Below are 57,671 nucleotides of genomic sequence, written 5' to 3'. Positions count from 1 at the left end.
CGGAATCTTTGGGTGCCGTGCCGATACCGCGGCCCAGCCTCCTGCGCTTTCCGAAACCCTCACAGCACTATGACATCGTTGTCGATGCATCAAATTTGCAGCCCGGCATCGTGTATGCGACGCGCTCGGTGGCGCCCGGCGGAGTGTGTGTAGTTCCCAGCTACCATCTCGCGATCCGCACGGGGCTACCAATGATGCAATTGACGTTCAATGATGTCGACCTCCATGTGGGGATGAGCCACCCGGCGAGCACGCTAACCGATGTTCTCGCCTGGGTAGCTGACAACGACTTTCCCGCCGAGAAGGTGACAACCAAGGTTGCCGACTGGGAAGACGCCCCCACTGCGTACGGCACACGGACTACCAAACTGGTTCTCTACCGTTCGCCTCTCAACTGACCTGCCCACACACTCAAGGAAGAGAACCACTGATGCAAGAACTCACTCTGATGGCACCGGGGGACTTGAGGTGGCTGGATCGGCCCGAGCCTAAGCTGCTGCACGAAACCGACGCCATCGTCCGGCCTTTCGTCGCAAGTAGGTGCGACGCCGACTGGTTGGCTATGTCGTCCATGATTCGCGGTGTGTGGTTCGCTGAAAAAGTGGGTCTTCTTGATCCCATTCTCCGCGAGACGTACGGTCCGCGAATATATTCGGGCCCATGTGCGATTGGTCATGAATGCGTTGCCGAAGTCATAGAGGTAGGCAGTGCCGTCTCCAATGCAAAGGTCGGTGATTTCGTCGTAGTGCCATGGTCGGTCTCGTGCGGCTACTGCGAAATGTGCAAGCGAGGGCTGACGCTCAAATGCACGACTACCCGCCGAGAAACCGGAATTGAGCGACCGGTGGTGTGCTACGGAATGGGCGAGTACGCGGGCAGGCACGAAGGCGGTGCGTATGGAGGGATGATCAGCGATCTTTTGCGGGTACCGCACGCCGACCACATGCTCACTTGCCTGCCCCCTGGATTGGACCCGTTGCGGGTCGCTGCCGCCTCGGACAGTCTCGCTGACGGGTGGAGTCGGGTGATCCCGCATCTGAATAACCGGCCCGGAGCACGAGTCCTCGTGGTCGCTGGCCTCGCCCGTGGAATCGGACTGTATGCAGCAGGGATGGCCGCTTTTCACGGCGCGCAAGTGGACTATTGCGATTCCAGCCCGCGAAGGTTGCACATAGCGGAATCTTTGGGTGCCACGCCGATACCACGGCCCAGCCTTCTCCGCTTTCCAAAGCCCTCACAGCAGTACGACATTGTCGTTGACGCATCCAATTTGCCCGGCGGCATCCCTTTTGCGGTCCGGTCAACGGCTCCCGGCGGGATTTGTGAGGTACCCAGTTATCACACTGCCAAGTTCAGCGGTGTCCCGCTCATGCACGCGACTTTCACGGACATCACAATGCACGTCAGTACCAGCCATGTTGCGGCGGTTCTGCCTGAAGTCATCAACTGGGTCGCCGATACAGACTTCCCGGCCGAGAAGATCGCACCTGATGTGTCAGAATGGCGCGACGCACCGAAGGCTTATGGCACCACAAGCACCGCGAAACCCGTCCTCTACCGGCCGCCACTTGCCGTCAAAACCGCCCCGTAAACAGTCAGCAGTAAGCCACTGAGTTCGAGAAGTCTCCTCAGCATCGGGGTGATCCGATTCCACTTTTCTCGTTAAGCGGCTAGTCAAAGTAAGTGGCGAAAATATCGCAGAGCCGGGCTGCCCCGCCGGTATTTCCTGTCCTTCTGCGGGCGATAGCCATGATTCAATCTCACGGGACTGGCCGCTCTCGGCGATGGCCTCAATGCGGATCCCATGTCGGTTCGGATAGGTCAGTTGAGTCGATTTTTCTCGACGACAGACGTGCCGGTCTACTCGGTCCATCTGAATATTCGACGGTAAACACCAGGCGGGCTTGGTATAGGTCCACGGTGTCTGCGCTATCGCTAGCTAGACGGTGAAGGTCCTCTTACGCAAGTAGGAGGACCTTCACGCGCAGTCGAGCCAGGCTCGCCCACTCTGTTCACTACCTATGGACGAACCCTGACCGGAGGCAATGCGCGAACAGCCGCCATAGCCGGCGCGCAATAGACCGCGCTGGACATACACACGAAGTGCCCGGTTTTATCGTAGTTCCAGGCATCTCCATGCCATGACCAAGTAAGACCATCACGGGACGGAGTCATTGGACACTGTTTCGGAGTTTTACCCGCGCACGGGCCTTCAACCTTCCACGGCCCCACTGGATACGCCTGCGCAGGAGCGGCGGCGATCGTGCCTGACACAATCGCGGCACCTAAAATACCAGCGGCAACAATACGGCTTTTCATAAATGCTCTCCAAATCTTCTCTGTGAGTCGGGCTGTTCGAATAACACACACGGCGCTACACGAACTACTTATACCGCTCATGGGTGGAGACCTGCGAGCGTACGGCCGCTTGCAGCTCCAACTCCATCTCGTTTGAAACCGACCCGGCGTTACGCTAGAACATTGTTCATGACTGTGACTTGGCCAACAGATGCCACCGGGCACGAATGCTCTGCGCTACGGCAGCTGAATCGACCATGCATCTTCCTTCCTTTATTCGAGGATCGCGCCTAACCCACACTGCCGCAAAATGCCCGCCAATTGTGTCGCGAGTCACCGCCGAATCGCAATCGCCACCACGGAGAATCAGAGCAGACCCGGTGCGTTCAGATTCGGCTCGCGGCACCAAATTGACCGGCCCGCGATTGGGATGATAACGTGCTGATACGCAAAAACGCATTTAGTCTCACGGATATCGGCGCTTACTGTTTCGCTCTTCCCCGCGTTGCCGATTCTCCTAAGTCGAAACCGGATCGAGGTAGATTTCCGTGACTCACCCCCGGCAACAAGTGGGCCCCGAACAGGCAACGTCTGAGGTGACATCTGCCCGAGGGCGGTATGCCGCGCTCGGTGCGCTGTGCATGGCCCAGCTGCTCGTTGTCCTTGACAACACCATCGTCAACGTCGCGCTGCCCTCTATTGGAGCCGAACTCGCCGCCGACACCAGCGGTCTGCAATGGGTGGTTGACGCCTACACTTTGACCTTCGCTGGCCTGCTGCTTGCGTGGGGCAGTCTCGGGGACCGTTTTGGTCGACGACGTGTGATGCTCGGCGGGTTGTTCGGCGTGGGGATCGTATCGATCGCCGGCGCATTGACCCATTCCATCGATACTGTGATCGCGGTTCGAGCAGTGATGGGTCTGTTTGCCGCGGCAGTCTTTCCGGCAACACTTGCGCTGGTGGTTAACATTTTTCCCGATCGTGGCGAGCGATCGCGAGCCATAGCCGCGTGGAGTGGCGTTGGTGGCGTGGCTATCGCTCTCGGCCCAGTCTCTGGTGGCTGGCTACTCGAGCACTTTTCATGGCATTCGGTATTTTGGATCAATATACCCTTATCCTTAGTTGCAGTGATTGCTGTCGCCGTCTTTGTTCCGGAATCGAGAGCGGATACGGTAAAGAAATTTGACTATTTGGGTATCTTTTCGTCCATTATCGGCGTCAGCTTGGTGGTGTATTCGATCATCGAGGGTCCCCACTACGGGTGGTGGTCGTTTCCCACCCTCCTTACGGCTCTTGCCGGTGTATTTGCGCTATCTGTATTCGTATACTGGGAGCTAAGAACGGCGAATCCGGTTCTCAATCTGCAGCTCTTCCGAATCCGGACCTTTTCCTTGCCCGCAGCGTCTATCGCTATCGGATATTTCGCGATGTTTGGATTTCTGTTTCTGACGACGCAGTACTTTCAGGGTGTACGCGAGTTCACGCCCTTAGAGTTTGGCGTAGCGTCGCTGCCATTTGCCGGGTCAATTCTCATCGGCACCCCTATCGCGGCAGCCAGCGCTCAACGGCTTGGTCCTACACCCATTATCGTAAGCGGACTAATCCTGACCGCAATAGGCTTTTACCTCGGTGGCCAGATGGGTATTGACGGCGACTACTTGACAGACATCGTGCCTTCGATGGTTTGTTTGGGGTTTGGGATGGGGTTGGTTGCCGGGCCTGCGACCCAATCGATCATGTCGCCTCTTATTCTTGATGAGGCTGGCGCAGGGGCCGCGGTGAATGACACCACACGTGAGGTGGGCGGGACGCTGGGCGTGGCGGTCCTTGGGTCAATTCTCGCTTCGGCGTATACGACTCGGATCGACGGCGCACTCGCCGCCGTACCCCGGGGCCTCATGTCGGATCAGGAAAAGGATGTCGCGAGAGCTACTGTACTCAGTGTCGTAGACATCAAGAATCGTTCTGTTCCTGTCGGGGTCGAAACGCAACGCGACTCGTTAGTTTTTGCGATGAAGTCAGCGGCAATACATGGTTTGCACACCGCGTCGATCGTAGCGACCTGCGCGGTAATTGTCTGTGCAATAGGTGTAGCAGTCTTTATGCCTTGGAAGTTGCCCCATAAGGATGAGTTTATTGCAGCCCGCTAACACGTAAATTTCTTGGGTAGCGCACTTGGACTGATGCTACACAAGCTGTGACAGTTAGCTGCAATACCGACCTTCTTGGATGAGGAGAGCGACGTGTCAGCAATTGATGTTACCCAGGATCTTTCGCCGTTATCGCCGAACTCGAAATTTGTGCTCTGGCTCAGAAACGAAGAAGGGTACCTTGCAGCAGAGGTCGCGCAATATGTGGCAAGTGAGGTGGAATGGTGTCGGGAGGTAGGCGGCATGATTGAGGCAGCGTTGACCAAGCTGGTACGAACGCACATGCGACTATTTAGGATGGTAGCGACCGAAAACACCGGCTATAGAGAGCATCTACCCGGAATCTCGGTGGCTGTCATGCGCGTTAAAGCGGGAGTTCCAATGTCGGCGGCAATAGACGTCCTCATGGCGAGTGTTCAGTGTGTGTTTGCAGCGTGGGACAAACAGCAACGCGACAATGCTGACTCGCGGCAAGGCGCGGTGACGATGCATATGTGGGCCTACGTTGCAATAGTGGCGCACGAACTCACTGACGAGGATCGGGCGTTTCCACCGGTCGACCTCCAGCGAGCGCGGGGGCGTCTGTGTGCCGACTTGGTCGTTGGACGGCAGGTGACTGAGGACGACTTACTGCAGAGTGGGATCAACGCCACGGATATTTTGGCAGTGCTCGCCATACAAGACGCCTCGACAAGTGGCCACAAGACATACCCGGCAACATCGGTGCCATCGGCAGATCTCGAAATCCGCCGACGAACTACAGTGGTGCGACGCCACCTTGAACGATGCGTATCGACCCTGGCTACCATAGTCGGTGATATCGGGGTGTTTATATTGATGCACGATGCACATTTAGGCAGTGTCGCTCATGAATCGCACGTACTGAGAGAACAGGTCTGTCGCGCAGTGACAGCCTCGACTCGAGAGACCGGTCGGTCCATGGTTGCCGCTCTGCAAATGACGCGATTCTCCGACGTGGCTCCAGCGGCATCGTTGGCGATGCGGTTAGTCGGGCTGGCGCGGACGCTGGGCCGTCCCGCCGGCACGTACGGACTGCGGGACCTACTCTTTGAGTACCATGTGACGAGCCAGCCCGGATCTTCCAGGGAGGCGCTCGCCGGGCTGGTAGCCCCGGTCTGTGAGCAACCAAAACTGCTGGCAACGATGCGTGCTCACTTTCGATATGGAGCAGATCGACAAACCGCAGCACAAGCCCTCGGCATCCACCCGAACAGTTATGTGCATCGTTTACACAGGATCGCCGAACTGACCGGCATTAATCCAAGCAACCCACCCGACGCGCACCTCTTGGCAGCGGCCCTAATCGTCTGGGAAACCACATCATCAACAGCGGGAGTAAATGAACCGCCCCAATTAAGCTAACTGCGTCGAAAATATGAGCGCATGGTCGCTTCGACCACGCCGCGCGTCGGCTCAAGCCTCAACCCGCCCGCGTGCCCGCCAGCACCCGCAGCCCTGCAGCGCGTGTCACCGGCTGGACAGTCGACTATAGATGGCGATGCAGCAGGTAGGTCCTCTCAGCGTGATTCTGCAACACGCTAGGACGGCGATAGGAGCACGTGAACTCGTGGTCGGAAGATGCTAAACCGTCTGTTCGCATGGGCATTTGCTTCCCCAACCGTCTTTAGTCGCAGTCACTTTTCTAACTCTCGCGCTAAACGCGCAGGCTGACGCATCCGCGGAGAAATTGTGTAGTGGTAAGGCAGGTTCCTGCTTCTCAGACCATGCCGCCTCCGCTGTTAAGAAGAGAGCAGGTACCTGTAGATGGCTGGACCGTCAATTTCGATAGATAGACGGAGGGAAGGGATCAATCACCTGCGTCGCGTGGTTGGCAGATGGTGGTTGGTGGCGTCAATGACGAGGCAGTACCTTCCGGCTAGCACTATCCAGTCGCATGCCGATGGTGTTTGCCCGCTTCGTAGTCCATTTGTCTTGCAGCTCTGCTTCGGTCACTAGTCGAGCGGCAGTCCGGCTGCTTTCCACGATACGCGCGAGCGAGTCACCAACGGTCTGTTCGAATACACCGTTCATTCCGGCGCTAAACGCCTCTGCGAGCGATTCCGGTTCGGGAGGTCCGGCACTCTGAAATCCTGGCAACCCGGCGGAAGTTGCCGATACAGCATGTGGCCAAAGAATCGATCGAGGCCTATCCATGCAACGTTCGCACCCACGGGCGTACCAGCACCACGCACGCCTGCGGCCCCTGCCGGGCAGGCACCAGCGGCGGTACCGTCAGTGCCTACGACACCGATTCCGGCACACACCCGTGTACCCACACCACCACAGTCCCGGTCACGAACGCACCCTCTGGCGAGCTAACCGAGCCCTCACCAGGGGTGAAGTCCTCACCCCGACACGCCCATCAACCCCCACCGCAGTCTGGCTCATAGCCGGTGCGGCAGCTCTGGCAGTCTCGAACCCGCGGGTCCGCTCCCAGCCTTACCCGGACCAGAGCCACTCTGGCCAACACCCACACGCTCGCGCCTTCACCGGACATATCTGCTCCGATCGCTGGCGGACTCCACGACGGCAGGGCCCTAACCTCAGTACTGCCAGGCGGTGGCAGCGAAAGATTTGCCTTCGGACCATCGCAGATGGTGCTGATCAACGATCACACCAGCCCCAAGGACTACGTATTCGACGTCGATGTCCCGCCGGGCGGACATATCCGAATCAATCCTGACGGATCGGCCACGGTGGTTGCACGGGTCCCCGAGATCCCGGCGCGGTAGAACTATGCGATGAACAGTCCGTCGTCGAAACAACCGCCCGGGCGCGACCAGGCCCTCGCCCAGAAGTTCAGCGCACTCATCCGCGCCGAGGCGAAGCAGTGGGGCATCAACGTCAACGAGCTTCGACGCCAGCGCGTCATGCGACTGTTCCTGGTCACCGTCTTCTCCCACAATCCCGACGGTTGGGTGCTCAAGGGCGGCACCGGGATGATGATCCGCCTTGCCGAGGCTCGACACAGCAAGGACGTCGACCTCGCCACCGCGATGTCTCTGGAGGACGCCCTCGCCTCGCTGCGCGAGGCCCTCGACGCCTCGCGCTCACCGCTACGGTGGGAGATCACCAGCAAGAAGCGGATGACCAAGAACGACGGCCTGCAGCTGACCGTCTCCGCCTTCATCGGCACCAGCAAGCTCGACACCTTCAACATCGACCTGTCATCGACATCGCGCTACACCGGCGCGGTCGACCACGTCTCGATCGACGCGGCCGGCGGTGACGTCTTCGGCGAGCTCACTGCGGTCATCGCTCTTGCCTCGATTCCGGCACAGATCGCCGACAAGATCTGCGCGATCCACGAGCCCCACGGGGAGAACAATACGGGCACGTCTACGCGGCCTCGCGATCTGATTGATCTCCTACTCATTCAGCACGACGACCTCGTCGAGCTGAATCTGCGGCCGAGCGCAGAGAAGGTTGCTGCAGAAGCGCAGCGGCGCGGCTTCACGCTGCCGGCGGTGTTCGCCAGCATCGACGCTGGCGGCGGAGTTCCCGTTGAGCAATGGCGGCGGCAGTGGACCCGCCTCGCGAAGGACTCGCCTCTGCGCGCCGACCTCACGGACATCGAAACCGCCGTCGCCGTCGCCGCCCGCTGCTGGCGCGCGATTCTCGCCGCCCACACCGACCCGGGAGGTGCCGACGACCTGCGTTGGTCGAGCGAGCGTCAGGAGTGGACTGAGCCCTGATCGGAAGTCTCACCCGGATCGCCGTCGTCTTCGACCGACGAGGATATCTCAGAGAGCTGCGCAACAGCCCGTCCTATTTGTGCGCCTCCTGGGGCTACGCCCATGTTGTTCACCTGTCCGAGCTGAGCCGCTGCGGGACTAATGAGTGGCTGAAGATTTGCGAGGGTCTGCCGCAATTGCTCGATGAATTCCGGCGTCATCGCAGTGGCGGTAAGATTGCGTCCGAGTTCGTTGAGTTGTGCCCTCAATTCCGGAGGAATGATGTGCTCAGCTGCGATACCTCGAAAAGCCTCCGTCAGAGCAGGCGCGACAATGAGATTCTGTAACCCTGCGGCGCGCGGGATCAGCTCCGGATAGATGCGGGGTAGCGTCGCGGCCAGAACTTCGAGCGGAGCGCCGCGCGCGAGCGCCGTCGTGTTGCTGGAAACACCGACAAGCTCGAGCAACTCGTCGAGGACCTCCTGCCCGCGGCCGCGCTTGTAACCGAGCGCGGTGCCACGCTCGTCCAGCAGTGTCACCAGTTCGTCCGCTTGCACCAGGTCGCGCTGCAGAAGATCTCGCATGATCGCACCGATGTGCTCACCGTCGATTCCATCGGCGATGAGGTCAGCGACCGTGCGCAGCGCCGTCGTCACGAGCAGGCCGTCAACGACCGTCCAATCGGCTCGATCGAGACGCCGGTCGACGTGCACCCGTACATCCGGAATCGACAGCCGCATGCGCCGGCGCGCGGTGAGCGTGTGCTCATCGGCCGCGAGATCGCCCACCTCGTACATGGCTGCGGCGGAGAGGTGCGAGATGACCACCAGGGGGTCAGAACCGTCGAGCCGGTCAGCGACGAAGCGTGCGCGATCGGCGCCGATCCACGCTGCGCGGAGATCGTCCAACGGGGTCAGCGGGAACCGTACTAGGCGGTAGACCCCCTGGTGCAGGCGGTCGAGCACGCCCGTCTCGACCAGGCGGTTCACGTGCGTCGCGTTGACGCCGACCGCGGAGAGCTGCGCGGACGTCGCAACGCCCCACTGCTCGGCGGCCACGTCCGCCGTAGTCAAGCTCGCGGCCCCGAGACCGCCAACACGCTTCGTCATGGCACAAAGTTTACACCCAGATTGTAAGGTTTGCGCCACATACACGTGGCGGTTTCTCCGGCTGTCCTGGATTACTCTCAACTAGTCTTGGATCGGACAGTCGGTTGGGTCCGCCAAATCTCTTGTGCCACAAGCTAATTCATCGGCATGCAGGCGGCTTATTCATGCAAAGGTTTTTCTGACGAATGATGTTGTGCGCGAATGTAATTGAGTGTCTTAGGTGGTTGCTTGGGTGATGCGTTCGGCGAGCGCGGTCATGCGGTCGGCGAGTTCCTGGGGGGCTTCGACGCGGAACGGCATGTCAAGCGCGGCGATGTGAATCGCTAAGTGCGTGAGGCTGTTGGCGCCGGTATGTAGCGTGCAGGAGTGGTCGTCGATGGTTTCCAAGACCCCTGAGCCCTCCGGAATATGTTCTGCTGCCTGCGCGAGAGGTACTAGCAATGTGATTCGGGCCTGGTAGCGATACACCGACACAGAAGTGCCGTGTGATATGCGGCCGATAGCGTTTACCTCGCTGGCATCGCGCAAGGTGAAGCGGGGGCCATCGGGTGTCTTGGGAGAGATCCGGTCCACCCGGTAGGTGCGCCAGTCTTTTTTGTCAATGTCCCACCCGAGTAGGTACCAGCGACCGCGGGAATGCACGAGTTTGTGGGGCTCGGTGGCCCGACGGGCGCTGGTTCCGTCGTGCTTGGCGTAGTCGAACCGCAAGATGTTCTGCTGGCCAATTGTGGAGGCGAGGATGGCGAGTGCTTCCGGATCGACAGGTGTTGTGTTGCCGGGGACGCTGACGGTGGCATCGTGCAGGGTGGTAATCCGGTATCGCAACCGGGAGGGGAGGACTTGCTCGAGTTTGACCAAGGAGCTGAGCAGGCTGTCGTCGATTCCTTGCACGCCGCCGGCAGCGGCGATGCGCAAGGCCAGCGCCATCGCCACGGCTTCGTTGTCTTCGAGTAGCAACGGCGGCATGCTGTTTCCCGCCCCGAGCCGGTAGCCAGCGACGCCCGGTTCGGCCGCGATCGGGTACCCGAGCTCACGAAGCCTTTCGATATCGCGCCGGACAGTGCGTATATCGACTTCCAGACGCACGGCGAGCGCGGAGCCGCTCCAGCTTCGCGGAGCCTGCAGCATCCCGAGGAGGCGAAGCAATCGTGATGCGGTATCGGTCATACCACCAATCATTCCACTGGATTAGGACAGTTTTGGCCCTATTATGTTCGGCACTTACTGCCCGAGCGCGTTGCGCAGGTCTTCTACCCAGGCGTCTGGTTGTTCCCAGGGCCCGAAGTGCCCGCCGCGCTGATGCACGTATATTTCGCGCAGGTCCTGATAGATCTCTGCGGTGTTTTGCTTGATCGCCGCCTTGTATTCCTCGGCGGTATTGATACCGGGTGATGCTTGATCACCGAGATGGAACGTGAAGCTCGTGGGCACCGTAATCGGCGGCGTGGTGCGGTACTCCTCGGGTTCGGGGTATAAATGTGCGTTTTTGTAAATACGGATAGACGAGCCGATGCTCTGCGTTGCCCAGTAGATCGTGGCGCTGGTCAGCACATGGTCAACTGGAAAGACTTCTTCGAAAGTGGCGTTGCGGTCGCTCCAGCGCTTCCAGCGCTCCAAAATCCACGCGAGCATGCCCGCGGGTGAGTCATGAAGCCCGTGAGTCAGGGTCTGGCCGTCCAGGGTGTGGACCGCCAGATGAGGTCCCAGTGCCTCAACGAAGGCACGCAAGTCTTGCCGTAGCTCGGGGGAGGCATCGTCTGGTACAGGCCGTCCGCCGGTGATGTCCCAGTACCGGTCACCCTGCAACGCTGGCAGCGGTGATGGCATCCCTTGGTGCAATCCGGTCACAGATTCAGGGTGGCGGTGAGCCAGCTGCCCGGCGACAAGCGCGCCGTAGTCCGAGCCGCACACCGCGTACCGCTTATGTCCGAGCACCTCAGTCATGAGGGTATGGAAACGCTCCGCCATCGACACATAGTTTTCGTGTCCGTCGGCCACCGGAGTCGAAAACGCGAATCCAGGAAGAGAGGGCACTATTACCTCGAAGGCAGGTGCGGAACCGGCTCCATGAGCCGCCGGGTTGCTCAGCGGCTCGGTAACCCGTGTCCAGTCGAGGTAGGTCCAGGGCCATCCATGTAAAAGGATGAGTGGCAGTGCGTCCGATTTCTTCGCAGGAGCTCGCAGAAAATGCACGGGTGTGCCGTCTATCTCAACACGGTACTGCTCGGCGGCATTAAGCTTGCGCTCTGCAGCGCGCCAGTCAAACGCGTTCGCCCAGTGTTCCACCAAGCCCTTGAGATACCCAGTGGACAATCCGTATTTTTCATCGTCGTTGTTCAGATCCGGGGCGAACCGGGTGGCCCGCAGCCGGGTTTGGAGGTCATCGAGCACATCTTGGGAAATATCAATTGTGTAGGGGGACAGATCAGCGGCTGACATGTGCGATCTCCTTGTTTGGAATGTAACAATCCGATGATTAGGACGATATGCCCTGGTTAGGTCAGTTTGAGTCCTAGCTTTCGTCGGTGGTATCTAGGTCAAGCGAGATGTTGCAAGTGGACAGAAGCCGCCCGAGGAGGGAGAGGCCGGAGCGGTCAAGACGAACATCTGATCAGAGATGTACTGGTTACCGGGTTGACACTGCGTCGCCCACCCTTCGGAACGGAGAACGCTGCAGCTCCGAGGGCGACGACGAAGGCGGCGATGATGAAGTTCCAGGTGACTCCCCAGTTGTTGACCAGTATCCCGCCAAGGATCGCGCCGAAGAAAACCGCGAATTGAAAGATAGAAGCTACGACGCTGCCTCCGGCCTCCAGGCGGTCGGGTTCAGCGCGGGCGATCCAGGTCTGAGTGGTGGTGGGAAGTGCGCCGAATGCTGCGCCCTATAGGGAAACGGCGACCACAATCATCGCCGGTGCGTTCTTTGACCACGCAAAAAATTCGATCCCGCAGAAGAGCAGCACCGGGCACAGAGTGGTACTCAGGCGGATCGACCGGTTTTCGATCGCTCCGGTGACGGAGTTACCTGCTGCGGCAGCGAGACCGTAAATCAGGAGAAGCGGCGTGAGTGAGGGGGGCATCGAAACCTCCTGTTTCTTGTGCCGCCGACTTGATATAGGTGAACGCCGCAAAGTGTCCAGCGGCGATCAGCGCGATAGCCGCCAGTCCAGCGACAACGCGCCCTCGGCGTACCACTGCGAGCAACTGCCTGGGGCGGACTGCTGTGTGCGGCGGCAACGCCGGCAGGGCAAGCACCTGCAGCGTGAGCGCTAGGCCTGTGAGCGCGGCCGCGAGTGCGAACGCGACCCGCCACGTGGAGGTTTCGGTGATGAAAGTGCCTGCCGGGATCGCAATCACCATCGCGGTTATCACCCCGGCGTTGACCAGGGTGATCGCGCGGCCAAGATGGCGCCGGTGCACCAATTCGCCGGCCACACCTATTGCCAGGGCCCAGAAGCCGCCGATGGTCACGCCGATCACCACTCTGGCCAGTAGCACTTCCGTGTACGAGGAGGCAACTGTCACCAGAAGATTCGCGCCTATCGTGGCGATGTGAGCCCGATCATCACCAGGCGGCGATCCACTTGCTGCACGACGACCGGGGTGAGAAGTCCGGAGAACCCTGCAGCCAGGGCCGTGACCGCCACCGCCTGCCCGGCCGTGCCCTCGCTCACGGCAAAGGCGTTCGCGATTTCGGTGAGCGTGGCCGTTGGCAGAAATTCTGCGAATACGAGCGTGAACGCCGCGAAACTCATGGCGGCAACCGCGAACCACCGGTTCCCCTCGCCTGTTTGCGCTGGTGTCGAGGCGGTAGCTGCACGCTGCTTCGCCACGCTTAGCTCCTGTTAGCTGGTGGAGTTGCAAGCCGCGGGAACAGTTGTTCGGCGTTGCTGCGGTCGCTCGCGGCACGGGTGTCGTCGCTGATCGGTGCCCCGTCGTACAGATTGTTGAAGTAGTCAACTCCGCTGGCCTTGATGTAGGGCCAGTCGCTGCCGTACAGGACGTGTCCTGGGCGGGCAAATTCCAGTAGTGCTGTAAGTTGCCAGACCGCTGGTCGATAGCGCTGTGTCGAAGTAGAACGAGCGCATCTGATCAAGCATGATGTCGATATCGGCTACTTGATCGGGATGCCATGTTTCGGCTGTTTTGGCGAAGCGATACGCGGCGTAAGGCAAGAAGCCCCCGGCATGCGAGAGGATGAACGGGACATTGGGGAAGCGTGCGATGGTGCCGGTGAATGCCATGTCGAAGGCATTGCGAGTGGTTTCGGCAGGATATTCCACAACGGACGGATTGAGCCCGTGGATCAGCGGAAGGCCAGGCTCTGTGGGATGGATGAACACTGGCGTGCGGCGGTGGTCCAGTTCGGCCCACAGTGGCGCGAAGCGGGAGTCGCCGAGGTACGCGCCGGCGTAGTTGGACATGACAACCAGCCCGTCGGCGGACAGTTCATCAAGCGCATATACGGCCTCGCGCACTGCATCGTCAATGTCGTCGAGCAGCGGGACACTCGCAAAAAGACCGAAGCGGTCAGGGTAGTCGCGCACCACGGACGCCAAGTCTTCGTTGAGTTCGCGTGTCAGCTTCGGTCCGCCCCCGTCACTTTCTCCCGGGATGCCCGGGGCTGACACGGACATGATCGCGGTGGCAATGCCCCTGGTGTCCATGAATTCGAGTGTGGAATCTACAGACCATTTTGGGAGTTCACCGCCTCCTGGCATGCCGGTGAGCTGGGCCCACTGCGGGGGCAGGGCGTGGTGATGAACATCGATTCGTGCGGGCTTGGCATCGGTAGCCATGCTGAATGCTCCTTACGGCGAAGGGGAATGTTAGATCGGGTCACAAACACCGGAGCGGTGGCGTGAGCTCCGAGCACGACTAGCTGAACGGACCGGGGAGGGAGTTGCCGGCGTTTTCGTGGCACCTCCCTCCCGGTTTGATGCGGGCGCGATGTCAGCCGAGTTTTTTAACCCAGTCCAGAAGAACGTCGGTGTACCGCTCTGGCTGAGGTTCATGCATGGTGTGCGGAGCATCGAGCGAGACGTAGGTGACCTCTTGTCCGGCAACTTCTTCAATGATGTGGCGCACCTGGGCTGCTTGCAGGTCCGATAGCGCGCCCATCAGGTGCCCGGTCTCCTCGTTAATCTGCCGGAAGTGGTGGGTAAGCAGCACCGGTACCCGCACCTGTGAGATCACTGCCTCATGCTCGCAGCCTGTGTTTGCGAACCCGCTCGCCCAGGATGCCCCCCATTCGGGGTCGTATTCCTTCAGGTGCTGCGGCGGGGTCGGCGCGGCGCCGTCGCTTTCACCATCGCCAAGCATGAACCCGATACCCGGAAGCAGGTCTTCGGGCAACTCATCAGGCAATGCTTTGACCATGCCGTCCCAGTCCCCGATAGACCATTGCGGGCCAAGCCATTTGGCCCACGCGGCGAACATCGGGCCGAGGCCTTGCCAGATGCCTGGGCCGTAGGGCGGACGGATTTCCGAGGCGAATAGAGGCGGATCCTCGAGCATCACTGCCCGAACCTGGCCCGGCTTAGCGAACGCCGCGAGCCAGGCACCAATCAAGCCGCCCGATGAATTGCCTGCTATCAGTGTTTCCCGCCCGATGACCAAGTCGATGAACCGCACCACATCGTTTCCGAAGATGTCCAGGGTGTAGCGCCCCGGGGTCCACGTAGTGCGGCCTTGCCCGCGCAAATCGATCGCAAAAACCTGAAAGTGTTTGGCGAGCAACGGTATTGCGGCCTCGTATCCCCACCAGGATTCTCCCTGAGCGGGAATGAGCAGCAGTGCTGGCGACTTCTTGTTGCCTTGCACCACGTAGTTCATTCGGATCTCGCCTAGATCGACAATGTTCTCCTTGAAGTCATGGGAGACAAAGCTATCGGCCCGGTCGGCCGCTTCGGACTTAGGCATATTCTTTCCTTCTTTCTGATATGAATAGTGAAGGCGTGCAGTCAGATTGATCTGATCAGCAACGTTGCTTGGCGGTTACCAGGGGACGGGGCCTTCGGCATCTTGGTAGGTTCCGGTGCGGCCGTCGGCCGGTACCGTTGCCGCAGCGACGATTGATGCGGCTCCTTCGGCGACCGACATGGTGCCGGTGTTGCCGTTGAAATCGGTCTTGACGAAGCCGGGATCGGCCGCGTTGATCCGCAGCTTCGGAAATGCTTTGGCGTACTGCACTGTCAGCATCGCTACCGCTGTTTTGGAGGTGTTGTAGCCGATGTTGATGATGCTCGATTCGATCCGCTCCGGGTCAGTTGAGCGGGCGAATGATCCGAGGCCGCTGGCGACGTTGACGATGACGCCGTGATCGCTTTTATCGAGCAGCGGCAGGAACGCGTGGGTGACGCGCACGACGCCAAATACGTTGGTGTTGAAGGTTTCAGCGAGATCGTCACCGGTGACCTCGTCCGGCTCGTGATCGGGTCCGGCGATGCCAGCGTTATTGATCAGCACATCGATGTGGCCCTGCTCAGACTTGACCAGTTCGGCGGCTGCGCGCACGCTCGCATCCTTGGTCACGTCGATTACCAGGGGATGCGCACCGAGCTCCTTCGCGGCGCGTTCGGCATTGTCCTTATCGCGGGCCGCAAGGTAGACGGTGTGACCAGCCTCGGTCAGTTGCCGGGCGGTCTCGAACCCCAGACCCTTGTTGGCTCCGGTGATTACGGTGATAGGCATTGTGTTTCGTTCTCCATTTTCTGGTTATTAACTTGATTTGAAGGTCGTAAGCGAAGTTACCGCCCGGTTAGGGCAGTTAAAGCCCTAACTAGGACGGTTGGGGCGTGTGGGACCCGTCACTAGGGTGCGCTGTCTTGCAACCTTGCGGTCGGAACTCCATAGCGGCGTATGTCTCAGCAGATATGGTTGAGCGCCGCGGCGCATATGTAATTTCCTGAAGTCTCCAGTGGAGTGCCAACCAGGAGACCAAGGCGTCATTCCCGGGAGGTCGTCGCTATTGGCTGCGGCTGGACACAAACAACGTCGAGAGTGAAAACCTGGCTGATGCGATCCAGGTTCTGTGGTCGCCCGCAGTACGCCGAATACTCCGCGGGATATCTCGATTGCTATCAGTACCGGCATATCGAGTGACGACGAACGGGTATTCGCAGACCCAATTTCTCTGACTCCAATAGCAATTGACTTTCACTGCTGGCCAGAGTCCCGCTTCAGAGAGTTATGGGTAGATGAACTGCTTCAGATCTCCGGATGTGAATTCTCAGTGTGGATTGAGATTCTTCATCTCTCACTTCTGCCTCGACCGTCGGCAGTGGTCTAACGGTGTTGTCCACGCGGGGTGCTGAGGTCGCCACGTGTGTCGACTCGCCGGGTCGATACACGCGCGTCTCGCTAGCCGCTCGTCGAGCCCACTCGACCACCGCGTTGGTGGGTTCGTCGGGCTTGTTGGTGGGTGGCACTCGACGCTAAGTTGGTAGGACGCTCGACTATCGAATATTGGGTCAATTGACCATCTGAATGGATCGCGACCCTGTGGTTGGTGCCCGTGGAAAACTACCGTAGGGAGATTTGACACATGCAGCCGTCGAGGTCTAGTCGATTTACCAGCGGGAGCTGGATAGATGCCTCACGTGAACTGGTAATTCGCAATGGGCGATTATTTGTGCGGAAATGGAATGATGATTAATTAAGCCATTTTAATGAAGCGCTAGACGTGACCGCAACCTCATACGCTGCGCATACGCATCATAGAAATGAGATTCAGGCCCAACGTCTCACACCGGGCGACGATGCCGAACAACTGTGGACTGTCGTTAATAAGACAGGCGAACTCCGTGCCGTTAGAATCAACTACTGTGCTCAGCGGATGGAAAGTGGCAATCAGTTCCGGACTCACGACTCCTTCTATTCGGAATCGATAGATGTCCGACATTGTCATCACCCTGCCGCCGTCGCGCGAAGTCAACCTGTATTGATCAGCATTGCCGCACTGGCCACGCCTGAGGTCATGCGAAAAGGATGAAATCGACCGGTATAGATCGCGGAGAGTGGTGGCGACGATGACGGGTCGACTCAAAACGAGTCGAGCTTCGGTGAAGCTCACTCGCCCGGTGGCGCGCAACGTCGTGCTACGGCCGCGCGTCCTGGAGACTCTCGACGATGCGCGGATGCTTCCGTGTGTGCTCCTCTGCGCGCCGGCCGGCTATGGCAAATCGTTGGCGGTCGCGTCGTGGTTGGACGAGCGAGGGCTCAGCGACGCGGCATGGGTGAATGTTGCCGGCATTGGCGACAACGAGAGGTCGATCTGGTCGGGGATTGTCGACGCGCTCGCTCATTACGCCGACGACAGCGACGACCTCCGCGACATACGCGGCCTGATCGACAGCGCTCCGACCGAGGTGCCCGTTCGGTTGGCGCAGTGGCTCTCCCGGCGGGCCGACGAAGTGATCGTCGTACTCGATGACCTCAACGGCGTCACCGGCGAGAAGATCCACGATCAACTAGTCGAGTTCATCGCCGCGGGCGCACCCAACCTGCACCTGGTGGCGATCTCTCGGCACGACCCGCCGTGGCCGCTGCATCGGATGCGGGCCGACGGAATGCTCGTCGACATCCGAGCGGAAGTGTTGCGGTTCAACAATAGTGAGGCGAGATTGCTATTCGCTCAGCTCGACGTCGGGCTGGGTGACGGCGAATTGGCATCGGTGGTTGGGCGCACCGAGGGTTGGGCGGCCGGCCTGCGACTCGCTGCGCTCGGACTCAACGGCACCGACGACCCCAAGGCGTTCATCGAGCGCTTCTCCGGCCGGTCTGGATATATTGCCGACTACCTGATGAACGAGGTCTATCTGGGCCTCCCGACGCGATGGCGGAACTTTCTGGCCCGCATAAGCACCGTGGACGAGGTCTGCGCCGACCTCGCCGAGGCTCTCGGCGGGGGAGCGCACAGTGCCGAGATACTCGCCGAACTGTCCCACCTCAACGCCTTTGTTCACGAACTTGGCGATCATCTGGGGTGGTACCGCATACATCCACTCCTGCTCGACTTCCTGCGGTCGCGGGCTACCGATCGCCCCGCGCGCCTGGAACTACACCGCGTGGCAGCGCTCTGGTATCGGGACCAGGACGAACCGTTAACCGCGCTACATCATGCGCTTGCCGCCGAGGCGTGGTCGCTCGCCGGCGAGCTGGTCGGAGTCAACGTGGTGACCTGGACCGTGCGCCAGTCACCGGCCGATCTCAGCTCCACCTTATCCGCAGTGCCGGGAGAGGTGCTGTTGTTGCATCCCGGTCTGGCGCTGGGAGTTGCTGCGGCACAATCGATGAGCGGTATGACGTCGGGCGTGGGGGAGCTGGTGGCCGCAACTCGTGCGGAGTTGCATCGGGTCGACGATCGCCAGCGTCGACGATACGAATTCGTTCTGGACTTCATCGATTTGCGGGTGATGCGATGCGCGGGCGACCTTGTCGGCGTCCTCGCCAGGTGCCGAACGATGCCAACCGACGCGCACGTTCTCGCCGACCTCGGCATAGCCGATTGGGCGGCGTTGCGAATACTGCTCTGGAGTAGCGCCGGAACATGTGAGTTATGGCTTGGCGACGTCGCGGCGGCGCGCGCGCACCTTCGTGACGCCGCGCGACACCGTCCTATTTCGCAAACTCTCCTACCGGTCCACACCGCGAGGGCTCAGCTATCTTATTTATGTTGGGAGGCAGGCGAATTGGTCGAAGCTGCCGAATGGGCAACCGAGGCGATCAACGGGTTCGCGGCCGCGGGCATACCGGCGCAGGCGCAGGACTCGGTCGCATTCCTCGCGCTGGCCGGTGTGTCATTGGACCGCGACGATCTTAGCGATTCGGCTCAGTGGCTTGACCGCGCGGCGTCGGCGGCGACCGAACCGGCGAGGCTGTTCGCGGTGATGTTGATGCGAGTTCAGCTTGCCTTGGCCGCCGGTACCGCCTACGACGCCGCGTCGATCCTACGAACCGGGAGATCGGAGATTTCCGAGTCACTGGTACCGCCGCCGCTGATCGAGAACGCGGCGCGACTAGCCGATGTCATCGCGGCTCAGGTGGCCGGTGACCGACCTCCAACGGGCTCAGCCACGTCACTCGCACCGACGGATGCGCCCCGCCACATTCTGGAGCGCTTGGTGGATCAGGTGCTCGACACGACATCCGATGGCGACAAACTCGATCGCCTCGAAGAAGCTCTGGTACTCGCGAGTGATACCGAATTCCGCCGGCCATTTTTGGCTCGGCAGAATGAGTTGCGCACGTTGTTGTCGCGGCGCATCGAGAACGGAACGTCGCAGACCGCGTTCGCGCTGGACCTGTTGAGCCGGATGTCGGCTGTCGGCATCCGAAAGTCTTCAGCGACAGCGCTTTTCGTCCCACTGAGCGACCGGGAGCTGAATGTGCTGCGCTACCTGGTGAGTTCGCTGACGACGGCCGAAATCGCTGGTGCGCTGTATATCTCGGTGAATACGGTGAAAACGCACCAACGCTCGATCTACCAGAAGCTGGCTGTCAGCGGCCGTCGCGAAGCGATCGCCCGCGGCCGGGAGCTTGGACTGGTGTGAAAGACCGAATCTGTTGCTAGGGCAGAATTATCTCGAAGTTGGGATCGCCGGGATCGAGTACGTCGAAGATTTGCGCGACAACTGCTGGCGTGCCGTCGACAGTGAGTCCCACTGCTCGCGCTCGCTCCAGATCCGACGTAGCCAGTGCGGCCAGCGCACCTTTCGGCACAGTGAGCGTCGCGTCGACATCGCCCGGCGAATCGGCGTCGTGACTGAAAACGCCATTGCGTAGTCGCGTCCGCAGCACGGCGTCGTGATCCGGAAAGGCCCACCGCAGTTCGATATTCAGATCCCAGGCGCGTGGGCCGTCAATCTGGATGGCGAGGGCGTCGAAGAACATTTCCGGTGAGAGGTTCGCGATGACGTCGCCCGGCGCGGTGGCCGTCGGGGTGCCGAAGCTGCCGTTGCGCAATTCCGTTGCGGCGGAGAGATATACGTTGCGCCAGGTCCCGTTCTCGGAGCCGAATCCGAGTGCTTCCACGGTGTCGGCATACAGTGCGCGCGCCTCCACATGGTCTGGTTGTGCGAAGACGACGTGGTCGAGAACTTCTGCGGCCCAGCGTAAATCGCCCGCCTCCTTGGACTCGCGCGCTTTGGCCACCACCGCGTCGGCGCCGCCCATGAACTCCACGTAGCGGATAGCGGCCTGCGCCGGCGTATGCCGCCACAGCCGTGCGGGGTTGCCGTCGTACCACCCCATATAGCGCTGGTAGATGGCTTTCACGTTGTGGCTGACCGAACCGTAGTAGCCGTGCGTCGCCCATACGTTGTCCAACGCGGGCGGTAGCGAGATGCGTTCGGCGATCTCGGCGCCCGTGTAGCCCTTGTTGATCATCCGAACCGTCTGGTCGTGGAGATACGCGTAGAGGTCGCGTTGAATCTCGAGAAAGCCGATAGCGCGGTCGTGGTCCCAGGTTGGCCAATGATGCGACGCGAAGACCACGTCGGTCTGGTCACCGAACATCGCGATTGCCTCGCCCAGATAGTGGGCCCAGATATGTGCGTCCCGAACGACGGCACCGCGCAGGGTGAGGATGTTGTGCAGGGTATGCGTGGCATTCTCCGCGATACATAACGCCCGGTGATCTGGGAAATGGAAGTGCATCTCGGCTGGTGCCTCGGTGCCCGGTGCCAACTGGAAGACGATGCGCGTGCCGTCGACGACCAACTCCTGACCGGTCTCGGTGATGTCGACCGTTGGCCGGATCAACGTGACACTTCCGGTGGAGGTGGTTTGTCCGAGCCCAGCGCCCACGCTTCCGAGCGGGGTACGTGGCAAGGCCGCCCCGTACATATAGCCTGCCCGCCGCGCCATTGCCGTACCGACATAAAGGTTTTCGGCGATAGCCGGTTCGAGGAAACCTGCCGGCGCGATGATCTGCACGCGTCCCGCGTCGACGTCTTCCTGGGTGGTCACGCCCTTGACACCACCGAAGTGGTCTACGTGACAGTGTGTGTAGATGACCGCGACGACCGGTCGGTTCCCGCGGTGCTCGCGATACAACGCCAGCGCGGCAGCCGCGGTCTCGGTGGAGATGAGCGGATCGATAACGATAATGCCGGCGTCGCCTTCGATGAAGGTGATATTCGACAGGTCAAAGCCGCGTACCTGGTAGATGCCGTCGACAACCTCGAATAGGCCGTGCCGGGCGACCAATTCCGACTGACGCCACAGACTTGGGTGGACGGTCGGCGGAGCCTCGCCGCTGATGAAATCGTATGAGTCGCAATCCCATACGACCTCGCCGCGGTCGTTGGTAATCGTGCCCGGCGACCGCGTACCGATGAATCCGCGTTGGGTGTCGGCGTAGTCCCGTGCATCGTCGAACGGATAGCTGGTTTCTGTGGTCAAAACTGTTCCTCCCAAGGGATTTGCCGGCGGCGTCCCTTTTAACCGTAAGTCGTTAGGTGCGGGTTTCCGTCACCCATTCGGGGTGAAGGCGACCCCAACTTGGCCGTCCGATAGCCTGGGCGAAAGCAAATCGCCGTCCGTGAAATATTCAGGGGAGATAGATGACAATGGTGCGCAAATCTGACCCGACGGTCGATACCCTCAACGGAATCGACTTCAAAGTCGCTGATCTGTCGCTGGCAGACTTCGGCCGCAAAGAAATCGAACTCGCCGAGCACGAGATGCCCGGCCTGATGTCACTGCGCCGTGAGTACGCAGATGTGCTGCCGCTCAAGGGCGCTCGCGTCTCCGGCTCACTGCACATGACCGTTCAAACCGCAGTCTTGATCGAAACTCTCACCGCATTGGGTGCAGAGGTTCGCTGGGCATCGTGCAACATCTTCTCGACGCAGGATCATGCCGCCGCGGCAATCGTCGTCGGTCCCAACGGCACCGTCGAGGAGCCCAAGGGTATTCCGGTTTTCGCTTGGAAGGGCGAGACACTCGAGGAGTACTGGTGGGCCGCCGAGCAGATGCTCACGTGGCCCGGCGAGCCGGCCAACATGATCCTCGATGACGGTGGCGACGCGACCATGCTGGTGCTGCGTGGCGCCGAATTCGAGAAGGCCGGTGTGGTCCCGCCCGCCGACGACGCCAACTCCGCCGAGTACAACGTCTTTCTGGAATTGCTACGCAACAGCTTTGACGCCGACAAATCCAAGTGGACCAAGGTGTCGGAGTCGGTCAAGGGTGTCACCGAAGAGACCACCACCGGCGTACTGCGGCTCTACCAATTCGCCGCGGCGGGCGATCTCGCGTTCCCCGCGATCAACGTCAACGACTCGGTCACCAAGAGCAAGTTCGACAACAAATACGGCACCCGTCACTCGCTGATCGACGGCATCAACCGCGGCACCGACGTGCTGATCGGTGGCAAGAAGGTGCTGATCTGCGGTTACGGCGACGTCGGCAAGGGCTGTGCCGAATCACTGGCCGGTCAGGGTGCTCGCGTGCAGGTCACCGAGATCGACCCGATCAACGCGCTTCAGGCACTGATGGACGGCTTCGACGTCGTCACCGTCGAAGACGCCATCGGCAACGCCGACATCGTCATCACCTCCACGGGCAACCTGGGCATCATCACCTTCGATCACATGAAGCAGATGAAGAACCAGGCCATCTTGGGCAACATCGGCCACTTCGACAACGAGATCGACATGGCCGGCCTGGAAACCGCCAAAGGTGTCACGCGGATCAACGTGAAGCCTCAGGTCGACCAGTGGGTCTTCGAGGACGGTCACAGCATCATCGTGCTGTCCGAGGGACGTTTGCTCAACCTGGGTAACGCCACCGGCCACCCGTCGTTCGTGATGAGCAACAGCTTCTCCAACCAGGTCATCGCGCAGATCGAACTGTGGACCAAGCCGGACGAATACGACAACGAGGTCTACCGCCTGCCCAAGCACCTCGACGAGAAGGTCGCGCGCATCCACGTCGAAGCACTCGGCGGCACGCTGACCAAGCTGTCCAAGGAGCAGGCCGAGTACATCGGCGTCGACGTCGAAGGCCCGTACAAGCCAGAGCATTACCGCTACTGAGCCAATAGGGACGCACTAACCATTAGGGTGGTGTCGTGGTCGAAATTCTGAGCAGCAGGCTAATCCTGCGTCCAGCCGACTACGGCACCACTCTTGCGTTCTATCGAGATCTGCTCGGTTTGGCGATCTATCGCGAATACCCCGGCGGCACAGTGTTTTTCGCCGGGCAGAGTCTGATCGAGGTCGCCGGGCACGGTGATGCGGAGCCGTCGGGGTTCAGTGGTGCCATCTGGTTGCAGGTGCGCGATGTTGGTGCGACGGCCGAGCAACTGCGCGACCTCGGCGTCGAGATCACCCGTGAGGCGCGGACCGAACCTTGGGGACTGATCGAAATGTGGATCGCCGACCCGGACGGGGTGCCGATCGTCCTCGTCGAGGTGCCGGCGAGTCATCCGCTTCGACGCGATCTGCGCTGAGATGTAGATTCGCCGAACGAATTCTTTCCGGCACGACCGCGAATCGAATCGAATCGTGACACGCTAAGTCGATGACTTCATCCTCATCCCAGGCGGGTGCCACGACCCCGCCGGACGGGCTCGACGCGCGCGTGCTGAAGATCGCCGGGGTGGTAATTATCGGCGCGATCATGTCGATCCTCGACATCACCGTCGTCAACGTCGCTATCCCCACCTTCCAGGACGTCTTCTCAACTAGCTACACATTCGCGGCGTGGTCGATGACCGGTTACACGCTCGCGCTCGCGACTGTCATCCCGCTAACTGGCTGGGCCGCCGACCGATTCGGCACCAAGCGGCTGTACATGCTCGCGCTCGTGCTGTTCGTACTCGGCTCGGTGCTATGCAGTACGGCGTGGAATATCCAGTCGCTCATCGGGTTTCGAGTCATTCAGGGTCTAGGCGGAGGCATGTTGATGCCGTTGGCCATGACGATCATGACGCAAGCGGCCGGCCCGGACCGGGTCGGCCGGGTGATGGCGATCATCGGTATACCGATGCTGCTCGGCCCCATCGGCGGACCGATTCTGGGTGGCTGGTTGATCGAAGACTTCAGCTGGCATTGGATCTTCCTGATCAACGTGCCGATCGGCATCCTCGCGCTGACCCTCGCCGCCATCGTGCTCGAACCGGACAATCCCCAGCCGTCGCAATCCTTCGACTTCGTCGGCATGTTGCTCGCATCGCCGGGGCTCGCGCTGTTCCTGTTCGGCGTGTCGTCGATCCCGGGCGAAGGTCGGGTGATCGCCGTCAGAGTGCTGGTACCTGGCATTATCGGGTTGGCGCTGCTAGTGGGATTCGTGTTCCACGCGTTGCGCACCGAACATCCGCTCATCGACCTGCATTTGTTCAAGAACCGTGACCTGACTTTCGCGGTGCTGACGATGCTGTTCTTCGTCATGGCGTTCTTCGGCGCGGCGCTATTGCTGCCGTCCTATCTGCAACAGGTGCGCGGCGTATCAACCTTGACCGCTGGTTTGCTGATCGCTCCACAGGGCCTCGGCGCGATGATCACGATGCCGATATCGGGGCGATTGGTGGACAAGATCGGACCGGGTCGCATTGTCCTGACCGGTGTGATCGTGATCTGTCTTGGACTGTCGTTCTTCACCACGATCGGCGCGGATACGCCGATGATCGCCATCGAAGGTGCGTTGTTCGTGATGGGCCTCGGTATGGGCGCCACGATGATGCCGACGATGACCGCCGCGCTACAGACGCTCAATCATCAGCAGGTGGCGCGCGGGTCGTCGCTGATGAATATCGTCAATCAAACCGGTAGTTCGATCGGCACGGCCACCATCGCGGTCGTACTCACGACGCTGTTGGCGCGTCAGGAGTTCGCGCGCCCGGCGATAGCGGCGCAGATGAATCCGGCTATCGAGGCGAAGATGCCGCCGAAGATTTTCGAAGAAGGTCTCGACCAGGCGGCGTCGGCATTCGCGCACACCTGGACGGTGTCGTTGTGCCTGGTGGTGGTGACCCTGGTGCCCGCCTTCTTCTTGCCGCGGCGTAAGCCCAAACAGTCGAGTGAGGTCGGTTTGGTGCATTGAGGCGATGAGTTCTTCGTAGTCGGACGGTCAGTCCCTACCGACAGCCGATACGAAGGAGTTGATGATGTCGTCCACAATTATCGCGTCCGGACACGGGCTCGTGGAATCAGCAAGGATCCGAGCCAGCGAGTTTTGGTTCGCGGACTGGTTCGCGCAGAGGATCATTCGCGTAGCCGCCGATGGCGCTGAACATCCCGTGGCGACCCTGCCGGGGATGCCCATCTGTTTTGACTGGTTGCCGGACGGGACTCTGGTCTGCACCGGTGGAGGCGCAGCGTTGACAACTGTGACCGGAGACGGTGCGCTCACCGGATTCGCTGATCTCTCGGTGCTGTCGGATAAGCCCTACAACGACATCGCTGTCGACCCGCGTGGACATGTCTTCGTCAATAACATCGGATTCGACTTTCCGGGTGGCGAGTTCGCGCCGGGGTTCATCGGAGTGGTCTCGCCTGACCGGGCCGTTCGCCGCGTCGCTGATGACCTCGCTTTTCCAAATGGTATGGCGGTCACTGGTGATGGCTCGACGCTGATCGTCGCGGAGTCGTATGCGGCGCGATTGACCGCGTTCACCATCGCCGATGACGGATCGTTGGGTGATCGTCGGGTGTGGGCCGACCTCGGCGAAGGTGTTGCGCCAGATGGAATTTCGGTTGATCCCTCTGGCGCGATTTGGTACGCCAGTGTGCCACAGCAGCATTGCGCACTGGTTGCCGAAGGTGGTGAGGTGCTTTCGACGGTGGAACTGGACCGCGGATGTTTCGACTGCGCGATCGACGATTCCGGTTCGACGCTGTATGTCGCGGCCGCAGGTTGGGGGCAGGACATGGCCGGGTCGGGGCAAATCGTGCGAATTGAGTTGGGGGAGCGGTGATCAGAGGTCTTTCGGCAGGTTTCGAGTTCGTCTCACCGCGTCTCGATACCCCTAAGCTCGCAAGCTCGCTTCGGCACTCGACGACCGAAAAGGCACTCGACCATCGGAAGGGCACTCGACGATCGGAAGGGTGCTCGACGGTCGGAAGGGCACTTGACGATTGGGAGGGCTAGTCAGATGGCGGTCAGTTCCTCGATCGCCGGGTCGTCCGCCTCACCGGTTGTCACCGACCACGGCGAAAACCATTGTGCCGCAGCCAAATCGCGATACGCGGCGTCGACGCGGGTCTGCAGATCGCCGTCGCGTTCGTAAGCGTCGCGTGCGCGTGTGGCATCCGACGCCGCGCGCGTGCGTGCCCGTTCGGCCGCCACCGACGTTGGAACCCCAAGGAAGACTTGATGATTCGGCACCGGCAGGGCGAATCGTCCGAACTCGAGGTCGGCCACCCAGGTTGCCGCGGGACCGCTAATCGGCTCGCCCAGTCGCGCGGCGCTGTACGCCGCGTTCGACGCGACGTAGCGATCCAAGATGACGACGTCGTGCGAATCGATGTCGGCGCGAATCTGACCGGCGGCGTCGGCACGGTCGAGCGCGAACAGCATTGCCATCGCGTAGGCCGAGGAAGCGAGGTCGCCGTGGCGGCCGTGCAACGCTTCGGCGGCGATATCGGCGGTGACCGCCGCGCCGTAGCGCGGGAACGCGAGAGTCGCGACCGACATTCCCCGCGCGCGCCAACCGGTGACCAGCGATGTCACCAAGGTGTTCTTTCCTGCGCCGTCGAGGCCTTCCACCGCGATGAGTTTTCCCACGCCCTAGATCGTAAGGTGGCATGCTCGGCCGCATGATGTTGCACGTCCATACGACGCTCAAACCCGTCGGCCCGGCTACCGCCATTGAACTCACCGATGCCGACGTCGACGAACTCGGTGGCGGCAAGCGGGCGGCTGTGCTGGTGACGATCGGTGGCAGGCAGGCCAGGCTACGCCTGGCGGTGATGGGTGGTGCCAACCTCATCGGGTTATCCAAGGCCGCCCGCGGCCAACTCGGCGTCGACATCGGCGATACCGTCGACGCCGCAATCGAACTCGACGTCGCTGATCGGACCGTCGACGTCCCCGACGACCTCGGCGCAGCGCTCGCGGCGGCGTCCCTACGTGAGGTATTCGACGCACAGACCTACACCCGTCGGAAAGAGGGCGCGCGATCTGTCGTGGAGGCCAAGCGGCCCGAGACCCGCCTTCGTCGAATCGACAAGATCATCGCCGAGTTGAGGTCTGCCACTGGCTGATCGGCGTGCCGTCCGGACAAGAAGGTCACGGGAATGTCACCATATGACCATGAAGCCACGCATCCTGGTCGTCGATGATGACGCCGCGCTCGCGGAGATGTTGACAATCGTGTTGCGCGGCGAAGGTTTTGAGCCGTTCGTCGTCGGTGACGGCACGCAGGCGCTCACCGCCGTGCGAGAGATCCGGCCCGACCTTGTGCTGCTCGACCTGATGCTGCCGGGCATGAATGGCATCGACGTTTGTCGGGTGCTGCGCGCCGACTCCGGCGTGCCGATCGTGATGCTGACGGCTAAGTCCGACACCGTCGACGTGGTGCTCGGCCTCGAGTCCGGTGCCGACGACTATATGGTCAAGCCGTTCAAGCCAAAGGAACTCGTCGCACGCGTGCGCGCCCGGCTGCGTCGCACCGACGACGAGCCAGCCGAAATGCTGTCGATTGGACCGGTCGAGATCGACGTTCCCGCCCATAAGGTGACCCGTGACGGTGTGCCGATCTCGTTGACCCCGCTGGAATTCGATCTGCTCGTCGCGCTGGCCCGCAAGCCGCGTCAGGTGTTTACTCGTGACGTGCTGCTCGAACAGGTTTGGGGCTATCGCCACCCGGCCGACACCCGACTCGTCAACGTGCATGTCCAGCGGCTGCGCGCGAAGGTCGAGACGGACCCGGAGAATCCTGAAGTCGTGCTCACGGTGAGAGGGGTCGGCTACAAGGCCGGACCGCCGTGATCGCTCGCCCGCGATTCGGGCCGCGACGCCGCGTCAACTCAACTTTTGGCCGTATTACCCGCGCGGCCGGTCGAGTGGGGCGCGGCTTCGGCCATGTTTGGCGACGTTCGCTTCAGTTGCGCGTCGTTGTCTCGACGTTGGCATTGTCGTTCGTCGTAATTCTGATCCTGGGGTTCGTGCTGATCTCGCAGATCACCGACCGGCTGCTCGATGCCAAACTTGCCGCGGCGACCGAGGAAATCGACCGTGCGCGGGTTGCCGTCGAACGTGGGTTGACCGCGTCCGATGCCAGTTCCTCGGTGCAGGTGCGATTACGTCAGACCCGTGCGCTGCTCACCGAACGCGACAGCGACTCGTCGCAGACCACCGGTTCGGTCGGTGCCTTCGACATTGTGTTGCTGGTACCCGGCAATGCCGGCGTCACCGACTCCGGTGTCGGCCCGACGTCGGAGATTCCGACAACCTTGCGGGCGATGGTACAGGGCGGGCAGGTGGCCTATCAGTATTCGACGGTCGCCACCGAAGGCGGCAGCACGGTATCGGCTCTGATCATCGGCACGCCGACTAACTCGGCGGTTTCCGGGCTAGAGCTCTATCTCGTATTCCCGCTGACCAATGAGGCCAATACGGTCTCGCTGGTCCGCGGCACCCTGCTCACCGGCGCGATCGTGCTGCTCGGCCTGCTCGCCGCGATCGCCTGGCTGGTGTCGCGGCAGGTTGTGCTGCCGGTCCGCTCGGCGTCGAGGATTGCCGTGCGGTTCGCCGACGGCCGGCTCAAAGAGCGGATGCCGGTCCGTGGCGAAGACGATATGGCGCGGCTGGCCATGTCCTTCAACGATATGGCCGAGAGTCTGTCCAAACAGATCACTCATCTCGAGGAATTCGGCGGGCTGCAACGCCAATTCACCTCCGACGTCAGCCACGAGCTACGCACGCCGCTCACCACGGTTCGGATGGCCAGCGATGTGCTGTACGAATCACGCGACGACCTCGATCCCGTGCTCAAACGATCCGTCGAACTACTCGACAAGGAGATCGATCGCTTCGAAACGCTGCTGACCGAGCTGCTGGAGATTTCGCGCCACGACGCCGGAATGGCCGAGCTGGCATCCGAGCGGATGGATATGCTCATCCCGATCGAAGGGGCACTGGCCACGGTCACCCACTTGGCGTCGGAATCTGGCACCGAACTCGTCCTCGACCTTCCCCGGGATCCGGTGATCGCCGAGATCGATCCCCGCCGGATCGAACGTGTACTGCGCAATCTGCTGGCCAATGCCATCGACCACGGCGAACACAAGCCGGTCACGTTGACGATGCGTTCGGACGGCGACGCGGTCGCGTTGACCGTCCGCGACTTGGGTATCGGCTTGCGGCCCGGCGAAGAGCGGCTGGTGTTCAACCGATTCTGGCGATCGGACCCATCGCGTTTCCGACGTTCCGGCGGTACCGGCCTCGGCCTGGCGATCAGCGTCGAAGACGCCCGATTGCATCAGGGCCGACTCGAAGCGTGGGGCGAGCCGGGTAAGGGCGCGAACTTCCGGCTGACGCTCCCGCTGGTGCGCGGCCACAAGGTTCTCGGCTCGCCGCTCCCGCTCAAGCCGACGTCGGCGCGTAGTGGTCGTGCCGCGACGCCCGGAGGTGGCAAGTGAGGCACCGGCGGATTGAGCTCAGGCTAGTGGTCGCGTTCGTGGCCGTAATGATGGTGCTTACCGGATGTGCTTCTATCCCAACCGATTCCGCGCCACAGCCGGTCCAGCCGTTCAATCGGCAAGTGCCGACGAGTGCATTGCCGACGCCGCAGCAGGATATGGATCCCGAGGCACTGGCACGCGCGTTCCTACGCGCCACGGCCGATCCGCGCAACGCACATGCGTCGGCTCGCGCTTTCCTGTCGCCGACCGCGGCCAAGCAGTGGGATGACCGCGGCGACACCGTCGTGCTCGACGACGCCTCGCTGCTTGTCGACGAGCGGACCGACACCTCGGTCAAAATGCGGTTGATCGCCGACAACAGCGGCATCTTGAAAGTCAACGGCCAGTTGCTGCCGGCGAACGGCCGGGTGGAGACCACGCTCACGATGACGCGTACCACCGCGGGCTGGCGGGTCGACGGAGCGTTACCGTCGGGCGTCATGCTCGACCGTCGGCAGTTCGAGTCAACGTACCGGTTGGCCATGCTCTATTTCACCGATCCGGCCGCTGGAGCATCGGGTGCCAGTAGCGCACGACTGACACCTGATCCGCGCTGGTTCTACCTGGGGAACTACACACCGACCGACCTGCTGTCCCGGCTGATCGCCGGTCCGACGACCGAACTCGAAGGGGCAGTGGCGAATTCGTTCCCGAGCGGCGCGCGGTTGAACGGTCGGGCTCAGGTGGTCCGCGGTGAGGGAGTGAAGGTCGATTTCGGCGGGCTGGGCGACATGTCCGATTCCGCGAGGAATCTGCTTGCCGCACAGGTGATCTGGACTCTGCACGACGCCGATGTCGCAGGACCGTACACCTTGACTTCCGACGGTGCCCCACTTGTCCCCGGACATGCGCAGGAATGGCGTGTGACCGACGTGGAGTCCTCGAATCCCAATGCGGTGCAACAGACTTCGGTCGGATTAAACGTGTTGCGAGCGGGTTCGCTCTATTCGATCGACGGCCAGGGAGCTTCGCCGGTAGCCGGGCAAATGGGCACCGACCAGCGCCTGGTGGCCGCCGCGATCTCGCCGAACGGGACCCGGGTAGCCGCTGTGCAGCAGTCGCCGGGCTCGCCCCGCCTTACCCTGCTCGCCGGCACTTACGGCGGCGCGGTGAGTCCGTTAGCCAGTGGTGCGACCATCTCGCGACCCAGTTTTGGACCGAACAACAACACGATCTGGGCGGTCGTCGATGGAAAGCCGACGCAGTGGGTGGTAACCGATAGCGGAACTCGGGTGACGGTGGCCGACGCGTCGTCGATCGCAACCGTGTTGAGGGGACCGATCGCCCAATTGAAAGTGTCACCCGACGGGGCGCGCGCGGCACTGCTGGTCTCGGGACAGTTGCTGTTCGCGTCGATCGTGACTTCGCCCAATGGCGCCTTGGCGCTGACGTCACCGCGGATCGCGGCCTATAACCTGGGCAACAATTCGACCGGGATCGACTGGGCGACCCCGACGACGGTGATGGTCGCGCGGGACACCCCGGAGGCTCCGGTCGCCCAGGTCTCGATCAGTGGGCTACCCGCGGTTGGTTTGCTCAGCGGCAATCTGACGCCGCCGCTGCGGACGGTAGCGGCAAATGCGACGACCGTATACGTCGGCGACGCCCGCGGAGTTCTGCGATTGGGCAGCACCGACGGTCAGCCGGATCGCTCGTGGACCGAGGTCGACGGGGGAATGTCGCCTGACGCGATGCCGATACTGCCGGGGTAACCGAGTAGCACCTCACGCGCCGGCAATCACTACTACGCAATCTACGAATACGCGTTGTGTAGCAAGAACTTTGACTGATTCCGCCGCGGTTGCCCCAGTGGTGAGCACGTCGTCGACGAGGATAACCGCGTGGTTCTCGGTCGGCAGCCGGGTGGCTGGCCGTCGCCGAATTCTGATCGCGCCGGACATATTCGTGGCCCGGCGACGAGCGTCGAGTCCCATCGAGTCGCGGACCGACCCGGCTGTTCGGAGCAGCGGAGCAACCGATACGGCGGGACCAAGGCGGGCCGCGGCAACTCCGGCAAACGCGGTGACGGTATCGCCACCGCGACGTCGTGCCGCGAGCATCCGGGTGGGGGCGGGGACAAGGTAGAGGTGAGCCGCGTCCGGCACTTCGGACCAGCGCGCCAGCGTCCGCAAGGTCGATGCGAGCGCGCTGCCGATGGGCTGTGCCAGGTCTCGTCGTCGATGTTCCTTCATGGCCAGCACCGACGTGGCGAACGGTGCCCGGTAGCGTCCCAGTGCCCACACCGGTGCGCCGACGGCGACCCTCGGCGTCAGCGCGATGGGATCGTCCCGCATACGTCCGCGGCACCGCTCACACCAGCGGGTTCCCACCGCGCCACATCCGCCGCAGTCGATCGGTAGGACGAGATCGGATAGCGCCGCGAGCATTCGCACGGGATTGATACTTCCGGTGATCGCGTCCCCGTTCCGTCGAGGTCTCGACGGTTGTCCACAACACCGATGGAACGACTCGAACTGTGGATATCCGGCGCGGGGAAACACAGTTACGACATAGGTGGTCGGAAACGTGGCCGATCGGCAAACTTCGGGCTACGGTCGTAGGCAACGCATCGATTCGGCGATGTTTGCGTGTGTGCTCCCCAGGAGGTGATGCCGCTGCAATTGAGCGTCAGCCGTCGGCTGGCGTGTTACCAGGTCCAGTCCTGCGCTCTGCGCTGAAAGATGTTGCGTGGCAATTGCTTTCGGCTGGACGGTACAACAAGGAGGAGAGTGAATGTCGACAGTCATCCACCGCAAGGGTCACCGTGAATCCAAGGTCGCAGAACCGCGGCCAAGCGAAGCGGAGGTGGTAGCCAAGGCTTTCGTACTGCCGCCGGGGACGGCGGAGGCCGAGGAACCTGTCCAGCCCGATGCGACGGTTACGTTCAACGGACGCAACGTCGAAATACCCGATCACTATCGAATCTACGTCGGCGACAAGCTTGCCAGGCTTGAACGTTACGACTCCAAAATTTCCCGATTCGACGTCGTGCTGTTCCACGAACGCAACCCCCGCCAAGCCAAGGCGTCTCAGCAGGTAGAAATCACCGTCACCGGAAAAGGACCGGTGGTGCGAGCCCAGGCGTGTGGCGAGAACTTCTACGCGTCGCTGGAGGCCGCGCTGGACAAACTCGATTCGCGTCTGCGGCGGGTTAAGACGCGCCGGGAAGTCCACTACGGAAACCGCACACCCAAGTCGGTTGCCGAGGCCACCGGAACGACCGTCACCGCTGATCTCGCGGAACTTGCCGCGACCAACGGTGATGCGGGCGCGTCGGTCGATACCGAGTGGGACGACGGCGTCGTCGAGCACACTCCGGGACAAGTGGTTCGCATCAAGGAACATCCGGATAACCCGATGACTGTCGACGATGCGCTCTACGAGATGGAGTTGGTCGGCCACGACTTCTTCCTGTTCCACGACAAAGAAACGGACAAACCGTCGGTGGTGTACCGCCGGCATGCCTTCGACTACGGACTGATCCGACTGTCGTAGTACCCCTCAACCCCGTTGTCGGCGGCCGTGGAGTCCATCGCTCCGCGGCCGCCGATGTGCGTGGGTAGCACGCCCGCACCGCGCCGCCTGCATTGCATTTCTCCACCGACCCGTACCATGTCATGGGGTCTGTCGATCAACCGTGCGTATCGGGTGGGCGATAGACGAGAACTTTCTCAGTACGAAGTCAACTAGAGGGATTGCCAGTGCTCAACAAGCTGCTCCGGGTCGGCGAAGGTCGAATGGTCAAGCGTCTGGATGCGATCGCATCGCATGTCGAGTCGCTGTCGGACGAGATCGAAGCGCTGACCGACGAAGAACTGCGCGGCAAGACCGACGAGTTCAAGGAGCGGATCGCCGACGGGGCCTCGCTCGACGAGCTGTTGCCCGAAGCATTCGCCGTGGCCAGGGAAGCCGCGTGGCGCGTCCTGGATCAGAAGCACTTCCACGTCCAGATCATGGGTGGTGCGGCACTGCACTACGGCAATATCGCCGAGATGAAAACCGGTGAGGGAAAGACCCTGACCTGTGTGCTCCCCGCGTATCTCAACGCCCTCTCGGGCGACGGCGTCCACGTGGTCACGGTCAATGACTACCTCGCCAAGCGTGACTCGGAGTGGATGGGCCGCGTACACCGCTTTCTCGGTCTGGAGACCGCGGTGATCCTCACCGGTATGAGCCCAGATGCACGTCGGGTCGCCTACGCCGCCGACATCACCTACGGCACCAACAACGAGTTCGGCTTCGATTATCTGCGCGACAATATGGCTCATTCACTCGAGGAGCTGGTCCAGCGCGGCCACAACTTCGGCATCGTCGACGAGGTCGACTCGATCCTCATCGACGAGGCCCGTACTCCGTTGATCATCTCTGGCCCCGCGGAAGGGTCGAGTAAGTGGTACACCGAGTTCGCGCGCCTGGCACCCATGCTCAAGCGCGATGAGCACTACGAAGTCGACATCAAGAAGAAGACCATCGGTGTACACGAGGCCGGCGTTGCCCTGGTCGAAGACCAGCTCGGTATCGACAACCTGTACGAGGCATCCAACTCGCAGCTGGTCAGCTACCTGAACAACGCGATCAAGGTCAAAGAACTGTTCCAGCGCGACAAGGATTACATCGTCCGCAAGGGTGAAGTCCTCATCGTCGACGAATTCACCGGCCGCGTGCTCGACGGCCGCCGTTTCAACGAAGGTCTGCACCAGGCGATCGAGGCCAAAGAGGGCGTCGAGATCAAGGCGGAGAATCAGACGCTCGCCACGATTACGCTGCAGAACTACTTCCGCCTCTACGACAAACTCGGCGGGATGACCGGTACCGCTGAGACCGAAGCAGCCGAGTTCGACCAGATCTACAAGCTCGGGGTGCTGCCCATCCCGACGAATAAGCCGATGATCCGCAAGGATCAGTCCGATCTGATCTACAAGACCGAAGAGGCGAAATTCGACGCCGTCGTCGACGACATCACCGAGCGGCACGAGAAGGGCCAACCGGTCCTGATCGGTACCACCAGTGTCGAGCGTTCAGAGTATTTGTCGCGGCAGTTGGAGCGTCGCGGAATTCCGCATACCGTGCTCAACGCCAAATTCCACGAGCAAGAAGCGCAGATCATCGCCGAGGCCGGGCGGACCGGAGCGGTAACCGTCGCCACCAATATGGCCGGCCGCGGTACCGACGTCGTGCTCGGCGGTAACCCCGACATCATCGCCGATACTCGCCTGCGCAAGGCCGGTCTCGATCCGGTACATACTCCCGACGAATACGAAAAGGCTTGGGACGAAGCCATTTCCGTCGCTCGCGAGAATGCTGCCGACGAAGCCGAGGCGGTTCGCGAAGCTGGCGGCCTGTACGTGCTCGGCACCGAGCGACACGAGTCGCGCCGTATCGACAATCAGTTGCGCGGCCGGTCCGGTCGTCAGGGCGATCCAGGAGAGTCGCGGTTCTACCTGTCGCTCGGCGACGAACTCATGCGCCGCTTCAACGGCGCTGCGCTGGAATCGATTATGAACCGCGTCAATCTGCCTGACGACGTGCCGATCGAAGCGAAGATGGTCACCAAGGCCATCCGCAGCGCGCAGACGCAGGTGGAGCAGCAGAACTTCGAGGTTCGTAAAAACGTCCTCAAATACGACGAAGTGATGAACGAGCAGCGCAAGATCATCTACGGGGAGCGCCGCACCCTCTTGGAGGGCGAAGACCACGGCGAGCAGGTGCAACAGATGATCGACGACGTCGTCGGCGCCTATGTCGACGGGGCAACCGAGATCGGTTACGCCGAAGACTGGGACCTCGACGAGTTGTGGACGGCGCTCAAGTCGCTCTACCCGATCAACCTCGATCCCAAAAAGGTCGTCGGCGAGAACGAGTACGGCGAGCGTGAAGATGTCAGCGCCGACGATCTCAAAGAAATACTGCTCGCCGATGCGCATGCCGCCTATGACCGGCGCGAGGAAGAGATTTCCGAGATCGCCGGGGATGGTGCCATCCGTCAGCTCGAGCGTTCCATCCTGATGAGCGTGCTGGACCGTAAGTGGCGTGATCACCTGTACGAGATGGACTATCTGCGCGAAGGTATTCACCTGCGCTCGATGGCCCAGCAGGACCCCGTTGTGGAGTACCAGCGCGAGGGTTTCGACATGTTCAGCAGCATGCTCGAAGGCCTCAAGGAGGAGACCCTCGGATTCCTGTTCAACGCGCAGGTTGAGGTCGAGGCGCCGCAGCAGCCCACACTGAACGTGCCGACCGGACGGGCCGAGCCGCTGTTGCCTGGCGCGCCGGAGCCGGTCACCGTCCAGGAGGGTGACAAGACCGAAGCTCCGGCCGCATTGCGCGCGCGCGGCGTCGCCGAGCCGGCCGAGGTGCCGATGACCTACTCCGGCCCAGCCGAAGACGGTGGTACCGAGGTCTCGTCGGATGCCGAAGAGTTGGAGGACCCGGCATTGGCATCGGCGAGCCGCCGGGAACGTCGGGCCGCTGCTCGATCCGGGGCCAAAACGACGACCAAGCCGCCGAAGTCGAAGAAGAAGCGTCGCTAAGGGAAAAATTCTCCCGATAGGTGGAACCGAACGGCGGGGTCGCTGCGTCAGATAGGGCATGGAAACGACGCACCTGCTGGTTCGGCCCGCACCGCGCTACGAACACACCGGGGATTGGTTTGGTTCGCCGCCGCTCATCGCAGCGGTCGAACTCGCACCGCCCACCCCGCGTGCCTGTAAGTCGGTCGAAACCGAACGCGCGCCCGAGCCGACGGCACGTGAGGCGCGAACATTCGTCGTCACGGCGATGACACAGGTCCTCGAGGTGCTCGACCGTCGGCGTCCCGTTGCTCGGCTGGCCGAACTGGTGGTCCCGCATGTCGTCGACCAGATTGTCGCACTGCGGCGCACCTGCGATGTCGGAGCTGCCAGCGCCGAATCCGCGTTGCCCACGGCCGCCTTGCGGCGTGTCCATATTCAGATGTGCGCGCCGGACGAGGCGGAATTTTTCGGCAACTATCTGCGTGGGGAGCGGGTGCTAGCCTTCGCCGGCCGCGTTGAGCATGTGCCGCAGCGGGTACGTCGGATTGCCGGTTCGGAGCCGTATCGGCGACCGCGACGGACCGAGTTGCGTTGGCGGATAAGGTCGATCGCACTGGGATAGTCGATGGAGATCCCGGCCACCGACTAGAATCGGTTTTCATCATGGTGAATCGACTGTCCGCGCGTGATGCGATGTTCTACTTTCTCGACGAGGCGGGTTCGACGACGCATCTCGGTGCGTTGATAGTGCTGGAGAAGAATGCCGCGGACGAGGCCGATACGCAGGCCGCGCCGGATCTGGACTATCCGACGTTGGTGACCTTGGTCGAAAACCGGCTACAGTTCGTCCCGCATTACCGGCAGATGGTCAAGACGGTGACGCTGGGCCTGGCCCGACCGGTCTGGGTCGACGACCCGGGATTCGATATCAATTTTCACGTGCGCCGCGCGGGTCTGCCGCGGCCGGGCGGGTACGAACAACTCCACGACCTGGTCGGCCGCATTATGTCCCGGCCGCTCGACCGCAAACGCCCGCTCTGGGAGCTGTATCTGATCGAGGGGATCGCCGACGGCAGACTGGCGATTTTGACCAAGACTCACCGGAGCCTGATCAACGGCGTCGACTCCCTGGAGATTAGTGAGGTTCTTCTTGATCGAGATCGGCAGTCGCGCGCGTTCACCGAGGATCTGTGGATGCCGGGGTCGGTGCCCGGCGATGTCGCCCTCGCGCTGGGAGCGGTCGCCGATGCGTTCGCCCGGCCGGGTGAGATGGTCGACGCACTCGTCAGCGGCAACGGCCCGGTGTCTGACTTCCGTTCTCTCGCACAGGAATCGGTGCGCGCGGTCGGTGGTTTTGTCCAGCAGGCGATCAGTGGAGCGCCGGAAAGTCCGTTGAACAACGCGACGACGTCGACACGCAGTTTTACCGCGGCGTCGGTTTCGGCGACCCAGTGCGAGGCTATCGCGCGGCGATATGAATGCACGATCAACGACGTTCAGCTGGCGGTGATCACCGGGGTGATGCGGCGGTGGATCCTGTCGTCGACCGATATTCTGCCGGGCGGGATGTCGATTCGCGTGGCGTTGCCACTGTCGGCGCGCGGAGCCGACGAGCCAGTGGACGCCGATGCGTCGCCGAGTTGGTTCGCCGACGACGCGCGCGGGTTCGTCACCGATCTTCCGGTGGCAGAAGCTAATCCGATGGTGCGGCTGGCTCAGGTCGCGGGCCTGGCCAACCGGTACGCCCACTCCTCCCGACGCCAAGCCCCGGGCGCGCAACCATTTCTGCCGGAACTGGGTATGGTGCCATTCGCCGACTTCAGTTCGAGGTTCTTCAGCAGTTTCAGTCAGCGCGCCTATAACTTGCCGATTGCCATTGCGGAGCAACCGATTTCACGCCGGTACCTGTCCGGGTGGGAAGTCGCCGAGTTCTATCAGGTGCCGGTCCTGCTGGCCCAGCGCGCCTTGGCGGTGAGTGTCGTGGCCTACGCGGACCGAGTGCAGTTTGGTTTTCTCGGTGACCGCGGGGTACTGGCGGACTTACCGTCGTTGGCCGGTTACGTGACCGAATCATTCGACGAGTTGCTGGCGGCGTCGCGCACCGCGCCACCGAGCAAAGGTTGAGAGGGAAGGGCGATATGAGGGTATATCTGCCGGCAACGCTGGAGATGTTGACGAGCTTGTCCGGTGCCGGCGAGTTTCACCCGGTGGGCGGCACGGCGTTCGCCGTGACGCCGACCCTGCGGGAGTCGTTCACCGCCGGCGATGATGAGGAATTGGCCGAGGTCGCCATGCGCGAGGCGGCCCGTGCCTCGTTGCGTCTGTTGGCCGCACAGGAGGTTGGCGAACTGCCGGTACGTCGGGCGGTGGTGTCCGCCGACGTCGCCGAGGCGACTCTGCGCCCCGACCTCGACGACGCCGTCGTCAAGGTGGTCGGACCCATTCCGCTGAAATCTATTGCGGCAGTTCATGTTGACGGTGCCGATGCGGAGAACGCGGTGCGTCGGGCCAGCGACGTCGTCGATCAGGCAGATCTGGGTGACGAAGACGCCGAATTGGCGATCGGTGACGCCGAGGATTTCGACCTCGGCTGGTATGCCACGCAGGAACTGCCATTCCTGTTGGAGCTGCTCTAATTCCGCTCGCCCGACTTTGAGGTAACCTACGGAAGCGTAACTTGACTGGTTGCGGCAGAAGGAAGGTTGTCATGGGTTGGCTTGAGGCGTTCGAAGCGCCGGTCGAAGGGGTCGCCGCTCGTTATCGCGGCACCCACTGGGCGCGCGCTGCTCTCGCGCGGATCACCACGCCGTTGCTGCCCGACGACTACCTGCATCTGGCGAATCCGCTGTGGTCGGCGCGCGAATTGCGCGGCAAGATCGTCTCGGTTATCCCGGAGACCGATGACACCGCGACACTGGTCATCCGGCCGGGGTGGGGCTTTTCCTTCGACTATCAACCCGGCCAGTACATCGGCATCGGCGTACTCGTCGAGGGGCGATGGACCTGGCGTTCCTATTCGCTGACCTCTACACCGGCGACATCGGATGGCGGGCAGGCCAAGACGGTCGCGGTGACCATCAAGGCGATGCCGGAAGGACGGTTGTCGTCGCATTTGGTCAATGGCGTACAACCGGGGACCGTGGTGCGCCTCGCGGCGCCCCGGGGAGAGTTCGTTCTGCCCGATCCGCTCCCGACCAAGATCGCCTTCATTACCGCGGGCAGTGGCCTCACGCCGATCATCTCGATGTTGCGCACCATGCGACATCGCAACCAGCACACCGACATTCGGCTGATTCACTCGACGCCCACGTCGGAGTCCCTGCTGTTCGCCGACGAACTCGCCGGGTACGCGGCCGACGGCCTTATCGACCTGCACGTACAGCACACCAGGACCGACGGCAAACTCACCGAACAGCGGCTCGCCGAACTCTGCACCGACTGGCGGACGCGGCAGACCTGGGCGTGCGGGCCAAGTGGGTTTCTCGATCTGCTGCACGGCATTTGGCGCGGCGCCGATATCGAGGATCGGCTTCACATCGAACGTTTCGCGCTGGAGCGCGGCGCGGTCGGTGCGCAGGGCGGAACCGTCACTTTCGGTCGTGACGGAAAGTCGGTCGAGGTGGACGGTGCGACCACACTGCTGGAGGCGGGTGAAGAGGCCGGTGTCCTGATGCCATTCGGTTGCCGGATGGGAATCTGCCAGAGCTGCGTGGTGATGCTCGACAAAGGGTGCGTGCGCGATCTGCGTAATGGTGCTGAGCATGTCGAAGGGGAGCGCATCCAGACCTGCGTGAGCGCGGCGGCCGGCGACTGCACACTCGACGTGTGACGTCCGTCCCTTGCTAACCTACGGCGCAGTAACCTACGATTGCGTAGGTTACGACAACGTAGGTAGGAGGTTTACCTTCCGTGGCGATCTCAGACATCCCCGAATACGCACATCTCTCACACCGTGACATCGAAGAACTTGGCGCCGAACTCGATGCGATCCGCGCCGACATCGAGGCTGATCGCGGTGCCCGCGACGCCCGCTACATTCGCAACACCATTCGTCTGCACCGCAGCCTGGAACTCGCCGGCCGTGCTTTGATTTTCGGGTCGACCAAACGATCCATGTGGTGGGCGGGCGCGAGCACGCTCGGCGTTGCCAAGATCATCGAGAACATGGAAATTGGCCATAACGTGATGCACGGCCAGTGGGACTGGATGAACGATCCCGAAGTGCATTCGACCAATTGGGAGTGGGATAACACCGGACCGTCGGCGCACTGGAAGCACACCCACAACTACATCCACCACAAGTACACCAACGTGCTCGGCATGGACGACGACGTGGGCTACGGACTGCTTCGCGTCACTCGCGACCAGCGGTGGCGACCGTTCTATCTGGGCAATCTGTTCTACAACACGCTGCTCGCGATGTTCTTCGAATATGGTGTTGCCGCACAGCATTTGGAGCTTGGCCGCAAACGAAAGACCGAGGCGGATCGACTCGCGCTCAAACGTGACCTGGCCGACGTCGGGGCCAAGGTCGGCCGTCAGATCGGCAAAGACTATGTCGTGTATCCGGCCGCCGTCGGCCTCGCGACACGTTCGCCGCGCGGCGTAGGCAAGGCGATGACCGCGAATCTGCTGGCGAATATCATCCGAAACGTGTGGACCAACGCGGTCATCTTCTGCGGTCATTTTCCCGACGGCGCGGAGAAGTTCACCAAGAAGGATATGGACAACGAGTCGCGGGGACAGTGGTATCTGCGGCAGATGCTTGGCAGCGCCAATTTCCGGTCCGGCCCGGTGCTCGGTTTTATGAGCGGGAACCTGTCGTATCAAATCGAGCATCACCTGTTCCCCGACTTGCCGAGTAATCGGCTGGCGGAGATCTCGGTGCGGGTACGCGCGTTGTGCGACAAGTACGACCTGCCCTACACCACCGGCAGCCTGCCCGTTCAATACGCGAAATCGTGGCGCACGATCGCCAAGTTGTCGCTGCCGAATAAGTACCTGTCGGCCACCAGCGATGACGCCCCCGAAACCGCGTCCGAGCGGCGCTTCGACCACCTCGGCGCAGACGACGAGCGGCTTTACCGCGGCGTCGATGCGAGGACTGGCCGGCGCCGCGGTCTCCGCTCGGCCATCGCCGCGGTACGCGAGGGCGCCAGCGGCCGGTTGGCGGCCTGAGCAAATATGTTTTTACAACGTAGGATGGGTGCCAATGGCAATCACTGACGTAAACGCTTACGCCCACCTCACCGATGCCGACGTCGAGGCCCTGGGCGCCGAACTCGACGCATTGCGACGCGAAGTCGAGTCCGATCTCGGGATGCGAGACGTGCGCTATTTACGCCGCACCATTCTCGCGCACCGGGTGCTCGAAATCGCCGGCCGCGCAGCACTTCTCGGCAGCCACCGACGCTCGCTGTGGTTCCTCGGTACGGCCGCGCTGTCGTTGTCGAAGATCATCGAAAACATGGAACTCGGCCATAACGTGATGCACGGCCAATGGGACTGGATGAACGACCCCGAGATTCACTCGACGTCGTGGGAGTGGGACATGGTGTGCGCGTCCCCGCACTGGAAGCACTCGCATAACTTCATCCATCACAAGTACACGAATATCATCGGCCTCGACGACGACGTGGGCTACAAGCTTCTGCGCGTCACGCGAGATGAGCCGTGGCAACCGAAGCGGCTGCTGCAGCCGCTGTCGAATATTATGCTGGCGGCCACTTTTGAGTGGGGTATCGCCTTGCACGACCTCGCTCTTGGCGACGTCATCAACGGTACGAAATCCAAAGAGGTCGCGTACCCGCAGATCAAGGAATTTCTGCTCAAGGTTGCCCGTCAGATCGGCAAGGACTACGTGCTGTACCCGGCACTCACCGGCCCGAACTTCAAGCACACATTGACCGCCAACCTGACCGCCAACCTCGTCCGCAATGTGTGGGCCTACCTCGTCATCTTCTGCGGCCATTTCCCCGACGGCGCGGAGAAATTCACCCTCGAATCGCTCGACCACGAGACACCTGGCCAGTGGTATTTGCGGCAGATGCTCGGCACCGCGAATTTCGATTCCGGTCCGGCGTTGGCCTTCCTGTCCGGGAACCTGTCATATCAGATCGAGCATCATCTGTACCCCGACCTGCCCAGCAACCGGCTGCCGGAGATCGCGGTTCGAGTTCGAGAACTATGCGTCAAATACGACCTGCCGTATACGACCGGTCCAATGTCGGTGCAATACCTGCAGACGTTGCGCACGATCAACAAGCTCGCGCTGCCCGATCGCTTCCTGAAGGCAACCGCCGACGACGCTCCGGAAACAGCGTCCGAGCGTCGCTTCGCCGATCTTGCCCAGCGCTCTCGCGGTCTCAAGACCGCGATCGCCGACCTAGCTGCCCAGCGACGGGCGGCGCGTAAGGCCCGGCGCGCCTCACGCTAAGACCGCGGCGAGCAGACGCCGCACCGCCATCGCGCGACGATACGAGTGCCCGGCCAAATCGTCGAGTGCGCATTCGGGGTCGGCTGGTGGCCCGAGGTGCGTACACCCGCGCGGGCAGAGTTCGATGGCGTCGCGCAGATCGTCGAAGGCGTCGACGATGTCGTCGGCGTTGATATGCGCCAATCCGAATGAGCGGATGCCAGGGGTGTCGACGACCCAACCCTGTGGTTCGCCCTCGGTGCCGGGCAACGGCAACGCCACTGACTGTGTGGACGTGTGGCGGCCCTTGCCGACGCCAGATACCACTCCGGTTGCCCTATGTGCTTGTGGCACAAGGCGGTTCACCAGAGTCGACTTTCCGACGCCGGAGTGGCCGATCAATGCCGTCAGCTGGCCGCGCAGAATCTTAGCGACGTCGTCGAGCGGGTCGGCGCGTCCGGCGAGTACCACCGGAAGATCCAGATCGGCGAACGCTGCTCGGAAGTCGGCGGCGTCGGCCAGGTCCGACTTGGTAAGGCATAGGACAGGTTCGAGGCCGCCGACGTAGGCCGCGGCCAGTGCGCGCTCGACGAAGCCCGTGCGGGGCGGCGGATCGGCGAGTGCGGTGACGATCAACAGTTGATGTGCGTTGGCTACGACAATCCGTTCGTAGGGGTCGGTGTCGTCGGCAGTGCGGCGCAGAACGGTCGACCGATCGGCCACACGCACGATACGCGAGAGGGTATCGCGCCGTCCGGTGACATCGCCGACGACAGAAACGTTGTCGCCCACCACAATTGGCGTCCGCCCGAGTTCTCGCGCGCGCATGGCGACGACAATCTTGTCGGGATCGCCGTCCACCGCGCAGCCCCAGCGCCCGCGATCAACCGACACCACCATCGCCTCGACAGCGTCGGAATGTGCCGGCCGGGTCTTGGTCCGTGGCCGCGTCCCTTTGCCGGGACGCACTCGGACATCAGATTCGTCGTAGCTGGCCGCATCGCGACCGCCACGCCCGCGCCCGCTCACCGCGGGCCGATCATCGCGCTCCACATTCCGGGAAAATCGGGCAGGGTCTTACTCGTCGTGGCGATATCCTCCACGCCGACACCATCTACTACCAGCCCGATCAGTGCCCCGGCGGTCGCCATCCGATGGTCGGCATATGACTTCCACACGCCGCCGTGTAGCGGCCGCCCGACGATGCGCAGGCCGTCCGCGGTTTCGGTGCAATCGCCGCCGAGCCGGTTGATCTCGGTGCTCAAGGCGGCGAGGCGGTCGGTTTCGTGACCGCGCAGGTGGCCGATCCCGGAAAGTACCGACATGCCGTCGGCGAGTGCGCACAGCGCGGCGATGGTCGGGGTCAACTCGCCGACCGCCCGCAGATCGGCGGTCAGCGGTGCCAGCCGATCTGGGCCGGTGACACTGAGCAATCCGTCGGTGAGTCCACTGGTGGCGCCCATCTGCGCCAGCAAGTCCACGATCTGGGCGCCCGGCTGCGTCGTCGTGGCCGGCCAGCGCGGCACCGACACCGTTCCACCGGTCGCGGCCGCCGCGGCCAGGAATGCCGCCGCGTTGGACAGGTCCGGTTCGATCTCCCAGTCGACGGCCTCGATCACACCCGGCGCGATCCGCCAGGTGTTGGCCTCGGTGCGGTCGACAGGTACCCCCGCGGTGGCGAGCATGTCGACGGTCATATCGATATGCGGCATCGATGGAACCGGTTTCCCGTTGTGCCGCACCACAATTCCATTGTCGAAGTGAGCGGCCGAGAGCAGCAGCCCGGAAACGAACTGCGACGACGCCGAGGCGTCGATGGTTACCTCGCCGCCGCGGACGGCGCCGGTAGCGGTGACGGTAAACGGCAATGCGGCGCCGTCGATATCGACGCCCAGGGCACGCAGCGCATCGAGAATCGTGTGCAGCGGGCGTGTTCGTGCCTGTTCGTCGCCGTCGAAATTGACCGTGCCGGTGGCCAGCGCCGCGACCGGCGGCAGGAAACGCATGATCGTGCCCGCCAAACCGCAGTCGATCTGAGCGGCGTGCATCGGCGCGGGTGTGATCGTGACCCGGGTGCTGTCGGCGGGATCTACCCGTACGTCGACTCCCAGTGCCGACAGTGCGGCCAGCATGAGATCGGTATCGCGGCTGCGCAGGGTGCCGGATATCGTGCTGGCGCCGTCGGCGAGCGCGGCGAGAATCAACGCGCGATTGGTGAGGGATTTTGATCCGGGCAGCTCGACGGTTGCGGTGAGCACTGTGCCCACGGTCGGAGCATGCCAGATTGGTCGATCACTCACTGCGGTCATGACTTCCAGTCTGTCATGTGCGAATTCGGTAGCGGCGAAATGTCGATGCGGGGTGACCGGTCCCAGCTATGGATGTAAGAATATCCCCGTGCCACGATCCCGATTGCCAAGCGCAGGAATATTGCTTTTCCGGCTGCGCGCTGGAGCTCCCGAATTCTTGATCGTCCACCCCGGCGGCCCACTCTGGTCTAAGAAAGATGCCGGTGCCTGGTCGATTCCCAAGGGGGAATACCGTCCTGACGATGACCCGCTCGAAGCGGCGAAACGCGAGTTCACCGAGGAGATCGGTTTCCCGGTTCCGGACGGTCCGCTCATCGAACTGGGCGACGTCACGCTCAAAAGTGGCAAGGTGGTCACCGGGTACGCGCTGGAAGGCGACATCGACGAGAAGGCCATCGTCAGCAACAAATTCGAGTTGGAATGGCCACCGCGGTCGGGTCGCACGCAGTCATTTCCCGAGGTGGACAAGGCAATGTGGGCGACATTCGCGGCGGCTCGCCGCAAACTCAATCCAGCCCAGGCGGAATTCTTGGTCCGCTTGCTCAGCGTCGAGATTCCGTCGTCGAGCTGAGTCAAATCTACTGGCGCACAACGCAATCTGGTGTATATGGCTGTGCGGCTAGGTGTCCCGCTCAACCAGCACACACGACTGGGGTGGCAGCTTGACGCCGACCTGGGCGCCGGTGAGATAGATCGCGCGACCGGCGACATCGGCTAGCAGCGGTTGATCATCGATGCCGTCGACGGCCAGCGTCAGTCGGGTACTGGCGCCGCACCACACCGAATCGAGTACTCGCGCCGGCAATGCGATGGGATCGGTCGGCGAGCACACGTGTATGTCATGCGGTCTGATGCACAGATAGGCGGGCGACTGCGGAGCCCAACGTCGGGCGCCGGTTGACGACGAGTGGGCGAGCGCGGATAGCATCCGGTCACCGACAGTCACCAAAGCGGAATGTCCGTAGACGCGACCAACCGTGCAGGCGATGAGATTGGCCGCGCCGAGCAGCGTCGCGACAAACCTGTTCGATGGTCGGTCCCACAGGCGGTCGGGCGTATCGACGTCGACCAGGTGGGCATCGCGCATGATCGCGATTCGATCGGCAAGTACCAAGGCGTCGTTCCGATTCCGGGTCGCGTAGACCATCGCGGTCTCGGGAACTGATTTGCGCAGCTGTCGCAGTTCGGTCAACGCGCAGCGCCGCGAGTCGACGTCGAGCGCCGCCAAGGGCTCGTCGAGTAGCAGCACGTCCGGTTTGACGACCAGCGCGCGGGCCATCGCCACTCGGTGCTGTTGGAGCCCGGATAGTTCGCGTGGCAGTCGCCTCGCATATGCCCGCATGCCGACCATATCCAGGGTCTCGGCTACCCGGGTGGCCAACTCGGACCGACGGTATCCGCGTGCCTTCAGTCCGGCGGCGACGTTGTCGGCGACTTTAATATGCGGGAAGAGCGCGAAGGAGTGCACGAAGATGCCGTTGCCGCGCTTGGCGGGCGGCACGTCGGTGATGTCGCGATCGCCGAGCAAGATCCGACCGTGTGACGGTCGTATCAGACCGGCGAGTGTTTTGATCGCGGTGGATTTGCCGGCGCCGCCCGGGCCGAGCAAGGCGACCGTCTCGCCGATGGCGATCCGCAGGTTGAAATCGACCAGTGCGCTCGTCATCGCTCTCCCGCGCCGATAGGTCACCGAGATCGACGAGAAGGTAACCGCTGGCGGCACGGAAACGGCGCGGGCGACGGCGTCGGCCGCTATCAGATCGGCGTCAGGCTGGTTGGTATGAAGCTGCCTGCTCATTGAAGCAGGATGAGGGCCTTCGGCATACAGTCGGCAACGTCGAGCCCAATACGCGGCGGAAACTACGAAAACTTACTGGCTAATCATGTTCAGCGACGCGACTTCCGACGGCAGTAGCTCGGCGATCAACGCGTTTGCGTCAGCATCGGTGAGATCGATCGCCGGATACCCCTCGGAGCCCGCGGCAGTTGCGACAACCACAGTGCTGACGCCGACGCGCCGTTGGAAGAAGGACTGTCGGGTCGTCGTACCGATGACGCCGTCGCGGTGCAAGACCCGACGTTGACGCGCGATGGTTGGGGGAGCGAATACCACCGACGATGCGGTCACCTCGGTGCCAAGGTGGCGATAGCGAGGTACGCCGAGTGCGGCCAGCGCGACGGCGAGCACTGTCGCCACGACAAGTGCTGGCCACCAGCCGGGGGCCGCGATCACCCCGGCGCCCACGCCGACCACGATCACGGCTCCGGGTACGGCGGCACGAGTCAGGCGACGTCGTCGGGCGGCTGGGCCGTGGGGGCGCAGCGTCTGGTTCAGTTCGGCGGAGTCACCGGAAACCAGCTGGGCGACCCGCACCGCCTCGGCATGTGGGGCCGGGGGCAGTAACAGTGGATGCTTGGTCGATCCGGTCGCGATGCCCGAGAGTTTCGCGCCGTGTACCGGCCGCATCAACACCGGTTCATGCAGGTACACACCGTGTACTCGGTCGTCGTCGAGGGTTGTCGAATGGGTCGTCAGCAGGCCGCGGGTGATATGCAGTGACCGTCCACTTGACGTCGTGCCGGGCGATGTCATGGTCCGGGTGACCGAGAAATTCCAATATGACAGCGCGTAACCGATGAGCGACAACAACGTCGCGACCACGATCACGCTGATGACAACCAGTGCTATCAACAACCCCGGCGACGATTTGAATCGTTCGGCTACCCCGCTGGCGGCCTCGATACCGCGCTCGCTCAGATCGAGTTCGTTGACCAACTGCGCACCGATACCGACTATTGCGCCGGCAGCGGCGAAACCGGCCAGCGAGAAGGGCGCGAACCGGAGCCAACTCGGGTGGAAACGCGTCAGTTCGGTCGACGCGGGGCCCGCTGACAACGGTTGGGCGGCGTTGGGCTGCCGGGCGATCAACTGTTCGCGTAACGCGATGGCGGCGGGTGTGGCGATGGCGTTCAATTCCACGACAGTGCCTTCGGTATCGCCGCCGGTACCAATGCGTACCTTGGATAATTTCAGGACGCGATGTGGCAGCGTCGCCGACAATTCGACGCTGCGGATGCGATCGCGCGGCGCGCTCGCAGTCTTGCGAGTGATCACTCCACTGCGCACCGTCACCCGTTCGTCGGTCACTTGGTAGCGGGTGGTGAGCCACGGTACGACCGCGATCAGTGGCAGACCGATCGCTCCGATCACCGCGCCGAGCATCGGCGAGGTACGGCCGGTCAGGAACACTGCGATGATCACCGGGATGAGCGACGGGAGCATTTCGACCGGCTTGACCGCGATCATCCACATCGACAGGCGATGCCACTGGTCACCGTGATCAGGTGGCGTCATCGCCGCGGTTCTCGATTCGGATGGTCAGGTCGGACGCGATCTGACGGGCCATCGCGGCGTCGAGGCCGGCGATGTGGACGGTGCCGGCAGACGATGCGGTGGTGACCTTCAGCTGCGCCAAGCCCAAGAGCTGTTCGAATGGCCCGGCGGCGGTGTCGATCACCTGAACGCGCGAGATCGGGATAATGACTCGTGTACGGGTGAACCAGCCGGCCTGGCTGTAGATGACAGTGCCGGTCACCTCCCATCGATGGAAGCGGTACCGCCACGCGGGCACAACCGTCGTGTAGAAGACGGTGCCCGCACCGACGACCAGCGTCGCGATCGCTGTCGGTATCCGCGCGGGTTCGACGAATACGGCGACAGCGAGCAGTGCGAGGAAGACCGGCACACCGAACACCAGCGGACCGATCCGCCACAGCGTTCGGGCGCGCGGATCTACCAGGTAGGCGGGATCACGCAAACTCGGGTGCTCGGAATTGGTCATCGACGACCATTCTGCCGTGTCCCTATTTGAAGTTCGCGGCAGCCGGCTCAACGAGAGTGATGGCGTAGGGCACCGAAAGGACGCTCGGATAGTTGAACGCGGCCTGCGAGGTGTTATCCAGGTAGGCCACGGTATTGCCCTTGACCGATTTGAGTTCGGACCAGCCGGGCAGCTTAGCAGCGAGGCTTTCCGGGGTCCCCTGACGGATCCACATCAGCAGCAGATCGCTCGACAGCACGTCCATCCGCTCGGGCGAAATGAATGCGCGGCCGGATTTGGAACCGGACACCGAAGCCACACCCGGGTCCAGGCGCAGGCCCATCTGGGCGAGCAACAGGCTCGACGGGTCTTTGGCGTTGGTTACGACGCCGATCTGCCCCTCCGGGGTCGACGTGCCAAAGGTGAAGGTCTTGCCCTGCGCTGCGGGGTACTTCTGCTTGAAGGCGTTGAGCTTGTCATCGACGCCCTTGATCAGCTCGGTGGCCTTGTCCGTCTTGGCGAAGATTTTGCCGCCGGTAGTGGTTAGTTCCTGCCAGGTGTCCATCACCGCTTCTTTGCTGATCACCGGGATGGTCGGGGCGAGTTTGCTCAGTTGGTCGTAGATCTGCTTGCTACCGAGGTAGCCGGCGAGAATGACGTCGGGTTTGAAGGCCGCGAGTTTGGTCAGGTCGACGTCGGCGGTGGAGTTGACGTTGATGACTTCGCTCTTGTGGTCGGGCGTCCACGGAGTCTTGCCCGCCGGCGCGCCGTCGGAGAACAGGCGGTATTCGGCGACGATGGGAACGTCGAGCGCGACGAGGGTGTCGGTCCAGTTGCCGCCGACGGTGATCACCCGCTGGGGCAGGGCGTCGATTGTGGTCGAGCCGTACTGATGCTCGATGGTGACGGGGGTATACGGGCCGTCCGATGACGACGCGTCGTCGTCGGGGGAACTACACGCGGAAAGAACGAGTAGAACGCCAAGGGGGACAATGGCAATGCGGGACCAGCGACGCAAGACACTCAGCATGAAGTTAGCCTAGGCTTATGGCCTCTGCGGTGCCAAGTCGGGATCGGATTCTCAGGCTATCGGGGTCCGCGCGTCGAGCCAGGAGATGGCATCGAATCCGAAGGAGCGACTGGCCTCGCGTAGCGAGCCGTTCATCGGCTGGCCCTCCGCGCGCAGCACGTACTCGCCAGCGACGTTGTATATCGAGGCGATGATCGTGGCGGTGCTGGGCGGAGTGGCGTCGATGGGAATGTCGACCCGACCACCGCCGAAGGTCGTGATGATTAACGTACCGGTCCATTCGACGGTCTGGCCGGTTGCCGACGTCGCGACAACGATGAGTCGGCTCAACTCGCCCGAGCGTCGCAAATTGATCCCGAATCTGCCAAAGCCGTTGCTGGCAAAGGTGATTAGCGGGTCGATGCTGGTGGGTGGCGGTGGTGAATGCGGATGCGTGGGATCGACGACGTAGGACTCACCTTCGCTATCGGTGACGATGCAGGCGAGCGCGAGAGCCACGGTGGCTGGCGCGAGCAGTTCGATGTCGATGCCGCCGACCCCCGACTGGACGCGGGTGAGGGTGAGCGTGGGGCGTGTAGGTAGCAGTTGTTCGCGGTCGTCGCCGACCAGTCGGCGGACGGGATGGATCGACGGTGGCTGTGCCGCAGCATGTTTCGGCCGCTCGGACGAATGTGCCGCGGCAGGCTCGGGTGGTGAGGGGGCGGTGGATAGGTCGAGAAGGTTGTCGCTGGGCGTCGGTGTTGGTGCCTGTGCCGGTGGTGGCGGATTCGGGGCTGGCGGGGCGGCCGAGGCCGTCATCGAGAGGTCCAATGGGTTGTGGTCCAAGGGATCTGGCGTCGGCGGCGAGGTTGGCTGTGACGGCGCCGGGGGTGCCGACTCTTTGCGAGCGTAATGGGTGTAGTCGATCGAGGGTAATGTTGCTCCCGCGCGCGGGCGGCTGCGAGTAGTGAGAAAGCCGAGATCGGTACGGCGAGAGGCGGTTTCGGGGTCGCCGATCACAGTGGTATCCCGTAATCGGCGGCGATCCCGCGAATCCCGGTGACATGTCCCTGCCCGAGCACTTTGAACTTCCACCCACCGCGGTATCGGTAGATCTCACCGAGTGTTGCGGCCGTCTCGGTGTCGAAGGTGGGTGCCAGATCCTCCGACCGGACCAATTCGACGTTGTCGTCGCCGTTGACCACTCGCAGGACGCACCGTCGGAGCTGGCCGAGGCTCCGGCGGCGCGAGGTGCCTTCGTTCAGGTAGAGAATGGCGACGATCCGGCTGATTGATTCGGGAACCGCGTGTAGGTCGATGTCGATCTGTTCTTGATCGGAGCCGAGTTTCGAATTTAGTTGTTGCACAGACAGATCCGGGTCGGAGATCTGATTGAAGAAGACGAAATCCTCGGCCGAGCGTGCGTGGCCGGCATCGTCGCACAGGATCGCGGCGAATACCAGGTTCTGATCGATAATCGTCTCGGCGCCAGAATGCCAGTCGATGCCCAGCGTTACGTGGGCCAACGTTGGGATCTCGCGGGTCAGCTCGACATTCGCGCCGCGTTGCATGGTCGTCACAGTTGCAGGTCCGATCGGGAGAACTTGGTTCGCAGGAAGTTGCCTTGCGTCCGCAACGCGTCGAGGTCACGTGACTTCGCGGCGGCGAACACCTCGGCGGCCGAATCCCAGAGCAGATTAAGTTGCTCGTCGAGTAACGCGGCGTTCGGGTCGGTGCCTTCAGTCGTCGAGCCGGCCATCGTCTGAGCGGCGGCGAGGTAGGTCGCCACCGACGTGCGCAGATAATCCGAGGCGATGGCCCGCACCGAGATTACCGCGTAGACGTCGAGTTCGCGGGTAGTCGAGGTGGCGATGGTCGCGCTGAGCAGGTCGCATACATAGCGTGCTGTGACGACCGACTGATTCGGCAGGTGACCGGCGTGGGCGTTGACATACCAAACCAGCTCGCTGACCAGCCGATTAAGTTCGGCTGGCGAGTCTTCGCCGAGGCCGGTGGTCCCATCGGCCGGTGGGGTCGCCGACGGCGGGGCAGCCCGTTCTGGACCTCTGCGGTTGCGTCGAAACCACGAGGCCAACGATCAACTGCCGATCTGACCGGCCGGGCCCGGTGTCTGGGCGGTCTGTTGCTGAATCCGAGCCAGGTAGGGCTTGGCCTGTTCGATCTGCCCCTCCAGAGCGGTGACCGTTTGTGACATCGAATCAACCGCTTGGGCGCGGAAGGTGTCTACAGCGTCCATTGCCTGGAATACGTTGTTGAAGGCGATCTGCAGTTTCTCGACGTCGATCATCGCGCCGGCCGCCTGCTGATTGATTTCCGAACCCTGGATGCGCAGCTGGTTCGACGTTTGCTCGATGAGATTCGACGTCGTGGTGTTGAGTGCGTTGATCTGATCGAGGACGAGCTTCTGCCTCGCCAGTGCCTGCGAGACGATGACCGCGGTACGCAGAGCGGTGATCGTGGTGGTCTGCGCGCGGTCGACGCCTTTGATGAGTTCCAGGTTGTTCTTCCGAACCAGATCCAGTGCCATATACCCCTGCACGTTGACCGTCATCTGCGTCATCAGGTCTTGGCGACGCTGACGGATGGCGAACAGGGCATCGGATTTGAGGGTGTTGGCGTCGTCGGCGCGTCCGGCCGCTTCTAGTTGGGCGACTTTCGCGGTGACCGCTTCATCGAGCGCACCGGCGAGTTCGTTGTACTCGGCGAGCTTGCCCATCAGCGTCCACATATTGGACTTCTCGGTCTCGATAGCCGCGTTGTCCTTGCGCAACTCGTCTTGGCCGGAGTCGAGCGCCTTGATGATGGCGTTCAAATGTGTTTGTGACGCTTGGTATTTCGCGAAGTAACGGTCGATGGCGCTGCCGCCGGGAATGAACCGGAGGAGCTTTTTCTTGCCCGACAGTTCGGCTTGCCCGGGGTCGAGGTCGGTAACCGTGTTGCGCAGATCGTAAAGGGTATTCGCGACTCGAGTCTGCGCGTCACCGCCACCGCCGCCCTTGGCGTTGCGGACGGTAGCGGCGGGGCGTTCGAGGATGCGGTTCGCGACACCGGCCGAAGCCCGCATTTCGTTGGTCCCCATCGCGGTGATCGAGGAGACTTTCGAGGTGAACTCCGGTGATCGGGTATCGAGCGCGACCAACGAGTCGGCGAATTCCGCGGCCTTTTTCTGAAGCTCGGTCTGGGCGGCCGGTGGGACGGCCACCGCCCCTACCGCTTGTTCCGGTTTGACCAGTGTTACTGGCGCCGGGGGAGTGAGCACCAGGTCGCCGGAGGCGGCCGGCTGGGCGGGGGTGGCCGGTACGGTGCTTCCGCCCAGATCGAGTTCAGACATCGAAACTGCCTCTCTTGAAACCTATTTGCGTCCTGCGGACCAGCGCAGCCCCCAGTTGTAGGCTGCGTCGAGATGCGACTGGTCACCCTCGACGTATCGCTCCTCGCGGATGACGCGCAAGTCGCCACCCACATTGTCGAGCATAGCGACCGCGCAGAAGCGAATACCGTTGCGTGGATTGTCCAGGCGTACTTCGACCGCCGGTCCCGCTGCTGGGAACAAGGTGACTATGCCGTTCGCACTGGACCAGTTCGCCGCTCCCTCATAGATGTAGGCGAAAACCAGGATGCGGCGAATTTCGTGTGCGCGGGATAGGTCGATGTGGAGATTTTCACCACCGGCGATACTTCCCGAACGATCGTCGCCGTCGAGTTGGAGCACGTTCGCCGGCCCGCGTCGATTGGTGAAGGCGTTGCCAAGCGCCTGCACGACTCCTTTGCTTCCGTCAGTGAACTCGTAGAGGCAACCGAGGTCCAGGTCGATCCGCGGAGCGGCGAGCCGTTTGAAGAATCCGCCCTGCGCCGGTGCGGCCGACCAATTCAGGTTGACCCGCATGCTGCCGCCCACGGAGCCCTGCTTGGTCAACGAGACCGACGGTGACTCCTTGGTCAGAGTCACCTTCGACAGTGAGACGGGCGGTCCGCCGGCGCGTGGTTGCTGCGGATACGCCGGTGGCTGTTGACCGTGCGGCGGATAGGCGGGCGGTTGTTGCTGCTGCGGGTACTGCGGCTGCGGGGGTTGGTAGGCCGGTGGCTGTTGCGGGTAACCCGGCGCTGGAAGCTGCGGATATCCGGGTTGCTGCTGCGGGTAGGCCGGTGGTTGTTGCTGTTGCGGATATCCGGGAGCGGGCGGCTGGGGATATCCCGGCGCTGGAGGCTGCGGATATCCGGGTTGCTGCTGCGGGTAGGCCGGGGACGGTGGCGGGGGCGCGGGCGGATTCGGTGTCGCCTTCGGACGCTTGTTGTAGTCGATGCCCATCGGGGGCTCCTAGAGGTGTTTGGTGGCGGCCGGGGACACCGGTTCGTCGGGATGGTCGGTTGGCGTGGCAACGGGCTCGCCGTCGTTCGAATCGTCGGTATTCTCCAAAGCGCTTATTCTTCGCCGTCGGATGATCGAACTCATCAGCGACAGTGCGATCAACCCAACTCCGACAAGTCCCACGACAACTTCGGGGACTTCGTAGCGCATCGTGATCAGCAAAAGAACTGCCAGTGCGCCGATGGCCCACATCGCGCCATGCTCGAGATACACGTACTCGCTCAGGGTCCCGCGACGAACGAGGAAGACGGTCAACGAGCGGATGAACATCGCACCGACGCCGAGGCCGATCGCGATGATGATCGGATCGGACGTGATCGCGAACGCCCCGACGACGCCGTCGAAGCTGAATGATGCGTCGATGAACTCGAGGTAGACGAAGAGGAAGAACGCCGCTTTGCCGGTTGCCACCGCCAATTGGGTGTTACCGCCCTTGGTCGGAGCGGCCGCATCGAGTTCGGCTTCTTCGTCTTCTTCTTCGATGTTGAACAGTTCACCGAGTCCGTTGACGAGCAAGAAGGTAATCAGACCCAAGATGCCCGAGAGCAGGACCGTGGAGATCTTGTGCTCGGGGGCCAGTGTGTAGGCCGAGATGACCAGAACCGCGAGCGCGATAACCACTGCGAGCTGGTCGAGTTTGCCGATGCGTTCGAGGGGACGTTCGATCCAGCTGAGCCAGTTGATGTCCTTCTCGTCGAAGACGAAGCCGAGGAACAACATCAACAGGAACATGCCGCCGAAAGCCGCGATCGCCGGATGGGCGTCGTTCAGCAGGTAGCCGTAGGTGCCGGGTGTTTCCGGGTCGCCCTTCTCCATTGCCAGCCGCAGAGCCTCGGCCGGGTTGAGTTTCGCCGTAATCCCCACGACGAGCAACGGAAAGATGAGGCGCATACCGAATACGGCGATCAAGATGCCGACGGTAAGGAAGATCTTCTGCCAGTACGGACTCATCCGCCGCAGAATCGTGGCGTTGACCACGGCGTTGTCGAAGGAAAGCGAGATTTCCAGGACGGCCAGGATCGCGACGACGGCAAGGCCCGTGGTGCTGCCGTACCAGAATCCAGCGGCCAGCCCCAGTATCGCGATACCTATGGACCATCCGAACGTCCGAAACAGTGTCGGATGCTCCTGAGTCTCAGCCAACGTTGACGCCGAAGTCGGTGGCCAGTCCGTGCAGGCCGTTGATGTAACCCTGGCCAACCGCGCGGAATTTCCAGTCCGCGCCGTTGCGGTACAGCTCGCCGAAAATCATCGCGGTTTCACTTGACGCGTCCTCGGTGAGGTCGTAGCGCGTCAGCTCGGTGTTGTCGGCCTGGTTGAGAACGTGGATGTAGGCGTTGCGCACCTGACCGAAGGATTGGCCGCGTGCCTGTCCCTCGTAGATGGTGACGGCGATGACGATGCGGTCCACTGTCGGCGGTACCGCGGTGAGCGCGACTTTGAGAACTTCGTCGTCGCCGCCGCTACCGCCGACCAGGTTGTCGCCCGTGTGCTCGACCGATCCATCTGGGCTGGTCAAGTTATTGAAGAAGATGAAGTGCTGGTCGGAGAGCACTTTGCCGTTGGTGCCGAGGATGAAGGCGCTCGCATCGAGGTCGAAATCGGCGCCGCTCGTGGTCCGGGCCTCCCAGCCCAGACCGACGAAGATCGAGGTGAGGCCGGGAGCCTCCTTGGTGAGTGAAACGTTTCCGCCTTTGGCCAGACTGACGCTCATATGAGTTCCTTCCACTTCGGTCGACATTTGGTACGTGCGAGCCGCCACATTCCTAGCAGATGAGGCAGACAAACGTGCGCGTCAATCCTATGCGCCTCGCGTGGATCGGCGCGCACCGCCGCGAAACTTGTTCGACGACAAGGGCATTCGCACAAGGGGAGTCCGCGCTCGCGTCGTCTGTTCGACATACGCCCAAGGGTGTGCGAGGCCACTGGCGCGCGCTGTCTAGGGTGACTGATATGCGTGCATTTGCGTATTTCTAGCGGTTTTCACATCAGGAGTAGTCAGTGGTAAAGGTCGACGGCAGATTGCAGAACCTCTTCGACGAGGTAGTCCGGACAAACCCGGGGGAGCAAGAGTTTCACCAGGCGGTTCGCGAGGTGTTCGATAGCCTCGGACCGGTGGTGTCGCGGCATCCTCACTACGCCGACCTCGCGGTGATTCAACGACTATGCGAACCCGAACGCCAGATCATCTTCCGCGTGCCGTGGGTAGACGATGCCGGGCAGGTGCAGATCAATCGCGGATTCCGGGTCGAGTTCAACTCGGCACTCGGCCCATTCAAGGGCGGTTTGCGATTCCATCCCAGTGTCTATCTCGGCATCGTCAAATTCCTTGGCTTTGAGCAGATTTTCAAGAACGCTCTCACCGGATTGCCCATCGGCGGCGGCAAAGGCGGTGCCGACTTCGATCCCAAGGGACGATCGGACGCCGAAGTGATGCGCTTTTGCCAGTCGTTTATGACCGAGCTCTACCGCCATATCGGCGAATACACCGACGTGCCCGCGGGTGACATCGGCGTCGGCGGCCGCGAGATCGGCTATCTGTTCGGCCAATACAAGCGGATTACCAATCGCTACGAGTCTGGGGTGCTGACCGGTAAAGGTCTGGCTTGGGGCGGCTCTCAGGTCCGGACCGAGGCAACCGGCTACGGGGTCGCGTATTTCGTCGACGAGGTGCTGCGAACGCAAAGGGAGTCCTTCGATGGGCGTCGCGTGACGGTTTCCGGGTCGGGCAACGTCGCCATCTACGCGATCGAGAAAGTCACCGAACTCGGCGGCACGGTTGTCGCGTGTTCGGATTCGTCGGGCTATCTCATTGATGAGAAGGGCATCGATCTGGATTTATTGAAAGATGTCAAGCTCAATCGTCGTGAGCGGATTGACTCCTATGTCGCCGAGCGAGGTGGGGACGCTCGGTTGGGAACGTCAGGTTCGATTTGGCATGTGCCGGTCGACGTCGCGCTTCCCTGTGCGACACAGAACGAACTCGACGAATCCGATGCTGCCGCACTGATCAAGAATGGTTGTCGAGTAGTTGCCGAAGGCGCAAATATGCCGTGCACGCCCGAGGCAGTGAGGGCATTCGCCGAGTCCGGGGTGCTCTTCGCGCCGGGCAAGGCCGCGAATGCCGGCGGTGTCGCGACGAGTGCGCTGGAGATGCAGCAAAACGCATCGAGAGATTCGTGGTCGTTCGAATACACCGAGGGGCGGCTCGCCGAGATCATGCGCGGGATCCACGACCGCTGTTTGCGCACCGCCGACGAATACGGGGTCCCGGGCAACTATCTGCAGGGCGCCAACATCTCGGGGTTTGTACACGTTGCCGATGCGATG

At 62.1% G+C, this 57,671-nt stretch carries 50 protein-coding genes and 2 pseudogenes (1 of these 52 running past the window's edge); 26 read left to right on the top strand and 26 right to left on the bottom strand.

What is annotated here, in order from left to right:
* From GOEFS_RS00390 to GOEFS_RS00365, 7 genes and pseudogenes are all read left to right on the top strand, one after another.
* Nucleotides 1–398, top strand: the end of a protein-coding gene (locus GOEFS_RS00390; RefSeq protein WP_007315874.1) for a zinc-dependent alcohol dehydrogenase. Its footprint begins 736 nt before the window's first position; 398 of the gene's 1,134 nt are visible here — the last part of the coding sequence; its start codon lies beyond the left edge, outside the window; its stop codon occupies nucleotides 396–398.
* A 32-nt stretch (nucleotides 399–430) separates the two neighbouring features.
* A pseudogene (locus tag GOEFS_RS24000) lies at nucleotides 431–892 on the top strand (alcohol dehydrogenase catalytic domain-containing protein); the annotation flags it as partial.
* A 12-nt stretch (nucleotides 893–904) separates the two neighbouring features.
* The gene (locus tag GOEFS_RS23995) at nucleotides 905–1,591 is read left to right on the top strand and encodes an MDR/zinc-dependent alcohol dehydrogenase-like family protein (RefSeq protein WP_245549737.1); all 687 of its coding nucleotides are present in this window, start codon (nucleotides 905–907) and stop codon (nucleotides 1,589–1,591) included.
* Between the two features lie 1,276 nt (nucleotides 1,592–2,867).
* Nucleotides 2,868–4,448 carry an MFS transporter gene (locus tag GOEFS_RS00380; protein WP_085949498.1) on the top strand — a complete coding sequence of 527 codons (1,581 nt, stop codon included), beginning with the start codon at nucleotides 2,868–2,870 and terminating at the stop codon, nucleotides 4,446–4,448.
* 93 nt (nucleotides 4,449–4,541) lie between these two features.
* Nucleotides 4,542–5,831, top strand: coding sequence for a PucR family transcriptional regulator (locus GOEFS_RS00375; RefSeq protein WP_138917822.1), 1,290 nt, complete (start codon nucleotides 4,542–4,544; stop codon nucleotides 5,829–5,831).
* 1,235 nt (nucleotides 5,832–7,066) lie between these two features.
* Nucleotides 7,067–7,201, top strand: coding sequence for a hypothetical protein (locus GOEFS_RS23875; protein ID WP_280985267.1), 135 nt, complete (start codon nucleotides 7,067–7,069; stop codon nucleotides 7,199–7,201).
* Between the two features lie 9 nt (nucleotides 7,202–7,210).
* Nucleotides 7,211–8,164, top strand: a complete 954-nt coding sequence (locus GOEFS_RS00365; protein ID WP_007315869.1) for a nucleotidyl transferase AbiEii/AbiGii toxin family protein — start codon at nucleotides 7,211–7,213, stop codon at nucleotides 8,162–8,164.
* On the opposite strand, the gene GOEFS_RS22240 is transcribed toward GOEFS_RS00365, so the two are convergent.
* The 10 genes and pseudogenes from GOEFS_RS22240 to GOEFS_RS23990 all read right to left on the bottom strand — a co-directional run bounded on the left by GOEFS_RS22240 (nucleotide 8,143) and on the right by GOEFS_RS23990 (nucleotide 17,155).
* Nucleotides 8,143–9,252: a type IV toxin-antitoxin system AbiEi family antitoxin domain-containing protein gene (locus tag GOEFS_RS22240; protein WP_007315868.1), complete on the bottom strand. Its 1,110-nt coding sequence runs from the start codon at nucleotides 9,250–9,252 to the stop codon at nucleotides 8,143–8,145. The genes GOEFS_RS00365 and GOEFS_RS22240 overlap by 22 nt on opposite strands.
* A gap of 216 nt (nucleotides 9,253–9,468) precedes the next feature.
* Complete coding sequence (locus GOEFS_RS00355) at nucleotides 9,469–10,419, bottom strand: helix-turn-helix transcriptional regulator (protein ID WP_040524133.1); 951 nt, start codon at nucleotides 10,417–10,419, stop codon at nucleotides 9,469–9,471.
* A 54-nt stretch (nucleotides 10,420–10,473) separates the two neighbouring features.
* Entirely contained in the window at nucleotides 10,474–11,691 is a 1,218-nt protein-coding gene (locus GOEFS_RS00350) for an epoxide hydrolase family protein (RefSeq protein WP_007315866.1), read from the bottom strand.
* A gap of 582 nt (nucleotides 11,692–12,273) precedes the next feature.
* Complete coding sequence (locus tag GOEFS_RS23335) at nucleotides 12,274–12,777, bottom strand: MFS transporter (RefSeq protein WP_007315864.1); 504 nt, start codon at nucleotides 12,775–12,777, stop codon at nucleotides 12,274–12,276.
* Nucleotides 12,778–12,791: 14 nt separating this feature from the next.
* On the bottom strand, nucleotides 12,792–13,085 hold the full coding sequence (locus GOEFS_RS23330) for a hypothetical protein (protein ID WP_007315863.1): 294 nt from the start codon (nucleotides 13,083–13,085) through the stop codon (nucleotides 12,792–12,794).
* A 2-nt stretch (nucleotides 13,086–13,087) separates the two neighbouring features.
* The gene (locus GOEFS_RS23940; RefSeq protein ID WP_373278179.1) at nucleotides 13,088–13,348 is read right to left on the bottom strand and encodes an amidohydrolase family protein; all 261 of its coding nucleotides are present in this window, start codon (nucleotides 13,346–13,348) and stop codon (nucleotides 13,088–13,090) included.
* A 64-nt stretch (nucleotides 13,349–13,412) separates the two neighbouring features.
* A pseudogene (locus GOEFS_RS00335) lies at nucleotides 13,413–14,051 on the bottom strand (amidohydrolase family protein); the annotation flags it as partial.
* A 154-nt stretch (nucleotides 14,052–14,205) separates the two neighbouring features.
* Complete coding sequence (locus GOEFS_RS00330; protein ID WP_007315861.1) at nucleotides 14,206–15,174, bottom strand: alpha/beta fold hydrolase; 969 nt, start codon at nucleotides 15,172–15,174, stop codon at nucleotides 14,206–14,208.
* A gap of 75 nt (nucleotides 15,175–15,249) precedes the next feature.
* Nucleotides 15,250–15,945, bottom strand: a complete 696-nt coding sequence (locus GOEFS_RS00325) for an SDR family NAD(P)-dependent oxidoreductase (protein ID WP_007315860.1) — start codon at nucleotides 15,943–15,945, stop codon at nucleotides 15,250–15,252.
* A 1,003-nt stretch (nucleotides 15,946–16,948) separates the two neighbouring features.
* The gene (locus tag GOEFS_RS23990; protein WP_505667015.1) at nucleotides 16,949–17,155 is read right to left on the bottom strand and encodes a DUF8691 family protein; all 207 of its coding nucleotides are present in this window, start codon (nucleotides 17,153–17,155) and stop codon (nucleotides 16,949–16,951) included.
* A 160-nt stretch (nucleotides 17,156–17,315) separates the two neighbouring features.
* Between GOEFS_RS23990 and GOEFS_RS00315 the strand changes: the two genes are divergently transcribed.
* Nucleotides 17,316–19,805, top strand: coding sequence for a winged helix-turn-helix domain-containing protein (locus tag GOEFS_RS00315; RefSeq protein WP_007315858.1), 2,490 nt, complete (start codon nucleotides 17,316–17,318; stop codon nucleotides 19,803–19,805).
* Between the two features lie 16 nt (nucleotides 19,806–19,821).
* On the opposite strand, the gene GOEFS_RS00310 is transcribed toward GOEFS_RS00315, so the two are convergent.
* A complete protein-coding gene (locus tag GOEFS_RS00310; protein ID WP_007315857.1) occupies nucleotides 19,822–21,657 on the bottom strand; it encodes an alkyl/aryl-sulfatase in 1,836 nt (611 codons plus the stop codon).
* A 161-nt stretch (nucleotides 21,658–21,818) separates the two neighbouring features.
* On the opposite strand from GOEFS_RS00310, the gene ahcY reads away from it, so the two are divergent.
* From ahcY to GOEFS_RS00290, 4 genes are all read left to right on the top strand, one after another.
* Nucleotides 21,819–23,294 (top strand): adenosylhomocysteinase, encoded by a 1,476-nt coding sequence (ahcY, locus tag GOEFS_RS00305; protein ID WP_007315856.1) that lies wholly within the window; start codon nucleotides 21,819–21,821, stop codon nucleotides 23,292–23,294.
* Between the two features lie 35 nt (nucleotides 23,295–23,329).
* Nucleotides 23,330–23,710: a VOC family protein gene (locus GOEFS_RS00300; RefSeq protein ID WP_007315855.1), complete on the top strand. Its 381-nt coding sequence runs from the start codon at nucleotides 23,330–23,332 to the stop codon at nucleotides 23,708–23,710.
* 71 nt (nucleotides 23,711–23,781) lie between these two features.
* Nucleotides 23,782–25,302, top strand: a complete 1,521-nt coding sequence (locus GOEFS_RS00295; protein ID WP_007315854.1) for a DHA2 family efflux MFS transporter permease subunit — start codon at nucleotides 23,782–23,784, stop codon at nucleotides 25,300–25,302.
* 64 nt (nucleotides 25,303–25,366) lie between these two features.
* Complete coding sequence (locus tag GOEFS_RS00290) at nucleotides 25,367–26,176, top strand: SMP-30/gluconolactonase/LRE family protein (protein WP_007315853.1); 810 nt, start codon at nucleotides 25,367–25,369, stop codon at nucleotides 26,174–26,176.
* A 173-nt stretch (nucleotides 26,177–26,349) separates the two neighbouring features.
* On the opposite strand, the gene GOEFS_RS00285 is transcribed toward GOEFS_RS00290, so the two are convergent.
* Nucleotides 26,350–26,985 (bottom strand): dTMP kinase, encoded by a 636-nt coding sequence (locus tag GOEFS_RS00285; RefSeq protein ID WP_007315852.1) that lies wholly within the window; start codon nucleotides 26,983–26,985, stop codon nucleotides 26,350–26,352.
* 32 nt (nucleotides 26,986–27,017) lie between these two features.
* Here GOEFS_RS00285 and GOEFS_RS00280 point away from each other — a divergent pair, with 32 nt between their 5' ends.
* The 4 genes from GOEFS_RS00280 to GOEFS_RS00265 are packed head-to-tail and all read left to right on the top strand — an operon-like array spanning nucleotide 27,018 to nucleotide 31,597.
* Nucleotides 27,018–27,464: a YdeI/OmpD-associated family protein gene (locus tag GOEFS_RS00280; RefSeq protein ID WP_040524132.1), complete on the top strand. Its 447-nt coding sequence runs from the start codon at nucleotides 27,018–27,020 to the stop codon at nucleotides 27,462–27,464.
* 49 nt (nucleotides 27,465–27,513) lie between these two features.
* Nucleotides 27,514–28,191 carry an MtrAB system response regulator MtrA gene (mtrA, locus tag GOEFS_RS00275; RefSeq protein ID WP_040524131.1) on the top strand — a complete coding sequence of 226 codons (678 nt, stop codon included), beginning with the start codon at nucleotides 27,514–27,516 and terminating at the stop codon, nucleotides 28,189–28,191.
* Complete coding sequence (gene mtrB / locus GOEFS_RS00270) at nucleotides 28,188–29,843, top strand: MtrAB system histidine kinase MtrB (RefSeq protein ID WP_007315849.1); 1,656 nt, start codon at nucleotides 28,188–28,190, stop codon at nucleotides 29,841–29,843. Before mtrA ends, mtrB begins: the two co-directional genes overlap by 4 nt.
* Nucleotides 29,844–29,890: 47 nt before the next feature.
* Nucleotides 29,891–31,597 (top strand): LpqB family beta-propeller domain-containing protein, encoded by a 1,707-nt coding sequence (locus tag GOEFS_RS00265; RefSeq protein WP_083837190.1) that lies wholly within the window; start codon nucleotides 29,891–29,893, stop codon nucleotides 31,595–31,597.
* 12 nt (nucleotides 31,598–31,609) lie between these two features.
* Here GOEFS_RS00265 and GOEFS_RS00260 read toward each other — a convergent pair whose 3' ends face one another.
* A complete protein-coding gene (locus tag GOEFS_RS00260) occupies nucleotides 31,610–32,272 on the bottom strand; it encodes a ComF family protein (RefSeq protein WP_040524114.1) in 663 nt (220 codons plus the stop codon).
* A 346-nt stretch (nucleotides 32,273–32,618) separates the two neighbouring features.
* Here GOEFS_RS00260 and hpf point away from each other — a divergent pair, with 346 nt between their 5' ends.
* From hpf to GOEFS_RS00220, 8 genes are all read left to right on the top strand, one after another.
* Complete coding sequence (hpf, locus tag GOEFS_RS00255; RefSeq protein ID WP_007315846.1) at nucleotides 32,619–33,380, top strand: ribosome hibernation-promoting factor, HPF/YfiA family; 762 nt, start codon at nucleotides 32,619–32,621, stop codon at nucleotides 33,378–33,380.
* 206 nt (nucleotides 33,381–33,586) lie between these two features.
* Entirely contained in the window at nucleotides 33,587–36,415 is a 2,829-nt protein-coding gene (secA, locus tag GOEFS_RS00250) for a preprotein translocase subunit SecA (RefSeq protein ID WP_040524113.1), read from the top strand.
* A 58-nt stretch (nucleotides 36,416–36,473) separates the two neighbouring features.
* A complete protein-coding gene (locus tag GOEFS_RS00245) occupies nucleotides 36,474–37,019 on the top strand; it encodes an Rv3235 family protein (RefSeq protein ID WP_007315844.1) in 546 nt (181 codons plus the stop codon).
* Nucleotides 37,020–37,060: 41 nt separating this feature from the next.
* Nucleotides 37,061–38,521: a wax ester/triacylglycerol synthase family O-acyltransferase gene (locus tag GOEFS_RS00240; protein ID WP_007315843.1), complete on the top strand. Its 1,461-nt coding sequence runs from the start codon at nucleotides 37,061–37,063 to the stop codon at nucleotides 38,519–38,521.
* A gap of 14 nt (nucleotides 38,522–38,535) precedes the next feature.
* On the top strand, nucleotides 38,536–39,033 hold the full coding sequence (locus GOEFS_RS00235) for a DUF6912 family protein (RefSeq protein WP_007315842.1): 498 nt from the start codon (nucleotides 38,536–38,538) through the stop codon (nucleotides 39,031–39,033).
* Between the two features lie 71 nt (nucleotides 39,034–39,104).
* Nucleotides 39,105–40,226 carry a ferredoxin reductase gene (locus GOEFS_RS00230; protein WP_007315841.1) on the top strand — a complete coding sequence of 374 codons (1,122 nt, stop codon included), beginning with the start codon at nucleotides 39,105–39,107 and terminating at the stop codon, nucleotides 40,224–40,226.
* 80 nt (nucleotides 40,227–40,306) lie between these two features.
* A complete protein-coding gene (locus GOEFS_RS00225; protein WP_007315840.1) occupies nucleotides 40,307–41,575 on the top strand; it encodes a fatty acid desaturase family protein in 1,269 nt (422 codons plus the stop codon).
* A gap of 34 nt (nucleotides 41,576–41,609) precedes the next feature.
* Nucleotides 41,610–42,833 (top strand): fatty acid desaturase family protein, encoded by a 1,224-nt coding sequence (locus GOEFS_RS00220; RefSeq protein ID WP_007315839.1) that lies wholly within the window; start codon nucleotides 41,610–41,612, stop codon nucleotides 42,831–42,833.
* Here GOEFS_RS00220 and rsgA read toward each other — a convergent pair.
* Nucleotides 42,825–43,841 carry a ribosome small subunit-dependent GTPase A gene (gene rsgA / locus GOEFS_RS00215; RefSeq protein WP_007315838.1) on the bottom strand — a complete coding sequence of 339 codons (1,017 nt, stop codon included), beginning with the start codon at nucleotides 43,839–43,841 and terminating at the stop codon, nucleotides 42,825–42,827. The genes GOEFS_RS00220 and rsgA overlap by 9 nt on opposite strands.
* Complete coding sequence (gene aroA / locus GOEFS_RS00210) at nucleotides 43,838–45,121, bottom strand: 3-phosphoshikimate 1-carboxyvinyltransferase (RefSeq protein ID WP_040524110.1); 1,284 nt, start codon at nucleotides 45,119–45,121, stop codon at nucleotides 43,838–43,840. The genes rsgA and aroA overlap by 4 nt, the downstream gene beginning before the upstream one ends.
* A gap of 88 nt (nucleotides 45,122–45,209) precedes the next feature.
* Here aroA and GOEFS_RS00205 point away from each other — a divergent pair, with 88 nt between their 5' ends.
* Nucleotides 45,210–45,692, top strand: a complete 483-nt coding sequence (locus tag GOEFS_RS00205) for an NUDIX hydrolase (protein WP_245549732.1) — start codon at nucleotides 45,210–45,212, stop codon at nucleotides 45,690–45,692.
* A 48-nt stretch (nucleotides 45,693–45,740) separates the two neighbouring features.
* On the opposite strand, the gene GOEFS_RS00200 is transcribed toward GOEFS_RS00205, so the two are convergent.
* The 11 genes from GOEFS_RS00200 to GOEFS_RS00150 all read right to left on the bottom strand — a co-directional run bounded on the left by GOEFS_RS00200 (nucleotide 45,741) and on the right by GOEFS_RS00150 (nucleotide 56,055).
* Nucleotides 45,741–46,919: an ABC transporter ATP-binding protein gene (locus tag GOEFS_RS00200; RefSeq protein ID WP_007315835.1), complete on the bottom strand. Its 1,179-nt coding sequence runs from the start codon at nucleotides 46,917–46,919 to the stop codon at nucleotides 45,741–45,743.
* Between the two features lie 72 nt (nucleotides 46,920–46,991).
* Nucleotides 46,992–48,476, bottom strand: coding sequence for a PH domain-containing protein (locus GOEFS_RS00195; RefSeq protein WP_007315834.1), 1,485 nt, complete (start codon nucleotides 48,474–48,476; stop codon nucleotides 46,992–46,994).
* The gene (locus GOEFS_RS00190; RefSeq protein WP_007315833.1) at nucleotides 48,463–48,963 is read right to left on the bottom strand and encodes a PH domain-containing protein; all 501 of its coding nucleotides are present in this window, start codon (nucleotides 48,961–48,963) and stop codon (nucleotides 48,463–48,465) included. Before GOEFS_RS00190 ends, GOEFS_RS00195 begins: the two co-directional genes overlap by 14 nt.
* A 22-nt stretch (nucleotides 48,964–48,985) precedes the next feature.
* Nucleotides 48,986–49,972 carry an ABC transporter substrate-binding protein gene (locus tag GOEFS_RS00185; protein ID WP_007315832.1) on the bottom strand — a complete coding sequence of 329 codons (987 nt, stop codon included), beginning with the start codon at nucleotides 49,970–49,972 and terminating at the stop codon, nucleotides 48,986–48,988.
* 51 nt (nucleotides 49,973–50,023) lie between these two features.
* Nucleotides 50,024–50,770 (bottom strand): hypothetical protein, encoded by a 747-nt coding sequence (locus tag GOEFS_RS23870; RefSeq protein ID WP_138917819.1) that lies wholly within the window; start codon nucleotides 50,768–50,770, stop codon nucleotides 50,024–50,026.
* A gap of 197 nt (nucleotides 50,771–50,967) precedes the next feature.
* The gene (locus GOEFS_RS00175; RefSeq protein WP_040524126.1) at nucleotides 50,968–51,522 is read right to left on the bottom strand and encodes a TerD family protein; all 555 of its coding nucleotides are present in this window, start codon (nucleotides 51,520–51,522) and stop codon (nucleotides 50,968–50,970) included.
* Between the two features lie 5 nt (nucleotides 51,523–51,527).
* Complete coding sequence (locus GOEFS_RS00170) at nucleotides 51,528–52,046, bottom strand: hypothetical protein (RefSeq protein WP_007315829.1); 519 nt, start codon at nucleotides 52,044–52,046, stop codon at nucleotides 51,528–51,530.
* Between the two features lie 3 nt (nucleotides 52,047–52,049).
* Nucleotides 52,050–53,303 (bottom strand): toxic anion resistance protein, encoded by a 1,254-nt coding sequence (locus GOEFS_RS00165; RefSeq protein ID WP_007315828.1) that lies wholly within the window; start codon nucleotides 53,301–53,303, stop codon nucleotides 52,050–52,052.
* A 21-nt stretch (nucleotides 53,304–53,324) separates the two neighbouring features.
* Nucleotides 53,325–54,281, bottom strand: a complete 957-nt coding sequence (locus GOEFS_RS00160) for a TerD family protein (protein WP_007315827.1) — start codon at nucleotides 54,279–54,281, stop codon at nucleotides 53,325–53,327.
* Nucleotides 54,282–54,290: 9 nt separating this feature from the next.
* Nucleotides 54,291–55,484 (bottom strand): DUF475 domain-containing protein, encoded by a 1,194-nt coding sequence (locus GOEFS_RS00155; RefSeq protein ID WP_007315826.1) that lies wholly within the window; start codon nucleotides 55,482–55,484, stop codon nucleotides 54,291–54,293.
* Nucleotides 55,477–56,055, bottom strand: coding sequence for a TerD family protein (locus tag GOEFS_RS00150; protein ID WP_007315825.1), 579 nt, complete (start codon nucleotides 56,053–56,055; stop codon nucleotides 55,477–55,479). Before GOEFS_RS00150 ends, GOEFS_RS00155 begins: the two co-directional genes overlap by 8 nt.
* 287 nt (nucleotides 56,056–56,342) lie before the next feature.
* Between GOEFS_RS00150 and gdhA the strand changes: the two genes are divergently transcribed.
* On the top strand, nucleotides 56,343–57,671 hold a 1,329-nt coding region (gene gdhA, locus GOEFS_RS00145), incomplete at its 3' end, for an NADP-specific glutamate dehydrogenase (protein WP_007315824.1).

Source organism: Gordonia effusa NBRC 100432 (genome assembly GCF_000241305.1).
GTDB lineage: Bacteria > Actinomycetota > Actinomycetes > Mycobacteriales > Mycobacteriaceae > Gordonia > Gordonia effusa.
Note: the sequence above shows the minus strand (reverse complement) of the source record. Positions and strands in the feature narration are given on the sequence as shown.

Bases quoted from the DNA above. Each gene is read 5' to 3' on its own strand.
- GOEFS_RS23995 (WP_245549737.1), top strand. From the start codon at position 905: ATGATCAGCGATCTTTTGCGGGTACCGCACGCCGACCACATGCTCACT.
- GOEFS_RS00365 (WP_007315869.1), top strand. From the start codon at position 7,211: ATGAACAGTCCGTCGTCGAAACAACCGCCCGGGCGCGACCAGGCCCTC.
- GOEFS_RS22240 (WP_007315868.1), bottom strand. From the start codon at position 9,252: ATGACGAAGCGTGTTGGCGGTCTCGGGGCCGCGAGCTTGACTACGGCG.
- GOEFS_RS00355 (WP_040524133.1), bottom strand. From the start codon at position 10,419: ATGACCGATACCGCATCACGATTGCTTCGCCTCCTCGGGATGCTGCAG.
- GOEFS_RS00350 (WP_007315866.1), bottom strand. From the start codon at position 11,691: ATGTCAGCCGCTGATCTGTCCCCCTACACAATTGATATTTCCCAAGAT.
- GOEFS_RS00330 (WP_007315861.1), bottom strand. From the start codon at position 15,174: ATGCCTAAGTCCGAAGCGGCCGACCGGGCCGATAGCTTTGTCTCCCAT.
- GOEFS_RS00325 (WP_007315860.1), bottom strand. From the start codon at position 15,945: ATGCCTATCACCGTAATCACCGGAGCCAACAAGGGTCTGGGGTTCGAG.
- GOEFS_RS23990 (WP_505667015.1), bottom strand. From the start codon at position 17,155: ATGTCGGACATCTATCGATTCCGAATAGAAGGAGTCGTGAGTCCGGAA.
- ahcY (WP_007315856.1), top strand. From the start codon at position 21,819: ATGACAATGGTGCGCAAATCTGACCCGACGGTCGATACCCTCAACGGA.
- GOEFS_RS00295 (WP_007315854.1), top strand. From the start codon at position 23,782: ATGACTTCATCCTCATCCCAGGCGGGTGCCACGACCCCGCCGGACGGG.
- GOEFS_RS00290 (WP_007315853.1), top strand. From the start codon at position 25,367: ATGTCGTCCACAATTATCGCGTCCGGACACGGGCTCGTGGAATCAGCA.
- GOEFS_RS00280 (WP_040524132.1), top strand. From the start codon at position 27,018: ATGATGTTGCACGTCCATACGACGCTCAAACCCGTCGGCCCGGCTACC.
- mtrA (WP_040524131.1), top strand. From the start codon at position 27,514: ATGAAGCCACGCATCCTGGTCGTCGATGATGACGCCGCGCTCGCGGAG.
- GOEFS_RS00265 (WP_083837190.1), top strand. From the start codon at position 29,891: ATGATGGTGCTTACCGGATGTGCTTCTATCCCAACCGATTCCGCGCCA.
- GOEFS_RS00260 (WP_040524114.1), bottom strand. From the start codon at position 32,272: ATGCTCGCGGCGCTATCCGATCTCGTCCTACCGATCGACTGCGGCGGA.
- hpf (WP_007315846.1), top strand. From the start codon at position 32,619: ATGTCGACAGTCATCCACCGCAAGGGTCACCGTGAATCCAAGGTCGCA.
- GOEFS_RS00245 (WP_007315844.1), top strand. From the start codon at position 36,474: ATGGAAACGACGCACCTGCTGGTTCGGCCCGCACCGCGCTACGAACAC.
- GOEFS_RS00240 (WP_007315843.1), top strand. From the start codon at position 37,061: ATGGTGAATCGACTGTCCGCGCGTGATGCGATGTTCTACTTTCTCGAC.
- GOEFS_RS00235 (WP_007315842.1), top strand. From the start codon at position 38,536: ATGAGGGTATATCTGCCGGCAACGCTGGAGATGTTGACGAGCTTGTCC.
- GOEFS_RS00230 (WP_007315841.1), top strand. From the start codon at position 39,105: ATGGGTTGGCTTGAGGCGTTCGAAGCGCCGGTCGAAGGGGTCGCCGCT.
- GOEFS_RS00220 (WP_007315839.1), top strand. From the start codon at position 41,610: ATGGCAATCACTGACGTAAACGCTTACGCCCACCTCACCGATGCCGAC.
- aroA (WP_040524110.1), bottom strand. From the start codon at position 45,121: ATGACCGCAGTGAGTGATCGACCAATCTGGCATGCTCCGACCGTGGGC.
- GOEFS_RS00200 (WP_007315835.1), bottom strand. From the start codon at position 46,919: ATGAGCAGGCAGCTTCATACCAACCAGCCTGACGCCGATCTGATAGCG.
- GOEFS_RS00195 (WP_007315834.1), bottom strand. From the start codon at position 48,476: ATGACGCCACCTGATCACGGTGACCAGTGGCATCGCCTGTCGATGTGG.
- GOEFS_RS00190 (WP_007315833.1), bottom strand. From the start codon at position 48,963: ATGACCAATTCCGAGCACCCGAGTTTGCGTGATCCCGCCTACCTGGTA.
- GOEFS_RS00185 (WP_007315832.1), bottom strand. From the start codon at position 49,972: ATGCTGAGTGTCTTGCGTCGCTGGTCCCGCATTGCCATTGTCCCCCTT.
- GOEFS_RS23870 (WP_138917819.1), bottom strand. From the start codon at position 50,770: ATGACGGCCTCGGCCGCCCCGCCAGCCCCGAATCCGCCACCACCGGCA.
- GOEFS_RS00175 (WP_040524126.1), bottom strand. From the start codon at position 51,522: ATGCAACGCGGCGCGAATGTCGAGCTGACCCGCGAGATCCCAACGTTG.
- GOEFS_RS00165 (WP_007315828.1), bottom strand. From the start codon at position 53,303: ATGTCTGAACTCGATCTGGGCGGAAGCACCGTACCGGCCACCCCCGCC.
- GOEFS_RS00160 (WP_007315827.1), bottom strand. From the start codon at position 54,281: ATGGGCATCGACTACAACAAGCGTCCGAAGGCGACACCGAATCCGCCC.
- GOEFS_RS00150 (WP_007315825.1), bottom strand. From the start codon at position 56,055: ATGAGCGTCAGTCTGGCCAAAGGCGGAAACGTTTCACTCACCAAGGAG.